The sequence below is a fragment of the Pseudomonas sp. MF4836 genome (genome assembly GCF_002018875.1).
In the GTDB taxonomy this organism is placed as follows: domain Bacteria; phylum Pseudomonadota; class Gammaproteobacteria; order Pseudomonadales; family Pseudomonadaceae; genus Aquipseudomonas.
Window position 1 is genome coordinate 681926 of record NZ_MVOL01000002.1, and the last position, 55792, is coordinate 737717.

Annotated in this window: 51 protein-coding genes and 2 pseudogenes (1 of these 53 only partly in view); 22 read left to right on the plus strand and 31 right to left on the minus strand. The window is 63.4% G+C overall.

All coding sequences use genetic code 11. The annotated features are described in order from the left end of the window. The 4 genes from aroQ to MF4836_RS06415 form a co-directional block, all read right to left on the minus strand. Window positions 1-115: the start of a type II 3-dehydroquinate dehydratase gene (gene aroQ / locus MF4836_RS06400; protein ID WP_020299154.1), read on the minus strand. 341 nt of this gene lie to the left of the window's left edge; the window shows 115 of its 456 coding nt (coding positions 1-115); it begins with the start codon at window positions 113-115; its stop codon lies off the left edge, out of view. Between the two features lie 144 nt (window positions 116-259). Next, on the minus strand, window positions 260-1999 hold the full coding sequence (locus tag MF4836_RS06405) for a protein-disulfide reductase DsbD (protein WP_078469697.1): 1740 nt from the start codon (window positions 1997-1999) through the stop codon (window positions 260-262). Between the two features lie 106 nt (window positions 2000-2105). Beyond that, a complete protein-coding gene (locus tag MF4836_RS06410; RefSeq protein ID WP_078469634.1) occupies window positions 2106-4067 on the minus strand; it encodes a methyl-accepting chemotaxis protein in 1962 nt (653 codons plus the stop codon). 53 nt (window positions 4068-4120) lie between these two features. Further along, on the minus strand, window positions 4121-5785 hold the full coding sequence (locus MF4836_RS06415) for a response regulator (RefSeq protein ID WP_078469635.1): 1665 nt from the start codon (window positions 5783-5785) through the stop codon (window positions 4121-4123). Between the two features lie 281 nt (window positions 5786-6066). On the opposite strand from MF4836_RS06415, the gene MF4836_RS06420 reads away from it, so the two are divergent. The 5 genes from MF4836_RS06420 to MF4836_RS06440 all read left to right on the plus strand — a co-directional run bounded on the left by MF4836_RS06420 (window position 6067) and on the right by MF4836_RS06440 (window position 11413). Beyond that, the gene (locus tag MF4836_RS06420) at window positions 6067-7134 is read left to right on the plus strand and encodes a DUF2333 family protein (protein ID WP_020299158.1); all 1068 of its coding nucleotides are present in this window, start codon (window positions 6067-6069) and stop codon (window positions 7132-7134) included. A gap of 3 nt (window positions 7135-7137) precedes the next feature. Then, on the plus strand, window positions 7138-7674 hold the full coding sequence (locus MF4836_RS06425; protein WP_020299159.1) for an NUDIX hydrolase: 537 nt from the start codon (window positions 7138-7140) through the stop codon (window positions 7672-7674). Between the two features lie 197 nt (window positions 7675-7871). Beyond that, window positions 7872-8243: a translation initiation factor Sui1 gene (locus MF4836_RS06430; RefSeq protein WP_020299160.1), complete on the plus strand. Its 372-nt coding sequence runs from the start codon at window positions 7872-7874 to the stop codon at window positions 8241-8243. 223 nt (window positions 8244-8466) lie between these two features. Continuing rightward, the gene (gene speA, locus MF4836_RS06435; protein WP_020299161.1) at window positions 8467-10380 is read left to right on the plus strand and encodes an arginine decarboxylase; all 1914 of its coding nucleotides are present in this window, start codon (window positions 8467-8469) and stop codon (window positions 10378-10380) included. Window positions 10381-10537: 157 nt separating this feature from the next. Then, on the plus strand, window positions 10538-11413 hold the full coding sequence (locus tag MF4836_RS06440) for an alpha/beta hydrolase (RefSeq protein WP_078469636.1): 876 nt from the start codon (window positions 10538-10540) through the stop codon (window positions 11411-11413). Here the strand turns inward: MF4836_RS06440 and MF4836_RS06445 are convergent. Beyond that, complete coding sequence (locus MF4836_RS06445; RefSeq protein ID WP_078469637.1) at window positions 11407-12753, minus strand: MATE family efflux transporter; 1347 nt, start codon at window positions 12751-12753, stop codon at window positions 11407-11409. The genes MF4836_RS06440 and MF4836_RS06445 overlap by 7 nt on opposite strands. 95 nt (window positions 12754-12848) lie before the next feature. Further along, a complete protein-coding gene (locus MF4836_RS06450) occupies window positions 12849-13142 on the minus strand; it encodes a hypothetical protein (RefSeq protein WP_020299164.1) in 294 nt (97 codons plus the stop codon). A 204-nt stretch (window positions 13143-13346) separates the two neighbouring features. On the opposite strand from MF4836_RS06450, the gene MF4836_RS06455 reads away from it, so the two are divergent. From MF4836_RS06455 to MF4836_RS06475, 5 genes are all read left to right on the plus strand, one after another. Next, window positions 13347-13649, plus strand: a complete 303-nt coding sequence (locus MF4836_RS06455) for a MazG-like family protein (protein ID WP_078469638.1) — start codon at window positions 13347-13349, stop codon at window positions 13647-13649. Further along, window positions 13649-14398, plus strand: coding sequence for a methyltransferase (locus MF4836_RS06460; protein ID WP_078469639.1), 750 nt, complete (start codon window positions 13649-13651; stop codon window positions 14396-14398). The genes MF4836_RS06455 and MF4836_RS06460 overlap by 1 nt, the downstream gene beginning before the upstream one ends. Window positions 14399-14409: 11 nt before the next feature. Further along, entirely contained in the window at window positions 14410-15018 is a 609-nt protein-coding gene (locus MF4836_RS06465) for a DUF4136 domain-containing protein (RefSeq protein WP_078469640.1), read from the plus strand. Window positions 15019-15059: 41 nt separating this feature from the next. Then, entirely contained in the window at window positions 15060-15617 is a 558-nt protein-coding gene (locus MF4836_RS06470; protein ID WP_078469641.1) for a DUF4136 domain-containing protein, read from the plus strand. 97 nt (window positions 15618-15714) lie between these two features. Beyond that, complete coding sequence (locus tag MF4836_RS06475) at window positions 15715-17745, plus strand: pilus assembly protein TadG-related protein (RefSeq protein WP_078469642.1); 2031 nt, start codon at window positions 15715-15717, stop codon at window positions 17743-17745. Here MF4836_RS06475 and MF4836_RS06480 read toward each other — a convergent pair. Together MF4836_RS06480 and MF4836_RS06485 are read right to left on the minus strand one after the other, a co-directional pair. Next, window positions 17730-20486, minus strand: coding sequence for a PAS domain-containing sensor histidine kinase (locus tag MF4836_RS06480; RefSeq protein WP_078469643.1), 2757 nt, complete (start codon window positions 20484-20486; stop codon window positions 17730-17732). The two genes, MF4836_RS06475 and MF4836_RS06480, sit on opposite strands and share 16 nt — an antisense overlap. Next, window positions 20483-20920: a TadE/TadG family type IV pilus assembly protein gene (locus MF4836_RS06485; protein ID WP_078469644.1), complete on the minus strand. Its 438-nt coding sequence runs from the start codon at window positions 20918-20920 to the stop codon at window positions 20483-20485. Before MF4836_RS06485 ends, MF4836_RS06480 begins: the two co-directional genes overlap by 4 nt. A 76-nt stretch (window positions 20921-20996) precedes the next feature. Between MF4836_RS06485 and MF4836_RS06490 the strand changes: the two genes are divergently transcribed. Together MF4836_RS06490 and MF4836_RS06495 are read left to right on the plus strand one after the other, a co-directional pair. Continuing rightward, window positions 20997-21467, plus strand: coding sequence for a prepilin peptidase (locus MF4836_RS06490; protein WP_020299172.1), 471 nt, complete (start codon window positions 20997-20999; stop codon window positions 21465-21467). Between the two features lie 113 nt (window positions 21468-21580). After that, a complete protein-coding gene (locus MF4836_RS06495) occupies window positions 21581-22381 on the plus strand; it encodes a response regulator (RefSeq protein ID WP_421548823.1) in 801 nt (266 codons plus the stop codon). A 55-nt stretch (window positions 22382-22436) separates the two neighbouring features. Here MF4836_RS06495 and MF4836_RS06500 read toward each other — a convergent pair whose 3' ends face one another. Genes MF4836_RS06500 through cpaB form a run of 8 tightly spaced genes read right to left on the minus strand, consistent with a single transcriptional unit; the run spans window position 22437 to window position 29893 of the window. Then, window positions 22437-22703, minus strand: a complete 267-nt coding sequence (locus MF4836_RS06500; RefSeq protein WP_020299174.1) for a DUF3613 domain-containing protein — start codon at window positions 22701-22703, stop codon at window positions 22437-22439. Window positions 22704-22721: 18 nt separating this feature from the next. Then, window positions 22722-23441, minus strand: a complete 720-nt coding sequence (locus MF4836_RS06505) for a tetratricopeptide repeat protein (protein ID WP_078469646.1) — start codon at window positions 23439-23441, stop codon at window positions 22722-22724. A gap of 10 nt (window positions 23442-23451) precedes the next feature. Further along, the gene (locus MF4836_RS06510) at window positions 23452-24336 is read right to left on the minus strand and encodes a type II secretion system F family protein (RefSeq protein ID WP_078469647.1); all 885 of its coding nucleotides are present in this window, start codon (window positions 24334-24336) and stop codon (window positions 23452-23454) included. A gap of 1 nt (window position 24337) precedes the next feature. Then, window positions 24338-25219, minus strand: a complete 882-nt coding sequence (locus MF4836_RS06515) for a type II secretion system F family protein (RefSeq protein WP_078469648.1) — start codon at window positions 25217-25219, stop codon at window positions 24338-24340. Window positions 25220-25233: 14 nt separating this feature from the next. After that, a complete protein-coding gene (locus MF4836_RS06520; RefSeq protein WP_078469649.1) occupies window positions 25234-26508 on the minus strand; it encodes a CpaF family protein in 1275 nt (424 codons plus the stop codon). Continuing rightward, a complete protein-coding gene (locus MF4836_RS06525) occupies window positions 26505-27695 on the minus strand; it encodes a pilus assembly protein (protein ID WP_078469650.1) in 1191 nt (396 codons plus the stop codon). The genes MF4836_RS06520 and MF4836_RS06525 overlap by 4 nt, the downstream gene beginning before the upstream one ends. Continuing rightward, a complete protein-coding gene (locus MF4836_RS06530; RefSeq protein WP_078469651.1) occupies window positions 27692-28936 on the minus strand; it encodes a type II and III secretion system protein family protein in 1245 nt (414 codons plus the stop codon). Before MF4836_RS06530 ends, MF4836_RS06525 begins: the two co-directional genes overlap by 4 nt. A gap of 18 nt (window positions 28937-28954) precedes the next feature. Further along, the gene (cpaB, locus tag MF4836_RS06535; protein WP_078469652.1) at window positions 28955-29893 is read right to left on the minus strand and encodes a Flp pilus assembly protein CpaB; all 939 of its coding nucleotides are present in this window, start codon (window positions 29891-29893) and stop codon (window positions 28955-28957) included. A gap of 336 nt (window positions 29894-30229) precedes the next feature. Between cpaB and MF4836_RS06540 the strand changes: the two genes are divergently transcribed. The 3 genes from MF4836_RS06540 to MF4836_RS06550 all read left to right on the plus strand — a co-directional run bounded on the left by MF4836_RS06540 (window position 30230) and on the right by MF4836_RS06550 (window position 31198). Further along, complete coding sequence (locus tag MF4836_RS06540; protein WP_078469653.1) at window positions 30230-30436, plus strand: Flp family type IVb pilin; 207 nt, start codon at window positions 30230-30232, stop codon at window positions 30434-30436. Between the two features lie 79 nt (window positions 30437-30515). Further along, a complete protein-coding gene (locus MF4836_RS06545; RefSeq protein ID WP_078469698.1) occupies window positions 30516-30725 on the plus strand; it encodes a Flp family type IVb pilin in 210 nt (69 codons plus the stop codon). A gap of 56 nt (window positions 30726-30781) precedes the next feature. Further along, window positions 30782-31198, plus strand: a complete 417-nt coding sequence (locus MF4836_RS06550; RefSeq protein ID WP_043230252.1) for a response regulator — start codon at window positions 30782-30784, stop codon at window positions 31196-31198. A 182-nt stretch (window positions 31199-31380) separates the two neighbouring features. On the opposite strand, the gene MF4836_RS06555 is transcribed toward MF4836_RS06550, so the two are convergent. Both MF4836_RS06555 and MF4836_RS06560 read right to left on the minus strand, forming a co-directional pair. Continuing rightward, a complete protein-coding gene (locus MF4836_RS06555; protein ID WP_078469654.1) occupies window positions 31381-33048 on the minus strand; it encodes a ShlB/FhaC/HecB family hemolysin secretion/activation protein in 1668 nt (555 codons plus the stop codon). 191 nt (window positions 33049-33239) lie between these two features. Beyond that, window positions 33240-34760 carry a collagen-like triple helix repeat-containing protein gene (locus MF4836_RS06560; protein ID WP_078469655.1) on the minus strand — a complete coding sequence of 507 codons (1521 nt, stop codon included), beginning with the start codon at window positions 34758-34760 and terminating at the stop codon, window positions 33240-33242. 417 nt (window positions 34761-35177) lie between these two features. Here MF4836_RS06560 and MF4836_RS06565 point away from each other — a divergent pair, with 417 nt between their 5' ends. Then, on the plus strand, window positions 35178-35627 hold the full coding sequence (locus tag MF4836_RS06565; protein WP_078469656.1) for a DMT family transporter: 450 nt from the start codon (window positions 35178-35180) through the stop codon (window positions 35625-35627). A gap of 8 nt (window positions 35628-35635) precedes the next feature. Here MF4836_RS06565 and MF4836_RS06570 read toward each other — a convergent pair whose 3' ends face one another. Together MF4836_RS06570 and MF4836_RS06575 are read right to left on the minus strand one after the other, a co-directional pair. Further along, window positions 35636-36490 (minus strand): MaoC family dehydratase, encoded by an 855-nt coding sequence (locus MF4836_RS06570; protein ID WP_078469657.1) that lies wholly within the window; start codon window positions 36488-36490, stop codon window positions 35636-35638. Between the two features lie 2 nt (window positions 36491-36492). After that, on the minus strand, window positions 36493-37845 hold the full coding sequence (locus tag MF4836_RS06575; RefSeq protein ID WP_078469658.1) for a 3-oxoacyl-ACP reductase: 1353 nt from the start codon (window positions 37843-37845) through the stop codon (window positions 36493-36495). A gap of 185 nt (window positions 37846-38030) precedes the next feature. Here MF4836_RS06575 and MF4836_RS06580 point away from each other — a divergent pair, with 185 nt between their 5' ends. Further along, on the plus strand, window positions 38031-39308 hold the full coding sequence (locus MF4836_RS06580; protein ID WP_078469659.1) for an acetyl-CoA C-acetyltransferase: 1278 nt from the start codon (window positions 38031-38033) through the stop codon (window positions 39306-39308). 39 nt (window positions 39309-39347) lie between these two features. Here the strand turns inward: MF4836_RS06580 and MF4836_RS36100 are convergent, their stop codons facing one another. Both MF4836_RS36100 and MF4836_RS36105 read right to left on the minus strand, forming a co-directional pair. Further along, the gene (locus tag MF4836_RS36100; RefSeq protein WP_443217284.1) at window positions 39348-40115 is read right to left on the minus strand and encodes a methyl-accepting chemotaxis protein; all 768 of its coding nucleotides are present in this window, start codon (window positions 40113-40115) and stop codon (window positions 39348-39350) included. Window positions 40116-40205: 90 nt separating this feature from the next. Next, window positions 40206-41294 (minus strand): annotated as a pseudogene (locus MF4836_RS36105) (cache domain-containing protein); the annotation flags it as partial. Window positions 41295-41783: 489 nt separating this feature from the next. Here MF4836_RS36105 and MF4836_RS06590 point away from each other — a divergent pair. Further along, window positions 41784-42680, plus strand: coding sequence for a PA4780 family RIO1-like protein kinase (locus MF4836_RS06590; RefSeq protein WP_020299360.1), 897 nt, complete (start codon window positions 41784-41786; stop codon window positions 42678-42680). 173 nt (window positions 42681-42853) lie between these two features. Here MF4836_RS06590 and cueR read toward each other — a convergent pair whose 3' ends face one another. From cueR to MF4836_RS06605, 3 genes are all read right to left on the minus strand, one after another. Continuing rightward, the gene (gene cueR / locus MF4836_RS06595; protein ID WP_078469661.1) at window positions 42854-43267 is read right to left on the minus strand and encodes a Cu(I)-responsive transcriptional regulator; all 414 of its coding nucleotides are present in this window, start codon (window positions 43265-43267) and stop codon (window positions 42854-42856) included. Beyond that, window positions 43264-45660 carry a heavy metal translocating P-type ATPase gene (locus tag MF4836_RS06600; protein ID WP_078469662.1) on the minus strand — a complete coding sequence of 799 codons (2397 nt, stop codon included), beginning with the start codon at window positions 45658-45660 and terminating at the stop codon, window positions 43264-43266. The genes cueR and MF4836_RS06600 overlap by 4 nt, the downstream gene beginning before the upstream one ends. Before the next feature lie 116 nt (window positions 45661-45776). After that, window positions 45777-46160 carry a hypothetical protein gene (locus MF4836_RS06605; protein ID WP_078469663.1) on the minus strand — a complete coding sequence of 128 codons (384 nt, stop codon included), beginning with the start codon at window positions 46158-46160 and terminating at the stop codon, window positions 45777-45779. 147 nt (window positions 46161-46307) lie between these two features. Between MF4836_RS06605 and MF4836_RS06610 the strand changes: the two genes are divergently transcribed. After that, a complete protein-coding gene (locus MF4836_RS06610) occupies window positions 46308-46505 on the plus strand; it encodes a heavy-metal-associated domain-containing protein (protein WP_020299364.1) in 198 nt (65 codons plus the stop codon). Between the two features lie 95 nt (window positions 46506-46600). Further along, the gene (locus MF4836_RS06615; protein ID WP_078469664.1) at window positions 46601-47797 is read left to right on the plus strand and encodes a multidrug effflux MFS transporter; all 1197 of its coding nucleotides are present in this window, start codon (window positions 46601-46603) and stop codon (window positions 47795-47797) included. 1 nt (window position 47798) lies between these two features. On the opposite strand, the gene MF4836_RS06620 is transcribed toward MF4836_RS06615, so the two are convergent. The 3 genes from MF4836_RS06620 to MF4836_RS06630 all read right to left on the minus strand — a co-directional run bounded on the left by MF4836_RS06620 (window position 47799) and on the right by MF4836_RS06630 (window position 49593). Further along, window positions 47799-47978, minus strand: a complete 180-nt coding sequence (locus MF4836_RS06620; protein ID WP_020299366.1) for a hypothetical protein — start codon at window positions 47976-47978, stop codon at window positions 47799-47801. Between the two features lie 276 nt (window positions 47979-48254). Beyond that, entirely contained in the window at window positions 48255-49268 is a 1014-nt protein-coding gene (locus MF4836_RS06625; protein ID WP_078469665.1) for a zinc-binding alcohol dehydrogenase family protein, read from the minus strand. A gap of 31 nt (window positions 49269-49299) precedes the next feature. Further along, window positions 49300-49593: a putative quinol monooxygenase gene (locus MF4836_RS06630; RefSeq protein ID WP_078469666.1), complete on the minus strand. Its 294-nt coding sequence runs from the start codon at window positions 49591-49593 to the stop codon at window positions 49300-49302. 119 nt (window positions 49594-49712) lie between these two features. Between MF4836_RS06630 and MF4836_RS06635 the strand changes: the two genes are divergently transcribed. Both MF4836_RS06635 and MF4836_RS06640 read left to right on the plus strand, forming a co-directional pair. Further along, window positions 49713-50642, plus strand: coding sequence for a LysR family transcriptional regulator (locus MF4836_RS06635; RefSeq protein WP_078469667.1), 930 nt, complete (start codon window positions 49713-49715; stop codon window positions 50640-50642). 107 nt (window positions 50643-50749) lie between these two features. Beyond that, window positions 50750-52126 (plus strand): annotated as a pseudogene (locus MF4836_RS06640) (MFS transporter). Between the two features lie 110 nt (window positions 52127-52236). Here MF4836_RS06640 and MF4836_RS06645 read toward each other — a convergent pair. From MF4836_RS06645 to MF4836_RS06655, 3 genes are all read right to left on the minus strand, one after another. After that, window positions 52237-53190 carry an adenosine deaminase gene (locus MF4836_RS06645; protein WP_078469668.1) on the minus strand — a complete coding sequence of 318 codons (954 nt, stop codon included), beginning with the start codon at window positions 53188-53190 and terminating at the stop codon, window positions 52237-52239. A 96-nt stretch (window positions 53191-53286) separates the two neighbouring features. Further along, window positions 53287-54252, minus strand: a complete 966-nt coding sequence (locus tag MF4836_RS06650; protein WP_078469669.1) for a 2-oxoglutarate and iron-dependent oxygenase domain-containing protein — start codon at window positions 54250-54252, stop codon at window positions 53287-53289. Between the two features lie 166 nt (window positions 54253-54418). Continuing rightward, the gene (locus MF4836_RS06655; RefSeq protein WP_078469699.1) at window positions 54419-55501 is read right to left on the minus strand and encodes a BMP family ABC transporter substrate-binding protein; all 1083 of its coding nucleotides are present in this window, start codon (window positions 55499-55501) and stop codon (window positions 54419-54421) included. Between the last annotated feature and the right edge of the window lie 291 nt (window positions 55502-55792).

Sequence of the window (55792 nt, forward strand, 5' to 3'; positions counted from 1 at the left end):
CCCGCTGTTCCAGGTCTTGATTGATCTGGGCCAGGGTCACTGCACCGTAGACGCCCGGTTCACGGGTGCCGAGCAGGTTCAGGTTGGGTCCGTGCAGAACCAGTAGGGTCGCCATCTGCTGTTCCTTGTTATCGCGCCGTTATTAGAGTGAGCAGTGCCCAGAACTGCGCGACTATGCCGCAAAGCGTTTATGACTGTCCAGTTCTCTGCAATAGCCAGCACGATGACCGATGTTTGCGCAAAATATGTGACTGGGTGTTTAAATCCGGTCATTCGCTTTGGCTACACGTTCGGCGAAGTCCGCCGCGTTGATTTCACCAATCACCCTGACTTCTGCACGTTCGGCGCCATCTTTGCCAAAAAACAGCAAGGCCGGTGGCCCGAACAATTGGTAGCGATCGAGCAGGGCGCGTTGCTCGGCATTGCTGGCGGTCATGTCGAAGCGGATCAGGCGATAGCCCTTGAGCCGGTCGACCACCTGGCTGTCGTTCAGCACCTGGTGCTCGATGACTTTGCAGCTGATGCACCAGTCAGCGTACCAGTCGAGCAGCAGCGGCTGGCGCGCTGTTTTGGCCTCGGCCAGTGCCTGCTCCAGCGCGGCCGGCGTATCGATGGTTTGCCAGGCGCCGTTCGACGCCTGGGTCGCCACCGCAGGCGTGCTGCCGGGAAGAGGGCGCAGCGGGTCGGTTTGACCGCTGAGCGCGCCATACCAGCAGGCCAGTGCATAAAACAGCAGGAACAGACCCAGCAATTGCGCCAGGCGCTGGCGGGGCGCCTTGTAGATAAACTCCAGCGCGCCGAGGAACAGCCCGACGCCCGCCGCCAGCGCGCCCACCAGCAGCAAGGTGATCTGCCCCGGCAATACCCGGCTCAGCAGGCCGATGGCCAGGCCCAGCAGGAGCACGCCAATCGCGTTTTTCACGTAGATCAGCCATGAGCCGCTTTTCGGCAGCCAGGCCGCGCCACCCGTGGCCACCACTACCAGCGGCAGGCCCATGCCCAGGCCCAGGGCGAACAGTTTCAAGGCCCCGCCCAGGGCATCGCCGCTGCCGCTTATATACAGCAGGGCGCCGGCCAGTGGCGCGGATACGCAGGGCGATACCAGCAGGCTGGAAACCACTCCCAGAACCGCTGCGCCCCACAGCGACCCGCCTTGGGTACGCCCGGCAATGTGTTCCAGTCGGTTGCTGATAAAGCGCGGCAGCTTGAGTTCGAACACGTCGAACATCGCCAGGGCGAACAGCGCGAAGAACAGCGCGAAAGGCCCCAGCACCCAGGCCGATTGCAGGCGCGCCTGCAAGTTCAGTTGTGCGCCGAACATCCCCATCAGAGCACCGAGCAGGGCAAAGCAGGCGGCCATCGGCAGCACGTAGGCCACCGAGAGGGTGAAACCGCGCCAGCCACCCACCTGGCCACGCAACACCACCCCGGACAGAATCGGCAGCATCGGCAGGACACAGGGGGTAAAGGTCAGCCCGATGCCGGCGAGCAGGAACACCGTCAGTTCGCGCCAGCTCCAGTGTGTTGCAGGGCTGCCCGTCGGGTCGATCTGCAGGCGTTCGGTTTCCGGTGGATAACACAGGCCCTTGTCGGCGCAGCCCTGGTAGGTGACGGCCAGGGTAAAGGCCCGTGGGTCGTTGGCCGTGCGTGGCAGCTCGACGTCGAGAATGCCGTGATAGACCTCGACATCGCCGAAGTACTCATCGTGTTTCTGCTCGCCTGCGGGCAACTGCGCCGCGCCGAGGCCGATATCGGCCGGCTCGCTGCGGAACTGAAAGCGGTGGCGGTAGAGGTAATAACCTTCGGTGGCGACGAAGCGCAGCTTGATCGACTCGGGCGTGCTCTGCACCAGGCTCAATTGGAAGGCTTGGCGCACCGGCAGGAAGTCGGCGCTGTTATTGACCGCGCCCAGGGTCGAGCTGGGGCGTGAATCCAGAAGCCCGGCGGCGGTTGCCGGCAGGGCGAGCATTAGCAGCATCAGGCAGAGCAGGCGGCGCATGGCGATCTCGCGAATCGAAAGTGTGCGCATGATAACGGACGCCGGCCTTCATGGCCGCTGTGGCGTGCCTGTAGCCGCAGCCGGGCGGTAGCGGCTACGGGGTGGGTCACACGCGAAAGGCCTGCACGGCGGTGTGCAACTGACCGCCCAGGGTCAGCAGGGTGGCGCCTTGTTCGCGGCCTTCGCCGATGCGCAGCAGGTTGTCGCCGCCCAGTTGGTGGATGCGTTCGCTGTGATCGCGGATCTCGCTGACGGCGCCGCTTTGCTGGGCAGTGACGTCGGCGATGCGCACGGCGGTATCGGAGATGGTCTGGATCGCGCCGACGATCTTGTCCAGCGCGCCATCGGCGGCCTGGGCCTGATTGGCCGTGGCTTCGGCGTGTTCGACCTGGGCGCGCATGCCTTCCACCGATTGCCGGGCGGCGGTCTGCAGGCCGGCGATCAGGGTCTGGATCTCGGCGGTGGCGCCGGCGGTACGTTGCGCCAGGGAGCGCACTTCCTCGGCCACCACGGCAAAACCACGGCCCATTTCCCCGGCCCGAGCCGCTTCGATGGCCGCGTTAAGGGCCAGCAGGTTGGTCTGGTCGGCGATCGAGCGGATCACCGTCAGTACGCCGCCGATGGTCGCCGACTCTTCAGCCAGGTGCTCGATCATCTGTGCGTTGCCTTGCACTTCATCCACCAGTGCGTGGAGCCCGGTCAGGCTCAGGCCAATCACTTTCTGCCCGTGCTCCACGGCGAGCCCGGCGCTGCGGCTGGCGTCGGCGGCCTGGCTGGCATCGCCGGCTACTTGCTGAATGGTGGCTTCCAGTTCGCCCAGGGCATCGCGGATCTGCGCGGTATCACCCGCCTGGCGTTGCGCGCCGCTGTGCAAGCCGCTGCTCAACTCGGCCAGGGCTCGGCTGCTGCCGGCGACCTGCTCGGCGTTCTGGCGAATGGTGCCCACCAGGTCCACCAGATAGGCCCGCAGGCGATTCAATGACTCCTCGATCGCATGCAACTCGCGGTTGGTCTTGCCCAGGTGGATGCCCTGGCTGAAGTCGCCCTCGGCCCAGGTCGACAGCGCCGGGGCCAGGTTGGTCAGGACCCGCGCCAGCTTGCGTTGCAGGGTGTCGATCACCAATGCGATCAATAGGATCAGGCCGATCATCAGGCCTTGCATCAGCCGCACTTCGCCCTGGATCTGCCCGTGCTGGGCGCGCACCGCCGGCTCCAGCCCGGCGATGGCCTGTTGCACGGTGGCGATTTTCAGGTGGGTGGCGGCGCTGAGGTCGGCGCGTTTCTGGATCTGTTCGCGGGTGCGGTTCAACTCGGCCGGGTAGCGGGTGAGCAGGCTGTTGAGTTCCCGCTTGAGGCCGACGCCGGTGTCTTCGGCGACGGCTTTCACGCTGTTGTCCAGGCCCATCAGGGCGGCGAAGTCATCGGTGTTGGATTCACTGCTGCTGGTCACTCCGAGCAACGGCAGGGCCTCCAGGCGCTCGGCCTGGCTGCGGATGTTGTTCACCTCGCGCTCGACATCGGCGGCCAGCTCGCTGCGTCCGCTGCTCACCAGTTTGTCCCGGGCCAGGGACAGCTTGCCCAGGTGCTGCGCGGCGCTCAGCAGCAGCGGCAGGTAGGCACGGGCGTTGGCGCTGTCGGTGCTGCTGGCGTATTGGCTGAGCTGTTCAAGGTTGGCCCCCAGCTCGCGTTCGGCCTGCAGCAACAGGGCCTGCGGGTCGCCGGCCAGCTTGCCAGCGGCCAGCAGATCACTCTTGCTGAACTGGTCGAGGCTGGCCAGGCTCGGGCGCAGGCTTTGCGCCAGCTCCGGGGGCAATTGGCCAAGCTCGTTCTGCAGGGTTTCGATGGCCTGGCTGGCGCTGCTCAGGCGCAGGGCGTCGCCGCTGGCCAGGTAGTCCTCGATATTGCGCGCCACGTCGCTCTGGAACTGCTGGGACAGGCCCAGGTAATGCTCCATCAGCAGATAGGGGCGCTCCAGGGCCCGCTGCGACCACCACAGGGTCGCGCCCAGGGCCAGGCACACGGCAACGAGTAACAGGGTATTGAGATTGGTCAGCAGCTTCAGGCGCATCGGGGCTCTACCAACGACTTGAATGGTAAGCGCCTGAATTTATTGCGTTTGTGTTACAGGGTTATGACCGAATCGGCCGATTCGGTGGAAAAGATAGCACTTTGATGTCGCGCTGCCTGGACCCGGTTGCGGCCGCTGTTCTTGGCGCGGTAGAGCGCTTCATCGGCCTGGCTGGCCATCATCAGGCTGTCGGAATCTTCGCGCAGTTCCACCACCCCGGCGCTGAAGGTGCACCACAGGTCCTGGGGCTGTGCGGGGTAGTGGATTTCGGCGAAGCGCTGGCGGATTTCGTCCAGCACCTTGCAGGCCGATTCGACGTCGGTGTCGGGCATGACGATGGCGAATTCTTCACCGCCGTAACGGCCGATAAAGTCGGTCTTGCGCAGGCGTTGCTTGAGAAACAGCGCCAGGCTCTTGATCACCCGGTCGCCCATGGGGTGGCCGTGGCTGTCATTGACCCGCTTGAAGTGGTCGATATCGAGCATGGCAAAGCTCAGCGGCTTGCTTTCGCGGCGGGCGCGGAAGCTGCAGTCTTCGAGCAGTTGCAGGATATGGGTGTGGTTGTACAGCCCGGTCAGGCTGTCGCGGACCATCCGCGCCTTGAGGTTGCGCGCCCGTGCCGCGCGGTTGCGCACGGTGGTGATCAGGTGGCGCGGCTTGATCGGCTTGGTCAGGAAGTCGTCGCCGCCTTCGCTCATGGCGTCGAGTTGCTTGTCCAGGTCGTCTTCGGCCGACAGGTAGATGATCGGCACGCTGACATAACGGTCGTTATGGCGGATCACCTTGGCCAACTCGGTGCCGGTGCAGGCCGGCATGTACATGTCGAGGATGATCAGGTCCGGCTGGAAATCCGCCAGCTCGGCCATGGCCTGGATCGGTTCGATCAGGGTGCGGGTGACAATCCCGGCGCTGTTGAGCAGGCGCTCGGTGTGCATGGCCTGGGCCCGCGAGTCGTCGATGATCAGCACCTTATAGGGCTCGTACTGGGCGACGCAGGTCAGGACTTCGATTTTCTCCAGCAGGCTCGAGGCTTCCAGGGTTCCGGTGAGAAACTCCTGGCCACCGGCACGCACCGCCGCGAGGCGGGTCGGGGTGTCGGTTTCGTGGAGGCTGAAAAACAGCAGCGGCAGTTTGTGTTCCAGGCCTTCCTGGGCTTCGGCCGCCAGTTTCAGGCCTTGGCCGGCGCCGCTGAAGTCGACGTCGATGACGATCGCCGCCGGCAGGCGCTCGACCATGGAGGCGCGAAACGCATCGACGCTGTCCAGGGACTGGGCACTGAGACCGAAGAACTCCAACTGCTTGGCCAGGCGTTCGGCGCGATCGTGGTCTTGCAGCATCACGTAGATCGGCTTGCGCAGGGGCGGCAGGAAGGTTTGTTCCAGTTGGTCGCCGTGGCGCAGGCCGGTGCGCGACAGGCGTTGCATCAAGCGGTTGAGGTCAGTGATCAGGCCACTGCTCAGGCGTCCGCGATTGGCATCCACGGCGCTCAGCGAATCGCTGATGCTGCGGGCCAATTGGCTGTGTTCGGGTTGTTCGAAACGTTCGGCGAAACGCAGCAGGCGCAGGTTGGCCTCACTGAGTTCGGACATGTCGGCGGTGGACCATTCGCTGCGTTGCAGGCGTTGCCATATCTCAAGAATCTGACGTGCCTGATGAATTACCCGCTGGGCAAAGTGGTGCTTGAGGCGCTCACGGCTGGGGTCTTCTGGCTCGGTCATATCCTGACTACTAGTTAGGCTGCATGCTGAGGTCGACTGGTGGCTCTATGCTAGCACCTCTTTTCAATCCTATGAGTGTCGTACGTCAATAATCTGCAATGCGACCTGATTCATTTCGCGACCGACTGGTCGCATAGGCTGTGGGCTGTGCTTCATTTATAGTGGCGCGTCGATCTGCGGCGGTGCTCCGGGTCACGGGCGATTAATCCGCTCGGTGCCCGGCACGATGGAGTAGGGTTGTGGTCGAACCGATGAACTCAAGTGATTGAAAGGATATAGCCATGCTGGACTGGAAGAATCGCGCAGGCAGCGCGCCGGATCGTGCTGCCGAACCCAAGTCGGCGACACGCAGCTATTTCGGTGGCCTGCTGTTCAGCCGCGCCCTGGCCACCCTGGTGGGGCTCTACCTGCTGGTGACCATTGCCCTGGGCTGGTATTGGAGCCAGGAGCCGGCTCTGTTTCCGGTGCAGCAGAATGCCCAGATCGCCGCCGAGAAAGAAGGCAAGCAGATGGTCATCGGCTATACCACGGTGGAAACCCTGAAGACCGTGGCCGGCACCCTGCTGGACAAACCGGGTGGCTATATTTCCAACGACCGTTTTCCGCCGGGCCTGTGGATGGACAACATGCCGAGCTGGGAGTACGGCGTGCTGGTCCAGGTCCGCGACCTGACTCGCGCCCTGCGCAAGGATTTCGCCCGCTCGCAGTCGCAGTCCGCTGAAGATGCCGACCTGGCCAAGGCCGAGCCGCGCTTCAACTTCGACAACAAGAGCTGGGTGCTGCCGTCCAGCGAATCGGAATATCAGGATGGCATCAATTCCCTGAGCCGCTACCAGGCTCGGTTGTCCGATCCGAACCAGAAGGGCGCGCTGTTCTATGCCCGCGCCGACAACCTCAACAACTGGCTGGGCGACGTCGGCACCCGCCTGGGTTCGCTGTCCCAGCGTCTGTCGGCCAGCGTTGGCCGGGTCAAGCTCAATACGTCGCTGAAAACCGAAGCGCCGGCCGTGGGCCAGGTGCCGCAGGTCGATGAAGAAGTGGTCGAGACCCCGTGGATGCAGATCGACAACGTGTTCTACGAAGCCCGTGGCCAGGCTTGGGCGCTGTCGCACCTGCTGCGCGCCATTGAAGTCGATTTCGCCGACGTGCTGGCGAAGAAGAACGCCACCGTCAGCGTGCGTCAGATCATTCGTGAACTGGAGGCTTCGCAGGAGCCCGTATGGAGCCCGATGATCCTCAACGGCAGCGGTTTCGGGGTATTGGCCAACCACTCGCTGGTCATGGCCAACTATATTTCCCGCGCCAACGCCGCAGTCATCGATCTGCGTCAACTGCTGAACCAGGGCTGATTCATGTCCGCCTCCCACGACGAGGCCGCGCACCGTGCGGCCTCGGATGCAGAACATATCGCCTGGGTCGACGGTGAAGACCAATTGCTCGGGGCCATGGTCCGCTCGCAGTTGCGCGAGCGCGGGCTGATCGGCCGTGGCACCTATATCCTGCTGTTCAACTCTGCCGGTGAGCTGTGCGTGCACCGCCGTACCCTGAGCAAGGCCATCTACCCGGGATACTGGGACGTGGCGGCAGGGGGCATGGTGCTCGCCACCGAAACCTACGCCGAGTCGGCGGCCCGTGAACTGGAAGAAGAGCTGGGGGTGGGCGGCGTCGAGCTGACCGCCCATGACCACTTTTACTTCGAGGACACCGGCAACCGCCTCTGGTGCTCGGCGTTCTCCGCGGTGTGGGACGGTCCCCTGCGCCTGCAGCCCGAAGAGGTGCTGGAAGCGCGGTTTCTGCCGATCGATGTGGTGCTGCAGGAAATCCAGGAAAAGCCCTATTGCCCGGACTCTCTGGCGGCCCTGCAACGCTATCTGGCCCGACGTCGTTAAAGTTGCATAAATTGACGCTGATTGGCTCTTAGCAACGGGGCTTTTTGCCGTTACACTGCGCGACTTTTCAAGCTGAACCGGCGGTGCTTTTATCGGCGCCCCGGTCCAGTAGCGCTGCCCCTGCCTGAGTGGGGCTTCGCGGTCGATGGCACGGCCTTGTGCTTCGACCAGTCTTTGTCCTCCCAAGAGGATTGCCGGTGGCCAAAAAAGCCGCATCCTTCGCCGCCCTTGGTGGCCTGGTATTTTCCACCGACGCAGGTCGACATTGCCCGGACTGTAGCCAGCCGGTGGCAGCCTGCATCTGCAAACAAACCGCTATCCCGGCCGGCGACGGCATTGCTCGCGTGCGTCGCGAAAGCAAGGGCCGTGGCGGCAAGACGGTGACCACCATCACCGGCGTGCCCCTGGCCGAAGACGCGCTCAAGGATCTGGCAACGAGCTTGAAGAAGCGTTGCGGCACCGGTGGCGCGTTGAAAGACGGCGTGATCGAGATCCAGGGTGATCATGTCGAGCTACTCTTGGCCGAGCTGATCAAACACGGTTTCAAAGCGAAGAAGTCCGGCGGCTAGCAGCCTCTGTGAAAACCACCCCCTCGACTTGATGCAGCCGGTTCATAGCGGCTCGTGCGTCGTCTCCATGGTTTTCACAGAGCCTGTTCATGACCGGTTTCTAAACTCGGCACGGCAACTGAGGTCTACCCCCTCGTTGCAGGCTAATCGTCATTTTCATTCTTTAGACTGCGCCAGCCTTCGATAGGGGTGGCGCTCTATGACTTCTTTATAGGGGACTTCGATGTCCGTACGACGCACACGCAAAGACGATGGCAGCCAATGGACAGTTGCGGACAGCCGCAGTGTTTATGGGATTCGCCATTGGGGGGCCGGGTATTTCGCGATCAATGACGCCGGTCGCGTCGAAGTTCGTCCGAACGGTCCGAACAGCTCGCCCATCGACCTCTACGAGCAAGTCGACGAGCTGCGCAAAAGCGGCCTGTCCTTGCCGCTGCTGGTGCGCTTCCCGGATATCCTGCAGGACCGCGTGCGCCAGTTGACCGGTGCCTTCGACTCGAACATCGAGCGCCTGGAATACCAGAGCAAATACACCGCGCTGTACCCGATCAAGGTCAACCAGCAGGAAGCGGTGATCGAAAACATCATCGCCACCCAGGACGTCTCGATCGGCCTGGAGGCCGGCTCCAAGCCCGAGCTGCTGGCGGTCCTGGCCCTGGCACCGAAGGGCGGCACCATCGTCTGCAACGGTTACAAGGACCGTGAGTTCATCCGCCTCGCGCTGATGGGCCAGAAGCTGGGCCACAACGTATTTATCGTGATCGAGAAAGAATCCGAAGTCGGCCTGGTGATCGAAGAAGCCGCCAACCTCAAGGTCAAGCCGCAGGTTGGCCTGCGAGTGCGCCTGTCGTCCCTGGCGTCGAGCAAATGGGCCGACACCGGTGGCGAGAAGTCCAAGTTCGGTTTGTCGGCGGCGCAGCTGCTGTCGGTGGTCGAGCGCTTCCGCGCGGCCGGCCTGGACCAGGGCATCCGTTTGCTGCACTTCCACATGGGTTCGCAGATCGCCAACCTGGCGGACTACCAGCACGGCTTCAAGGAAGCGATCCGCTACTACGGCGAGTTGCGCAACCTCGGCCTGCCGGTGGATCACATCGACGTCGGCGGCGGCCTGGGCGTGGACTACGACGGCACCCACTCGCGCAACGCCAGCTCGATCAACTACGACATGGACGACTACGCTGGCGTGGTGGTGGGCATGCTCAAGGAATTCTGCGATGCGCAGAACCTGCCGCACCCGAACATCTTCTCCGAAAGCGGCCGCTCGCTGACCGCGCACCACGCCATGCTGGTGGTGCAGGTGACCGACGTCGAGAAACACAACGACGACGTACCGCTGATCGAAAACAAGGAAAGCCTGCCGGAAACCGTGCAATGGCTGGTGGACCTGCTGGGCCCGACCGATATCGAGATGGTCACCGAGACCTACTGGCGCGCGACCCACTACATGAGCGACGTCGCGGCCCAGTACGCCGACGGCAAGCTGACCCTGGCGGAAAAAGCCCTGGCCGAGCAGTGCTATTTCGCCGTGTGCCGCCGCCTGCACAACTCGCTGAAAGCCCGCCAGCGTTCCCACCGTCAGGTGCTGGACGAGCTCAACGACAAGCTGGCCGACAAGTACATCTGCAACTTCTCGGTGTTCCAGAGCCTGCCCGACACCTGGGCCATCGGCCAGGTGCTGCCGATCCTGCCGCTGCACCGCCTCGACGAAGAGCCGCTGCGCCGTGCGGTGCTGCAAGACCTGACCTGCGACTCCGACGGCAAGATCAAGCAGTACGTCGATGAGCAGAGCATCGAGACCAGCCTGCCGGTACACGCCCTGAAAGAAGGCGAGGATTACCTGCTGGGGATTTTCCTGGTGGGTGCCTACCAGGAAATTCTTGGCGACATGCACAACCTGTTCGGCGACACCGACTCGGTGAATATCTATCAGAAGGCCGACGGCTCGGTGTACAGCGCGGGTATCGAAACCCACGACACCATCGAAGACATGCTGCGCTACGTGCACTTGTCGCCCGAAGAGCTGATGACCCACTACCGGGACAAATGCGCCAGCGCCAAGATCAGCGCCTCGGAGCGCACCCAGTTCCTCGACGCCCTGCGTCTGGGCCTGACCCGCTCGTCGTACCTGTCGAGCTGATAAAGCCCTTACACGGCTGAACGATCGCGGTCTTTGCCGGTTCCTACCTTGTAGATGCCGGCGCAGACCGCGATTTTTTTTGCCTGTGCATCCCTGCACGCCAGCTAGCCTGCTGCATAGGGCCTGGCGCCCGAACCACCGAACCTGGGGTAGCGCGATGTCGAATAAACGGATGCGGGTGTGGGTGCTGGCGGTCAGTGGGGTGCTGATGGCGATACTCAGTGGGTGCTCGCCGCTCAAGGTGCTCAATGCCCTGACCCCCAGCAGTTCGTTCAGCAAAGTCAGTGGGATTGCCTATGGCAGCGATCCGCGGCAGAAGCTCGACATCTATCAGCCCAAATCAGCAGTGCCGAATGCCCCGGTGGTGGTGTTTTTCTACGGGGGCAGCTGGAACAGCGGCTCGCGCGAAGACTACGGTTTTGTCGGCGAGGCCCTGGCCTCACGCGGCATGGTGGTGGTGCTGGCCGACTATCGCCTGTACCCGCAAGTGCGTTACCCGGCATTTTTGCAGGACGGGGCGCAAGCGGTGGCCTGGACCTACCGGCATATTGCCGACTACGGCGCCGACCCGGCGCGCCTGTATCTGATGGGCCACAGCTCCGGTGCCTACAACGCGGCGATGCTGGCCCTGGACCCGAACCTGTTGGCGGCGCAGGGCCTGAGCCCGGCGCTGATCAAGGGCTGGATCGGCCTCGCGGGCCCCTATGACTTTTTGCCGATCGCCAACCAGGATGTGCGCCCGGTGTTCTTCTACCCGGATTCACCGCCCGACTCGCAGCCCATCAACCATGTCAGCCGTGGGGCGCCGCCGGCGCTGTTGATGGCGTCCAGCAAGGACTCCCTGGTCAACCCGCAACGCAACACTGGTGGCCTGGCCACTACCTTGCGCCGGGCAGGGGTGCCAGTGCAGGAGTTCTACTTCTCCAGAACCAATCACGGCACCCTGGTGGCGGCGCTGTCGCGGCCCTTGCGCGGCCTGGCGCCGGTGCTCGACCGAGTGACCGAGTTCGTCGGTGCCACGCCCGCTCAGTGAGCCTTGGCGAACCAGCCGTCGGTTTTCTCCAAGTGCCAGGCAAAGGCCGCCAGGGTCAGACTGCGCAGGGCCATGAACAGCAAAAAGGTCAGCCACAGGCCGTGGTTGCCGAAACCGCTCAGGGCCCAGGCGAAGGGCATCAGCATCAACACGCTGAGCAGCATGCCGTTGCGCATCTCACGGGCGCGGGTGGCACCGATGAACAGGCCGTCGAGCAGGTAGCTCCAGACCGCGATCAGCGGCAGGGCAGCGAGGTAGGGCAGGTAGATAAAGGCGGTCTGGCGCACCTCGGGGATGTTGGTCTGCATCTCGACAAACAGATGGCCAGCCAGCATGAACAGCGCGGCAAACCCCAGGCTGGCCAGCAGCGACCAGCCGCAGGCGACCACCAGTGAGCGGCGCAGCGCGCGTCGATCATGGGCGCCGATGGCGTGGCCGCACAGGGCTTCTACCGCATGGGCCAGGCCATCCAGGGCATGGGCGGTGAGCAGCAGCCCGTTTAGCAGCAGGGCATTGGCCGCCACCGTGGCATCCCCCAGGCGTGCACCCTGGACCGTGATCAGGAAAAACACCGATTGCAGGGCCAGGCTGCGAATGAAGATATCGCGATTGACCGCCAGCAGCGGGCGCCAGCTCTGCCAGCGGCGCAGCGCCTGCCAGGCGATCTGCCCCGGGTAGGCGCGCAGGGCCGGGCGGGTCATGGCCAGGCCGATCAGTGCCCCGGTCCACTCGGCGATCACCGAAGCCCGCGCCGAGCCGACCACACCCCAATCCAGGCCCAGCACGAACCACAGGTTGAGGGCGATGTTCACCAGGTTGGTGCTCAGCAGAATCGCCAGCGGCGCCCGGGCATTCTGGGTCCCGAGGAACCAGCCCACCAGGGCGAAACTGGCCAGGGCCGCTGGCAACCCGAGTAGCCGGGTGTGGAAAAAGGCGCGGGTCATCTGGTCGAGTTCCGCCGAGGGCTGCATCAGCTGCAGGGCCATGCCGCTCAGGGGAACACCGATCATCCCCAAAAGCAGCGCCAGACCCATGGCCAGCAACAGGCCTTGCAGCAGAATCTGCCGCAGCGCGGCGCCGTCGCCACGCCCGGCGGCCTGGGCGGCAAAGCCGGTGGCCCCCATGCGCAAAAAGCCCATGGCCCAGGCGAGGAAGGTATAGAGGCTGGCGCCGACGGCCACCGCGCCCAACTGGTGGGCGTGGGGCAGGTGGCCGATCACGGTGCTGTCGACCAGGGCCACCAGGGGCACGGAGATATTCGAGAGAATCATCGGCGCAGCCAGCGCCCAGACCCGCCGGTGGGTCGGGCGGTGGCGCCAGTCGTTAATCAGGGGGGGCATGCAGGCTCCTTGCGAGAGCAGGCATTGTAGCCGCAGCGCACCTCGTCGCGGCGGCCGGAGGGCATTTTACCGGTAGGTGCGGCTCAGGCCGTGGCTCAGTGGACGACCCAGCTCAACAGCCACAGGCCGAGCATCAGCCAGATGATGCCCATGATGATCGAGGCTCGCATAAAGGCCCGCACGGCCGAGTACAACAGCATCAGGCCGATGATCAGCGCGGCGATGCTGATGATCGAGGTGTCCATGCCCAGGGTCCGCGACAGCCCGTCGACGAAGTTGCCGCCGGCGTGGGTCAGGGCGTTGAACAATCCGCTGAGGCCATCGACGATAAAACGGATGACCGAGCCCAGGGCCTGGCCGAGCCATTCGAAAAAGCTTTCTACCTGCATGGGGGTGTCCTGATCAGTGAGCGGCGTACTTGCCGGGTCTGTGCCTTGGGCCGTTGGATCGTCTGCCGAGTTCCCTTCAAGCATAGAACCGCTGGCGCATGAGAGCTGCCGGGCATTCTGTAGCAGGCGCCGGCCCGGCGATAGTGCGCGGTGCTTGCGTCCCATGGCCATCCCCCGGAAGCTATACGCCTTCAGGAGACCCCGATGAACCTAGACGAACTGACCCAACGCCTGCACGCCATTCGCGACCGCAATGACTGGCGGCAATTTCACAGCCCGAAGAACCTGGCCATGGCCGCCAGCGTGGAGATGGCCGAGCTGGTGGAAATCTTCCAATGGCTGAGCGAAGACCAGTCCCGCCAACTGCCTGCCGACAAGCTGGCCCATGCCGGCCAGGAAGTCGGCGACATCGTGCTGTATCTATTGCTGCTGTGCAGCGAGCTGGGGTTGGACATGGAACAGGTGGTGCGCAGCAAGCTGGCGGACAGCGAACGGCGGTTCAGCTGATGAGCGACCGTCATTTCGATCAGTTGGCGACCCGTTTCGCCGAAAAAATCTACGGCGGTGCCAAGGGCGCGATTCGCCTTGCGGTGTTGCAGGCGGATCTCGCCGAGGTGCTGCCGGATCGCCCATTGCGGGTGCTGGATATCGGCGCCGGGCTGGGGCATATGTCACTGTGGCTGGCCGAGCGTGGGCACCAGGTAACCCTGGCCGAACCCGCAGCACCGATGCTTGAAGGGGCGCGCCAACGTTTCGCCGATGCCGGGCAGGTGGCGACCTTTATCCAGGCGCCGTGGCAGGAGCTGCTGGGCCAGCTCACCGAACCCTACGACCTGGTGCTGTGCCATGCCGTGCTCGAATGGCTGGCCGAGCCTCACGCGATCCTGCCGGTGCTGCATCAGCTGACGGCCCGCGATGGCTGGTTGTCGCTGGCCTTCTATAACCGCGATGCCTTGATTTACCGCAACCTGCTCAAGGGCCACTTTCGCAAGATGCGCAGCAACGACATGGCCGGCGAGAAGCAGAGCCTGACCCCGCAGCGGCCCCTTGATCCGCGCGAACTGGCGGCGCAACTTGAGGGCCTGTGGACGGTCGAAACCCAGAGCGGGGTCCGGGTGTTCCACGATTACATGCCGGTGGAGTTCCAGGCCCGTGCCGAGCTGGTGGATTTACTGGAAATGGAACTGGCTCACCGTCGTCACCCAGGCTTTGCCGGGCTTGGGCGTTATCTGCACTGGATGTGTCGTCCGGTTTAACGGAGCGCAAAATGAACCGCCGTCTTGCTCTGATCCTGTTGTGCACCGGGCTTGCCGCCTGCCAGGGCAGCAATCCTTACGTCGCCAGCTCCACGCCGATACCGCCGGCGCCGCCGCAAGCGGCCACCACCTTCGACCGCAGCGCCTACCCGGCGCCGCAACGTGACTACGGACGCTACCGCAATTGGGCCTGGCTCAACGGGCGCCTGCCCAGCGGTTCGGCCTGGGCCGACTCGGCGCAGGTGGCCGAAGCGGTCAGCAATGCCCTGGATCAGCGCGGCTTGCGCCCCGTGCATGACAACCGGCCGGCCGACCTGTGGGTGAGTGCCGACCTGCATCTGGAGAAGCGCCTGCGCCAGGAGCGGGACGACTACGGTTACGGCGGCTATGGCGGTTATAACCGGTACGGCAACGGTTACGGGATGTATGGCAGCGTGCCGGTGGTGCGCACCTACGAGGTGGAAGTGGTCGTGGTGCGGGTCAACCTGTTCGACGGCGGCAGCGGGCAGCCGGTGTGGAGCGCCAGCGCCGAGACCAGTAGCCGCGGCAGCTTGAGCGAACGTGCCGATGCGTTGCGCAAGGCTGTGGAAAAGGCCATGCAGGCGTATCCTCCCAGCTAGTGGCAACTGTTCAGGTCCCTGTCTTGAGCCGGAGAAAAATCATGTTCCGTCGTCTCGCTTTACTGGTCGCTGCCGTGCTGCTCAGTGCTTGTGCCGCCAACCAGATCAACCATGACTTCGACGCCAGTCGCGACTTTGGCGCCTACCGCAACTGGAGCTGGAAAGAGCCCGGCCTGCAGTACCGGCCCGATGACCCGCGAATCAAGAGTGACCTCACCGAGCAGCGCATCCGCCAGGCGGTGGCCGATCAACTGGACCAGCGTGGCCTGCGTCCGGCCGCAGCGGGCACCCGGCCTGACCTGAATGTGCAGGCCTACCTGATCGTCGAAGACCGCCAGCAGCAAGTCACCACCAATTATGGTGGCGGTTGGGGCGGGCCCTGGAATGGCTACTGGGGCGGGCCGATGTACAACGAGACGCGCAATATCACCTACAAGGTGGCGACCATCCAGATCGACCTGCTCGATGGCAAGGACGGCAAGCTGGTATGGCGCGGCAGCGACGAGCAGATGCTCAGCAGCACGCCGAACCCGGCTGACCGCAGCGCCGCAGTGCGTGCCACCGTGGCCCGCATCCTGAGCAACTACCCACCCCGCTAAGCCTTCCCACCCGCCCGCAGGCACCGCCAGTCGCCTGCGTCGGCCCCTTGCCTGCGCGCTGTCGCGGGCTTGACTACACTGCTGAACATCCAGGGAGATGGCACCCGGCATCGCGCCGGTAAAGGAGTGCTCCGTGTATCGGTGTGTGCAGTTTTCCGGGCCGGGCCACCAACGTGGCGCCATCGGCCTGATAGCGGCGGTGACCTTGGGTCTGGCGCTGCTGTTCATGTTGCTGGTGATCGACAGCGGTCGGCTGTACATGGAGCAGCGCAAGCTGCAACGGGTCGCCGACAACGCCGCGCTGGAAGCCGTGAGCCGTGGCGGCACCTGCCTGTCCGGGCTGACGGCTGCCGCCTACGCCGGGCAAAGCGCGGTACGCAACGGCTTTGTCGTCGACGCCGATACCACCCTGGTGACCACCTGTGGCTCGCTGGTGACCGGTGCCAACAACCTGCGTACCTACACGGTGGATGCCACTCAGTCTTCGGCGGTCCGGGTGATTGCCAGCGACGCGGTTTCCACCAGTGTCGCCGCCGGCATCGGCGCGCTGTTTTCCGGCGGTCCGGCCAGCTTCAATACCCGGCTCACCGCCACCGCTGTGGCGGCTGTACCCACCCCGTCCGTGGCGCAGTTGACCATCCGCAGCACGCTGGCGACGATCGACAGCACCAAGTCGAGTCTGCTCAATCCAATTGTCGGCGGGCTGTTGGGCGGCAGTGTGAGTGTCACGGCTGCGGGCTGGACCGGCTTGCTCAACACCAACATCAACCTGCTCAGTTACCTCAACCAACTGGCGATCAACCTCAATGTGGCCGCCGGCAACTACACCCAGCTGCTCAACACCACGGTGACCGTTACCCAGTTGATCCAGGCGGCAGCCACTGTGGTTCAGGCCAATGGCGCGACGGCCGATGTGATGACCGCCCTGGGCAACCTGCAACTGGCGGCGGCCAATGCCACACCGGTCAAGCTCGGTGATCTGCTCAATCTGCAGACCGGCCTGCCCACGACCGCGCTAAATGCCAACTTGCAGTTGTTTCAACTGGTGCAGGCGATGGTGCAGTTGTCCAACAGCAAAAGCGCGGTGGCGGCGACCCTGCCGATCAGCGTGCTTGGGCTGGCGAATGTCACGGTGCGGGTCAAGGTCATCGAGCCGCCGCAATTGTCGGCCATAGGCGATCCCAAGCTGGCCAAGGCCAACCCCTTGGGAGCCAACCAGATTTACGTGCGCACCGCCCAGGTACGAACCTTGGTCTCGGTTAACGTGACCGGGCTGGCCGGAGTCACCGGGATTGCCAATGCCCTGCTGGGATTGGTGGGCAACCTGACCCCGACCATCAACAGTCTGTTGAGCCTGAACCTGGCGGCGACCATCAACTCGGTGGGTTGCCTGTTGGGGGCCGGTTGCCAGCAGATCGACCCGGAGCTGCTGCCATCGCCGGAAGTTGACATCGCCCTGGATGCCGGCGGTGGCGTGGCCTATGTCACTGACTACAGCTGCCCGACGGGCACGGTCGGAACAAAGAGTCTGACCGCACATACCATTACCTCGCTGGCTGATCTGAAGGTCGGCAAGATTGACCCGACCAATGCCTTCTCCTCATCGGCCGAGCCCACGGTGACGCCGGTGGCAGTGATCGATCTGGGGATCTGGACCTGTCACAAAATCCTCGGCATCGGTACCTGTGGTCCGGCGCGCACGGCATTTGCCGCGGGAGGGCTGGGCCTTATGGTGCAGAGCAGCGTGGCGCAGACCACTCAGGACTTGGTGTACTCCAGCGGTACGCCGTTCCCGACACCGCCCAACGTCAATCTGGCGCCGACTTACCAGACTGCGGCGCCAAGTACCAATATCGTCGGCAGCCTGGCGGCCACCCTGGCGGGGATCAACCTGGTGACCTACCAACCGGTGGGCGCCAACCCCCTGGGCTCGGTCGTCGCCGGTGTGGGCGGTCTGGTCAACGGTGTCACCAGCCTGCTGATGCCGTTGATCACCTCGGTGCTGAGCCCGTTGCTCGACCCCGTGCTGAACAACCTGTTGTCGAGCCTGGGGATCAACCTGATGGATGTCGAGGTCGGCGCCAACCTGACCTGTGGCCAGACGGGCAAGGCTTACCTGGTGATCTGATCGGCCTGGATTATTGGCAGTTCGATGCAGAAGCGCGCGCCTTCAGTACCGTTCTCGACGCTGAGGTAGCCGCCCATGTTTTCCACGATGCCATAGCTCACCGATAGCCCGAGCCCCGTGCCCACGCCCACCGGCTTGGTGGTGAAAAACGGTTCGAAGATCCGCTCCAGCAGGCGTGGGTCGATACCGCCGCCATTGTCCTCGACCCACAGCCGTACCTTGTGCGTATCACGCTCGGCGTGCAGGGCGATCCAGGGCTGGAAGTCCGGCTGTTTCTCGCGCTTGCCCAGCAACGCATCCCGGGCGTTGACCATCAGGTTGATCAGTACCTGCTCCAGCTGATCGGCATAGCCTTGGACCTGCACCTCGAAACCGAAGTCGCTGATGCGCAGTTCCACACCTTTGCCGCGCATCGCTTCGGCCAGCAACGACAGCGTACCGTCCACCGCCTGTGCCGGGTTGAAGGGCTGCTGTTCGATCTCCGAGCGCCGGCCGAACACCCGCATATGGTCCACCACCCGCGCGGCCCGTTGGACCTGGGCGTCGATGCGCTTGAGCTTGTCCTGCAGGTAGTCGACCTGCACATCACCGTTACCCAGGCGCTTGAGGACATTGACGATGGCCATGCTCATCACGTTCAGCGGCTGGTTGATCTCGTGGGCGAGGCCGGTGGCCATTTCACCGAGGGTGGCCATCTTCGCGCTCTGCATCAGTTGCAGTTGGGAGCGGCGCACTTCGGTGTTGTCGCGGCCCACGGCCTGGACCTCCAGCAGCCGGCCCAGGGCGTCAAATACACCCCGGTCTGACCAGACCCACCAGGCATGTTCGCGACCCGGCAATTGCAGGCTGATTTCCGCGGTGCTCACCGGTACGTCGGGGCTGAGCCGGCCGATACGCTGCACAAAGGCCTCCCGTTGCTCGTCCGACAGCCACTGTCCGAGGTTGCTGCCGGGCAGTTCTGCGGGCGCGCACTCCAGGTACGCCGCCAGGGGCCGGTTGCCGAAGGTCAGGGTCAGGTCGGGCTGGTAGCGGCAGATCATCGCTGGCGAATCTTCCACCAGGATTCGGTAGCGCTCCTCGCTCTGCCTGACCAACTCGGCGCTCTGGGTCGCCTCGGTGACGTCCAGCCACAGCCCGACCGCTTCGGTCGGCAGGCCCAGGTCGTCGCGCAGCAATTTGGCTTCGTCCAGCAGCCAGTGGTAGTGGCCCTGGCTGTCGCGCAGGCGATAGCGGCTGCGCACCGCGCCTTCACGCAGCAGTTGTCGGGTGCGCTGGAAATACAGCTCGCGATCATCCGGGTGCAGGCGCTCCGGCAGCGAGTCGTTCTGGCAGTCAGCCAGAGTCCAGCCCAGCAGCGGCTGCAGGCTGTCGCTGAAAAAACTGGGTTGCAGGGCGCCTTCGACATAGCGCTGTACATAAATCACCGCTGGCGAACTGGCGATCAGGTTGTTCAAGCGGGCGCAGGCAGCCGCGGCCTGCTGTTCCTGGTTCTTGATATCGCTGATGTCGAGCATGAACCCCACCAGTCGCTGGTTTTCACCCACTCCCAGGGCCTGGCCCTGGACCCGGTACCAGATCGCCGGCAGGCTCGGATCCGGGCGCAGCAGGCGCACGCACAGCAGCAGCGGCTTGCCCTGTTCGAGGTCGCGCAAGCGGCTGCCCAGCTCCTGGCGATCGGCCGGGTGCACCTGTTGCAGCCAGTCTTCCAAAGGCAGGCGCGTGGTGTCGGTGTCCAGTTGCAGGCTGGCCGTCAGTTGCGGCGCCAACTGCACTTCGGCGCTATGTGGGTACAGCTCCCACCAGCCGGTGCCGAGCAGATCCTGCAAGGCTTCGAGCCGCTCCAGGTGCTGATGGTGGCGTTGTTCCCGCAGGCGCCCGAGCAAGGGGCCGGCCAGGGCTGCAGCCAGCATCAGCCAGTCGCGATCACTCAACTGCGGTGCCAGATGCTGCACCGGATACGGCGCGCACAGCAGCCAGGCGGCCAGGCCGTGGTCGTCACGGTAGGGCACCAGGAAACCCTCGTGATGGCCGAAGGCGCTGATCAGCCGTGGGTGCTCGCTGAGGCCATGGATCGGGTTCAGGTGCAGCGGGGCATTGCCGCTCAAACTGTCCAGGCTGGTGCCCAGTACCTGGCCGACGTGCCAGAGTTCGGGGGCGTCATGGGCGGCGTAATAGCCGTGGATCTGCCAACGCTGGTCCTGCTCGTCGAGCAGGGCCAGGGCGATACAGGGAACGCGCCAGCGCTGGGCCAGGCTCTGCAGTTGCTCGTTCAGCACCTCGGGCAGGCGCGCCATGCTGCACAAGCGCAACTGTTCGCCGATGTGCGCCGCCAACTGCTGGCAGTGTTCGCGGATTCGCGCCTGCTCGCGCTCTTCAAGCAAGTCGCCGATATCCAGCAATTGCAGGATCCAGCCCTCGGCCAAGGGTTGGACCCAGCCACGCAAATGCAGGGCCTGGCCCCCCAGGCGCTCGAAGTCCAGGTCCAGGGTCTGCCCGGTCCAGTCGGCCGGGCGGCCTTCGACACTGGTGCGGCTGTGGGGCAATAGAAATTCGCTCAGTAGCGGCGGCTGCTCGCTGGGCGCCTGTTGCCCCAGGGCATGGCGCAACGGGCCGGCCATATGCAGCACCCGGCCCTGGGCATCGAGTTGCAACTGCAAGCCGATAGCCTGAGGGACAACGAGAGGGGCAGGGGCCGCCTGGCGACCCAGGATGCGGTCGAACAGGGTGTCTCCTGAACTCAAAATTGCAGGCTCGACGAGGCGGTCAGGGTGGTTGGCAGGCTGGGAACGGTGCCTATCCCGGGCAGTACCAGAAACGGAACCACCTGGTTCAGTTTGCTGGTGGGGTAGTTCACGCTCACGGTCAGCACGCCGCCGCTGTACACCGAGCTGTAATCGGTGGCGGCGAAGTTGAAGGCCGATGGAATCCACGCCAGTTGGGTGGCGATCACCGAGTTGGCGAGGTTCTGCACGGTGGTGCCGTAGTTGGCGGTATTGGGGTCGACCGCCACCGCGCGCCGCACGGCTTCGGCAGTGGCCTCATTGAATGACTGCATCATCAGCAGCGGCAGGCTATAGCTGACCAGACCATAAAACACGGCAAAAAAGATCACGAACACCGCGGCGAATTCAATCGCCACGGCGCCTTTTTGCTTGCGGGGGAGGCTCGATTTCATGACTGCGTCTACCCTGACAATGGCTGCCTGATATTGAGCATAGGACCATTCCGCCAAAAGGGACGTTTTTTACCGGATGCCGTATTTCGTACTGTTTATCTGGCTGGCGCTCTGCGCGGCGCAGGACATCCATCAGCGCCATATCGCCAACAGCCTGACCCTGGGGGCGGCGGCGTTGGCCCTGGTTTACCTGTTATGGACCGGCAGCACCTGGCTGGGGGCCAATGCGGCGCAGGGCGGCTGGGCGTTGCTGCTGGCCCTGGCGTTCACCTTGCCCGGTTACGCCATGTCGCGCATGGGCGCGGGGGATGTGAAGCTGCTGGCAGCGTTGGGGCTGGCGACCGATCATCTGTATCTTTTAGGCACCTTTATCGGTGCCGGGGTCAGCAGCCTGCTCTGGGTGTTGCTCGCGCCAAAAGTCTGGCCCCATATAAGTCAGAAACTTAGGTTGCGCCTGCAATATCTTGATCCAAAACAGTCAAAAAAATACGCCTTCGCGCCTTTCGTCCTGGTGGGAATGGTCTTGACTGTCCTCTGGATCCACTAGTCGCCGTGCCCTCTAGCGCTATGTACATAGTCGGAAAGTACGTCTAGGTTTAATTTGTGTGTCGGCCCTTATTGCGGGCGGAACAGGAGCGGTCAGGCTCTGGCTGACCAGGCATGGAGTTACATGTGAACAAGCCTAGATTGCAGATGAAGGTGCTGGTCGTCGACGACCAACCGTTGATCGTCGAAGAGCTCTGCGAGTTTCTCGAGAGCAGTGGTTACCGATGTGTCCCCTGTGAATCAAGCCGCGAGGCCATCGAGCGTTTCAGCGAAGACGCTGAGATCTCCCTGGTGCTCTGCGATTTACATATGCCGGGCCTGGATGGCATCCAGTTGGTGCAGGAGCTGCAACGCATTGCCGGCAAACAACGGGTGTTCGAGGCCATCATGCTGACCGGCCGCGCCGAGAAGCAGGACGTGATCAAGGCCCTGCGCGCCGGGATCGCCGACTACTACCAGAAGCCAATCAATCTGGACGAATTGCTCGAAGGCCTGCAACGCCAGGAAGTGGCCCTGCAGGAACGGCAAAAAAACCTGCACCTGGGGCACTTGAACCAGAAGCTGCAATTTCTTTCCGAATCCATCGACGACCTCTACCAGGACCTCGACAAGGTGCGCCGCGCCCCGCAAACCGTACGCGGCGAGGACACGGAGGCGCTCAGCGATGCCGAGGCCATCGAGATGCCGGCCATTTTCCACCAACTGTCACCGCGTCAGCTGGATGTGGCGCGACTGGTGGGCAAGGGCCAGACCAACTATCAGATTGCCTGTGAGCTGGGCATCACTGAAAACACCGTGAAGCTGTATGTGTCCCAGGTGCTGCGCCTGACCCATATGCATAACCGCACCCAATTGGCCCTGGCGCTGTCTCCGAGCAATTCGGGGTTGCGCCAGCGCGGGGTGACCGCCCACTAGGCCGGACCACTGCCCAAGCCGGGCAGTGGCTAATTGACCGTTACCTGCCCGCCGCTTATTTGGTAGAAACCTTGCCGCCTGCATCCGGATCGTAGAAGTCCGGAATCTCGTAGCTGTATTTTTTCAGCCAGCGCTGCAGTGCCAACTCGCGTTCGGTGGGTGTGGCGGTCTGTGGGATCTGTGAAGCGACCTTATTGCGATTCTGCAGCAGCAACCAGCCTTCGGTTTCCTGTTGCTGGGCCGAGGCCGGCCCCGGCTCTATGGCCTGGGCGGCTACGGGCAGCATCAGCAGGGCGATGCAGCAAAGAGTCTGCGGCTTCATCATGAGCACTCCTTTGGCTTACTTGATACTCGGTGACAACGGATCGTCGACTACAGCGACCTGGCCCTTGGCTGCCGAACTGCCGACCGGCGCCTTGAGTTTCTGCGCGCGCTCCTGGGCCTGGTTGAATTGCTCCGGGCTCAGGCCGGCGCGGCTGACCACCTCGGCCGCCTGTTTCCAGTTGTCCTGATAGATCAGCAGGGTCACCAGGTTGACCGCTGCCAGTGGATCGTTCTGCTTGAGTTCGATGGCGGTGAGGAACTCGAAACGGGCGTCTTCAATACGCAGTTGATTGAGGTAGACCACGCCCAGGTCGTTGCGGATTTTTTCATTGGTCGGTGCCAGCAGCGCGGCGCGTTGCAGATGGGCCTGGGCCTGACCGTTATCGCCCCGGCCGGCGGCAATCTGCCCGAGGCCGTGCTCGGCGTCGGCCGCCAGGCAAGTGCCAAGCAGGCTGCGATACAGCGGCTCGGCTTCGCTGCGGCCCAGCAGCCGGTAGACCTTGGCCTTGCGCAGGCGCACTTCACCGAGGTTTTCCGGCAGGCTCTGCAGGTTGGCCAGGCTGGCGTGCAGCTTGCCTTCATTGGCCATGTCGTCGGCCAGGCTCAGGGACAGCTCCTGATCGGGGCTGGGCTTGGCGCAACTGGTTGAGGACGTCAAAGCGGCCCAAGGCGTTTGTCCATTGGTGGCACAACCGCTGAGCAGCACCAGGCTAATCATGGCGAGTATGACTTTCATCAGGTTCCCTCTAGGAAGCAAAAGCGCGGGCGATGGCGGTGAATCCAGGCCCTGCCAATACGATCAGCAAGGCCGGGAATAGAAACAGCATCATCACCACCGACATCTTGGCCGACATTTTCGAGATGTATTCCTGCAGGCGCGTCAGGCGCCGATCGTCGAGCAACTGCTTGAGCGACTGCAGCGATTTCATCGCGCCGCCGCCCTGCTGGATCAATTGCTGGAGGATCACGCAGGTGTCGGTGAATTCATCGACCGCCAGCAGCACGGCGGTCTGGTTCAATTCGTGGCCCAGCTCAAGCCCGGAGTCGACCCGGGTCAGGATCAGGCGCAACTCGTGGGTCAATTGCGGCAGAAGTTTTTGCCCTTCGCTGGCCAGTACGCGCAACGCCTGCTCCACCGCCATGCCCGACTCGAAGAGGATGCGCAGCAGCGGGATAAAGGTGGAGACCTCGACCGCGATCAGTTTCTGCCGGCGCTTGGCCAGGTAGGCCAGGGCCCGCTTTGGAATCAGGTAGCCGGCACCCGCCGCCAGCAGCGGTGCCAGCCATTTGTTGTCGGCTTGGGGAAACAGCAGCTCCTGGACAAACAGCGCCACGCCCAGCACCAGCAGCGGCACGCCGACCTGGCAGGCGGCGAACAACGAGCGCTGGCTGGCGCGGCGCCAGCCCATGCGGTTGAGCAGGGTCAGGGTCTCGCTGTCGATGCTCACCGAGCGCTGGCCGAAGCGGCTGTCCCCCAGTATCCGCAGCCAACTGCTCAGGCGGTTGTCGCGCACCATATGGCCTTGCAGGCGCTGGGTCACCTGGCGTTCGCGCCGGCGTTGTTCCAGCAGGCTGTTGGCGACCAGTAACAGGGCGCCGAGAAACAGCAGGGCACTTGCCAGGAGGGCCATCTCAGATACTCCGCAACATGCGCCACAGCGCCAGGCAGCCGAAGGCTTGCAGGAGGATGGCGGTGATCAGCATGGTCCTGCCGCTCGGGTCGTTCCACATGCCGAGCATGTAGCCCGGGTTGGTGGCCATGAAGTACGCCACCAGCAGCAACGGCAAGGCGCCCAGGACCCAGGCGGTCATGCGGGTTTCACCGGTCAGTGCGCGCAGTTGCCGTGCGCCCTGGTCGCGCTCGCGAATCAGCTTGATCAGGTTTTCCAGCAGCTCGCTGGCGTTGCCGCCATAACGGTGATTGACCTTGAGCCCCAGGGCGAACATGCGCAGTTCGTCCTGATCGTACAGCTCGGCAAAATCATGCAGCGCCTCCGGCAGGTTGACCCCCAGTTGCACGTTGCGCTCGACCCGGCCCATGGCGGTTTTCAGCGGCGGGCTGCTGGCGTCGATGCTGCCCAGTACCGCGTCGGCCAGGGTGCGTCCGGATTTCAGGCTGCGCACGGTGTGGTCGAGCAACTGCGGCAACTGCTCGATCATGCGTTTGATCCGGCGCTTGTACAGCCAGGCGACGTAGGTGCGCAATGCCAGGGGCGGCAACAGCACCAGGCACAGTGCGCCGACCCAGCCCGCCGCTGCGAGGGCCAGCAGTACCGAGAGCGCCCACAGGGCCAGCCACAGCCCCAGGCGTTCGGTGGGGCGTCCCAGGCCGGCCCGCAGGAAGGCCCGTTCGAGGCCAGTCCAGGTGGTTTTCTCCGGCACCAGTTCCGGCTGTCCTTCGGCCAGGCGATTGAGCACCTTTTCGGTATTGGTCTTGCGGATGCCGTTGTAGAACAGCCACAGCGAGAGGCCCAGGAGCACCAGGCAAATCAGGGCCAGCAAGGGACCGATCATGGGCTCGCTCCGCCTCAGTTAAGGCTCAGGTCATGTTCGCGACGCAGCTTGTCGCCCGCCGGGTTGATCGCCTCGCGCAGGAAACCGAAGCCGTTGCGTCGATCGAGTCGAAACAGGGTGTTGGTGACGTAAATGTCATCGCGCACACCCACCACCTCCACCACTTCACTGACACAGCGCCGGCCATCGGGCATGCGCGTCAGCTGAATCACCACATCCAGCGCGGCGCAGATCATCTGGCGCAGGGTACGTTCGGCGATCTGGCGCCCGGTCAGGCCCACCAGGGTTTCCAGGCGCAGCAAGGCGTCCTGGGCGGTGTTGGCGTGCACCGTACTCATGGAGCCGTCGTGGCCGGTGTTCATCGCGGTCAGTATGTCGAGCACTTCGACGCCGCGGATCTCACCGAGAATGATCCGGTCCGGGCGCATCCGCAGGGCGTTGCGGATCAGGTCGCTGGCTTTCACTTCGCCATGGCCTTCAGCATTGGGCGGACGGGTTTCCAGGCGCACCACATGGGGGTGGCCCAGTTGCAGTTCGGCCACGTCCTCGATGGTGACCAGGCGTTGGTGCGGGTTGATCAACTGGCTGAGGATGTTGAGCAGGGTGGTCTTGCCGGTCCCGGTCCCGCCGCTGATGAGGATGTTGCAGCGCTTGCTCACGGCCTCCTGGAAAAACTCGAAGATCGCCTGGTCGATGGTCTGCATGGCCACCAGATCGGCGCTCTTGAGCATGTCCTTGCGAAACTTCCGAATCGACAGGCAGGGCCCGTCGAGGGCGATCGGCGGGATGATGGCGTTGACCCGGCTGCCATCGGGCATGCGCGCATCCACCATCGGCGAGGACTCATCCAGGCGTCGACCGAGGGGCGCGAGGATCCGTTGCATCACCCGTTCGACATGGTGCGCGTCGATGAACCGCAGGTCGCTCTGGTGCAGCACACCGTCGCGTTCGACGAACACCCGGTGCGGGCCGTTGACCAGGATCTCGGTGACGGCCGGGTCCCGAAGCAACACTTCCAGCGGGCCGAAGCCGGTCAGCTCATCGACTATCTCTTCGGCCAGGCGCTCCATTTCATAGCGGGAGATGGCTAAGTGCATGCGGGCGATGTACTCCGCCACCTTGTCGGTGACGAACTGCGAAAGGTTCTGCCGCGAGCCTTCCAGCAGGTTTTTTCCGGACTCTTCGATGGCGTCGATGATGTAGCGATGCAGGACCAGTTTCAGCCCTTCATGGTCGGTGTTGCCGACCGGGCCGCGCGATTGTGCGCCGAACAGTTTTTCTCCGTTCATTTGGTTCCTCGCATGCGGTTGAACCAGTTGGACTTGGGTTTGGCCAGGCCTTCGGAGCGCTTGGCCAGGCGTTCGCCAAGAACGCGCAGGGACTGGGTGAGGTTTTCCCGGGGGGCCATTTCAAACAGGGTGACTCCCTGGTTCTTGGCGTTCAGGCGCACCTCCGGGCTATGGGCCAGGGCTGCGATCACTTCCAGGCCGAAGGTCTTGCCCAGGGTGTCGGAGTCCGGGGCGACATTGCGCAGGTAGCGGTCCACCAGCAGTCGTGCATGGTCCAGTTTCATGCCTTTTTCGCGCCACAGATTGAGCACCGCCAGATTGCGCCGGCAGTCCAGGACGCTCTGGTCGGTGGACCACAGCAATTTGTCGCAATGGCTGACAAACGTGCGCAAGGCCTCGCTGTCGGGCTGCCCGGTGAGGTTCACCACAATGTGCTGGAAGTGCTGGCGCAGAGCGCTGAGCAGCATGTAGAGCTCGGCGGCGCTGGTGCGGTCGAGGGGCTCGTCATTGGCCGCATAGGCGAGAATCCGCAGGCCGGCCTCGGCGGTGGTAAAGGCGCTGTCGATCAAGGTCGAATCCAGGCGGCGCAGATGGCGCAGGGCATCGCCGAAGTGGAACGAACTTTCCAGGCCCAACAGCGCCAGGCTGTCACCCGGAGGCAGGCCCAGGTCCAGCAGCAGGGTCTGCTGTCCGCTTTTTTGCACCACCAGCGCCAGATGGCTGGAGATCAGGGCGCCGTCGGTATCGCTCTTGGTGCCGTAGAGCACGGTCAGGCCGCCGAGCAGAGTGCTCGGCGCCACCGGGGGCAAGCGTTTGCTCAGGCGCCTGACCAGGCCGGCGACTTCGCTGGAGCGCGAGCCATAGGCGACGAAATCCCGTGCGCCGGCGCGCATCGCATTGAGCACCAGTTGATTGTCCATGCCGTCGCCCAGCGCGACGATGGCCAGCATCGGCTTCGCCTCCAGGGCGCCCTCGATCAAGGCCGACTGGGCCACGACGTGCTCGCGGTCGAGGCCGATGAACACCAGGTTGGCGAACGTGACGTCGACCAGGGCCAGCAACTCGTCGAGGCTGCCGCCGCCGGCACTCACCACTTGGCCCAGGGGCGCGAGGGCGCCTTGCAGCCACTCCAGGTCGGTGTCGTTGCGGGTGATGGCAAGAAAGGTCTGGCTCAGGCTTTGGCTCATTGCGATAACCCACTGCGTTTATCGAAGTTACCGTTTTCCAAGAAGAACATGCGGTAGAAGTTCGGGTCGTAGTTGCGCAGGCGTTCGCCGGGCAGGGATGGCAGCCGGGCATCGGCCGCCAGCGGCTGCACCAGGTGCGGGGTGACGATCATCAGCAGCTCGCGTTCTTCGCGGCTGATGTTGGTGTCGCGAAAGAACGCACCCAGTACCGGTATATCGCCCAGGCCCGGGAATTTGTTGACCTGGGAGCTGTTGCGGGTGCTGATCAGGCCGCTGATGACGAAACTCTCGCCGTCGGCCAGGGAAATACTGGTGTCGGTGCGGCGTATGGTCAGCGCCGGAACCTGGGTACCGGCGATGGTCACGGCGTTGCTGTAGTCGAGCTCGCTGACTTCCGGGGCCACTTTCAGGCTGATGCGCTGGTTGTCGACGATGGTCGGGGTCAGGGTCAGGCGGATGCCGAACTCCTTGTATTCGATGGTGACGCTGTCGCTGCCGGCACTGGGTACCGGAATCGGAATCTCGCCCCCGGCCAGGAAGCTTGCACTCTGTCCGCTGAGGGCCACCAGGCTGGGGCGCGCCAGGGTGTAGGCGAAGCCGCTGCCCTCAAGGGCGTTGATCAGGGTCAGTACCCGGCCGTTGCCGAAACCGAGGTTGAAGCTGCCGTTGTCCAGAGGAATGTTGGTCCGCGCGCCACCGAAAGTGGGAGTGGTGCCGCCGGTATTGGGCGCGGTACCCGGGGCGCCGAACAGGAAGTTGCTACCACGGCCGAAGATCGAGGTGCTGGCTTCCTTGAGCTTGGTGCGGCTGACCTCGACAAAGCGGATATCGGTCTGGACCTGGCTCGGCAGCAGAGGGTCTTGCGAGGCCAGGGCCACGCGCCCGGTCATGTCGGTCGTCGCCCGGCCCTGGACGAACACCATGCTCTGGCGCGGGGTGCTGGCGCAGGCGGTCCAGACCATCAGGGTGGTGGCGCCCGGCGCCATGCCGGTCAGCAGGAACGCCTTGTCGCCGTTGGGGTGGACGTCGGCGATTTTCGGGTCGCCCACCGCCAGCCGGGTGATGGCTACCGGTGACTGCAGCTCCTGCTGCAGGCCTTCGCCGATTTGCAGTACGGCGGGTAACGGTGCCAGGCCGCCGCAGCCTGCGGTACTGGCGGCCAGCACTTGACCCATAGGCTGGCTGGCCAGCATCAGGGTCAGGAGTGCGGCTTGGGACATCAGCATGGAACGACTGCGCATGTGTGCATCCTTGCTCAATCAGGGAGTTTGTTGGGTGACCTGGTTACCGCGAATCACCTCGACCGCACGGCGGGTTCCGCCGCCATGCGTCGCCGGGCTCGCGGGGCCGCTGCCAAGGGCCAGTTGGGTGAACTGGAACAGGTTGCTGTTGGCGGCATCGATATTGGCCAGGGAGTCCTGATCCCCGGCCCAGTAGCGCGCCAGGCGCTGCTCCTCGCTGCTGCGCACGGCCAGGCGCAGGGTGCCGACCTGAGTCGCGAGCATCATCCGACTCAGCAGTTGTTCCGGCACTGCCAGCACCACCGTGCGTGCGGCCAGCCGCCGTTGGTCCTGCTTGATTCGTTCATCGACGCTCAGCGCCGGGGATGCCGGTTTGCCGTCGTTGGTCAGGCCCAGCTGGTCGCCGACGGCCAGTACCCGCATCGCCGGGACGGCAATCTGGGCCGATTGCTGGAGGTTGGTGGCGTCCTGGCGCAGGAACAGCAGCACATCGACGTAATCCCCCGGGCTCAGTTGGCCGGCGGCGCCTATCACCTCGTCTACCGCGACTGCCAGGGCCCGTTCATCGGGGTGGATCATGCGGGCCAGGGCACCGCCGGTGGTGAAGCTTTCGTCGCTGAGCCAGGTGCCGCCGGCCAACTGGCGCCAGGGCGTGCGCCCGACGGCCTGGTCGATGCTGGTAAGGCTGCCGGGCGGCACTGTGCGCAGCCGCTCCAGGGTCAGGTCGGCAGCGCTGAGGGCGACAAACGGCGGCACATCATGGGCCAGGACCACCACCGGTTGGCGGGTCTGGTCCTCGGCCGTGGCGACGGTTTTTTCCACGGTACCAGGGGTGGCGGGCTGGGCGACCGGAGCCGGCGGCGGGGGCTGGCGGCTGACAACCAAGCCCCAGTAACCGACGAACACCGCGCCCAACAACAGCAGCCCAGCCAGAATCATGGTGACGCGACTGTTCATATTAGGTTCTCCCTTTCCTGCTGCACTACTAAGCCTGCGCTTGCAAATGACTCAACATCGCAAATAAGGCAGCTATGAACATGCAACTATTTCGCTATTTGAAGGTAGCCCAGCTAGGACGAAACGCCATTACTCGTCTGAAAATAACTAACGAAAGTATGATGAGCGCCATTGAAACAAGGTTTTCTGGCGTCAACCTTCCAATTAATACTTAGTGATTAATCAGTTCTTACAGTTGTAGGTCGGCCGATTGTTGACAATGCTCTGGTTGCAAAGAAGGTCAATGTTGCAGCGCAGTAGTGTTATATCGGCGCCCTTGGCGCAAGGAGAAGTAAGATGATTCTTCAATATCTGATACTCAGAGCACGTCTTTTCTTCGACCGAACCGAAGGTGCCTCAGCGATCGAATATGCGATTGTGGTAGCGATGGTGGCGGTTGTCGTGGTGGCTTTCGTGACCCCAATGGGCGCACGGGTCCTGGCCATTTTCAACAACGTTCTGGTCGCCCTGGGAGGTACCGCGGTCACTCGTCCAACCCCATGACAGCCGCTCGTTGATCTTGATGATGTAATCAGCCGGGAGCATCGGGTTGCCGGCTGGTTGGTCGCTACGGGGTCTGTCCATGATTCTTGACTATCTTGTACTGCGCATGCGCCTTTGGCTGCTCTGCACCGAAGGCGCCTCTGCGATTGAGTATGCAATCGTGATCGCCATGGTCGCTGTGGTGGTATTGGTCTTCGTGACCCCTGTGGGCGACCGCGTTGTAGCGATATTCAACAACCTGCTGGTGGCTCTGCAAGGCACGGCGGTGACACGACCAACGGTGCCTTGAGGTCGATTGTTGCCTGCGATCAAGGTCTCCCAATATTCAGCGCCAAGGTGTTGCTCATGACTGCTTCATCGTCTCCACGCCAGCAGCTTCTCCTCGTGGACGACGAGGAGGATGCAGTGCTTGAACTGGCCGAGCTGCTGGAAGGCGAAGGCTTTTGCTGCTTCACCGCAACCTCGGTAAAACTCGCCCTGGCCCACCTCACGCGCCATCCGGATATCGCATTGGTCATCACCGACCTGCGCATGCCGGAGGAAAGCGGCCTGTCGTTGATCAGGCGCCTGCGCGAGCACACCTCGCGCCAGCACCTGCCGGTGATTGTCACATCCGGGCACGCCGACATGGATGATGTCAGCGATCTGTTACGACTCCAGGTACTGGATCTGTTTCGCAAACCCATCTATCACGTGCGCCTGCTGGAAACCCTCGACAACTTGTTTCCTCAGCCTAAGTTGCACTTGGTGGGGCCTCACTAGATGCAGGTGATCCAATGGCTGGGTGTCGGCTAGTTGAGGACGTGCGGAAAAGTTTGTAAGCCTGTCGATACTTTCAAGTAGCAACAGGCTACTCAGGTTTCTGGGAAAACCGTCTGCAACATATGAATGAATAACAACAAGACAACCCGCTTGGCGCGGGTTGTTTTTGTGGGGGTGTTCAACTAAAGCTGGTAACTGAAGCTCAAGGTGTAGCGCGGGCGCCGGTTGTAAGTGTCCAGGGCTTCATCGGACATCGGCTTGGCGACCTCAAGGGCGATGTTGTAGTACTTGGCGTCACCGAAGCGCAGGCCTGCCGCGGCCGAAGACATATCGCTGCCCTTGATCTGCAGTTCGTTGAACCAGGTCTTCGCCCGGTCCAGCACCACGTAGGGTTGCAGCACCCTGACCCAGGCGCCTTCGCGATAGAAGCTGTAGTTCACTTCATAGGCCACGCCCCAACCCTTGTCGCCCAGGCCCTGGTCGTCCGGGTAGCCACGGCCGAAGTTCTGCCCGCCGAAAGTCGCGCGTTCGCTGTCTGGCACGGTGTCGTCGGTCCAGTACAGCGCGGCCGACATCACCCCCTGCCAATTGTCGAGAAACTTGTCACTCTGCACCCCGGCCAGGCGCAGCCGGAAGAAGTCCAGGTCCAGCTTGTTGTCGGTCTTGGCCCCCATGCCATCGATGCCCTGGTACATCCCGGCGCTGAGGATGCGCAGTTGGCGCGGGTCGGATTTGCTCCAGTCGCCTTCAAAGGCCACGGCGCGGGTGTTGGTTTTTTCATCCAGGGTCAGCGATGTGCCGTTTACCTTGTAGCGGGTCTTGTCGTTGATCGCATACAAGCGTGCGCCGGCGCTGAGCATTTCGTTGGGCGAGGCAATGAAGGGGTGGGTGAGGCCGATGGAAAAACGATCGTTCTCGCGGTGCGGGTCCAGCTCCAGGCCGTTGCCCAATTGCAGGCTGGCGCGTGGGTCAGCACGGTAGCGGGTGCCGTAGAGCACCAGTTGGGTGCCTTCGGCGTTGATGAACTGGTTGTAGTCCACGCGGTAGTACTTTTCGTGGTCCTTGCCTGGCGGAAACAGCCCGCTGATGCCCAGTTGTTCGCCCATGGAAGTCTGCGAGTTGCTGCTCACTCCCAGCAACGCCTGCAGGCCGTTGCGGTTGTCCTCGGTGGTGCCCAGGGTGCTGGTGAACGGTTTGCGGCTGGCCTGGGCAATCAGGTAAGTCGCGCCATCGGTGGTGCCGGGAGGCGGAACCTGTGCTTGCAAGGTCACCCCTGGCACCCGGCTCATCAGGGTGGTGTAGCGCTCGAAGGTCTTGCGCGTCAGTGGCCGTTCGGCCTTGAGCTTGGCCACCAGTTTGTCCAGGTAGGCCGAGACCGGGCCGATATCGCCCTGCAACTGGTAGTCCTTGATATAGCCCTCCACCAGTACCACGCGTACCAGGCCCTGGTCGAAATTCTGCTGGGGCAGGAAGGCGTAGGACAGCAGGTAACCGTCCTGCTGGTAGCGGCGAGTGATATTGCGCGTGGCCTCGATCAGCGCGCCAAGGTTGCTTTCGTGCCCGATCAGCGGTTGGTAGATCGCCGCCAGTTCTTCGAGGGGGTAGACGGTGCCGCCTTCGATCTGCAGCTTGCGGATGGTGACCTTGGTCCCCGTCATCAGGGGCTGTCCCTGAGCGGCACTCGGCTCCGGCAACTGCAATTGCGGGGTGGCCGGGCGATAGGCATCGGCCGGCAGGTTGGGCTGGGGCAGATTGCGGATGGTGTCGTTGCCATTGAGAAAACGCGGGAGGGAGTCAGCGTGAACGTAAGAGCAAAAGCCCAGTAACAGCAAGGAAGCCAAAGCGCGCATAGGACACTCCATGGTCAAACCGCAGCATCGCGAAAAATCTTCAGTCGAGTCGTCCGTCAGGATCTTGGTCGAGATGGGAAACGCAAAACTGTCCTGCTCCAAAAAGAAAAAGACGAGAGACTCATCTGAATCTCTCGTCCCAACCAAGCGTAGGCGCTGTAGGTAAGGCCGTCGAATCGGCCAGGTGCAATTTATTTTTTGCCGCCGCCCAGTGCGCCGGTCAAGCCACCCAATACGCCACCCAGGCCACCGCTGACGCCGACCCCGGCTCCCGCACCGACACTGGCGCTGCCACCCAGGCTACCGGTCAAGCCACCCAGACCACCCAGACCGGCACCGCCTGTGCCGCCGTTGACCAGGCCACCGACCGAGGCCACGGCACCGCCCAGGCTGGTGACGGTTTGGCCCAGGGCACCGGCCACTGGATTGCCGTTGCCGGCGCTGAGGGTGGTGCCGACGCCGCTGACTGCGCCGCCCACTTGGCCCAGCAGGCCGCTGACCGGGCCGCCGAGGCCGGTGGCTGCACCGACTTGTTGAGTCAGGCCGGTGACGCTGCTGGTGACCGGGTTGAGCGCCGAGCCGAAGTTGCCGCCGACACTGGCCAGAGGAGCACTGACCACCAGGTTCGGGCTGCCGCTGCCGCCGAGGGCGCCACCGACCGAAGCGATCAGGCCGCCGATCGAGGCACCGGCCACGCCGCCAGCGCTGACCACGCCATTGTTGCTGCCGGCGTTCAGGCCATTGCTCAGATTGGCCACTGCGCCGCCCACGGTTTCCAGCAGGCCGTTGTTGTTGCCGGTGCCTCCAGTACCTGTGCCAGTGCCGTTGGGGCTGACATAGCCGCCGACTTTGCCGACCGCGGTGCCGACGTTGCTCAGGGCGCCACCGAGGGTATCGGTGAGCGGGTTGCCATCGCCGGCATCGGTGACCTTATCGCCGACACCGTCCACAGCCTGGGCGACCCCGTTGAGTACCCCTTTGACCGGAGCGCCGAGACCGGTTGCGCTGCCGACTTTGCCGGTCAGGCCTTCAGCCAGGGTGACCACGGGCACCAGGACATTGTTGCCAACGCCATCGGTCAAGTTGCCGACCGGGCCGCTGCTGGTAACGGTATTCAGGGTGTTGCCGAGCATGGTCACCCTGTCCCCTACGCCGTCCAGGACCGGAGCGACTTTGGTGACGATGCCACCTACCACGGGAACGCTTTGGGTCGTGGTGGCGAGTTTGCCGCTGAGGTCGGAAACACCGTTACCGACATCGCTCACTACATTGCCCACCACGGCTGTGGTTTTGCTCACGGCTTTAGGGTCGGTACCCAGTTTGCCGAGGCCGTTGGTCAAGCTCGAACCCACGGTGTCGACCACATTGCCGGTGGTATTGACAGCGCTCTGGACCACGCCGCCGACCACTGGAACCGCGGCCAGGGAGTCGCCCAGGTCGCTGACGCCATTGCCTACGCCGCTGACGGTGCTACCAACGGTGGACACCAGGCTGCTGGTGACCAGTGGGGTGGTAGTGCCACCGCCTGTGCCACCGCCTGTACCTCCACCGGTGCCACCGCCAGTGCCGCCGCCGGTACCGGTGGTGCTGTCAGGGGTGGAGCTGCTGGAACTGCTTTTGTGGCCGCCACCGCCGCTGCTGCAGCCTGCCAGGCTGAGAGAGAGGATAAGGGCTACTGCTGTGCTTGCTTTCAACCAAACTTGAGTGTTCATGAGAGAAATTCCTTGCACCTGTACAACGTTCGTTGTTTTCGATAGCTCTCCAGTTCTGTCGCTGGGGATGCCTTCGTCCGTTGTCTACATAAAAGGCTCAGGTGCTGTTTCCCACCATTCTCAACTTGGTATTAACAACTTATATATTCGCTCTCAGGCCTCGCGTAGTGACTAATACCAAGGGTAGGGGTGACGGTATTGTGTTGCGATAAAAGTCTTATAAATCAAAGGCTGTCAGTTTTCTGCCGGCGGGTGTGGGGCGGCTTAAAACTTAAGTTATATATATACAATTAATCATTGGATTCAGCGCTCAAGGCGCTGGGTGAGGGGGGTTAAAGTGTTGGCCCGTTACACCCATCTTTATCGCCGGGCGGATTAACCTATACTGCGCAGCCAAAAATCCTGCCGGAGTTCCCTATGCCCGCCCCAGTCTGGTGGCTGTTGTGCCTGCCTTTTATTGCCGGCGCCTTTTTGCCCCTGCAAGCCGGAATCAATGGCCAGTTGGCCAAACAGGTCAGCAGTGTGCTGGCCGCCGCCCTGATTTCCTTTTTTGTCGGGACCCTGGCCCTATTGGTGCTGGTGATGATGCAGCGTGAAGTGCCGAGCCTGGGGGCGCTCAAGGGCCTGACCTGGTGGCACTGGTGCGGTGGCCTGCTGGGGGCTTTTTTCATCACCACGGCGGCCTTCGCCGGCCCGCGGATCGGCGCCATGCTGTTTATGTCCCTGGTCCTGGCGGGCCAGCTGGGCATGGCGATGGCTCTGGACCACTTCGGCTGGGCCGGTTTTCGCGAGGCGCCGATCAGTGTCGGCAAGGCCGCCGGGCTGGTGTTGATCCTGGCGGGGGTGTTCCTGATTCGTCGCGGTTGAGAAGCCCCTCAGGCAATCGGGCGCCAGGTGCCCAGCATGTGCTGCAACTCGCCTGCACCGACCAGTTGCAGATCGCCGCTTGAGCCCGGCGCGCTGCTCAGGAGCGTGACCTCGCTGGGCAGGCGCACCGGTTTCCTGAACTCCACGGCAATCTCGATGTTCGCCGCCGGCAGATGCTCCGCCAGCGCGGCCAGGGTACGTGCCTTGTTCCACAGGCCATGGGCGATCGCCTGGGGGAAGCCGAACAGTTTGGCGCTCGCAGCACTGAGGTGGATCGGGTTGTAGTCCCCGGACACCTTGGCATAGCGCCGACCGATGTCCGCCGGGGCTGGCCAGCGCGTCAACTCTTCAAGGGCGGCGGATGCCTGCAGGCTATCGGCCGCCGGCGTACCGGGCAGCTCCACACCTTTGCACAGCATCCGACTCTCGGCTTCCCACAATGGACCAAGCTGGTCGTCGACCTGGGTGATGACATCGAACACCGCACCCTTGGCATGGGCTTGCAGATTGCGCACCCGCACCCCGACCTGCAGCCGGCCAACACCCCCCAAGGGGCGGATGACACGGATCCGGTTGGCCAGGTGAATCAGCCCCAGCAACGGGAACGGAAAGTCCTTGGCGGTCAGCAATTGCATCTGCAGGGCGAACGCCAGCACGTGTGGATAAGTGGGCGGCAGCAGGCCGTTCTCGGCAAAGCCGCAGACCTTGCGATAGGCCGCAAGGTTGCTGGGCTCGACATCCAGCCACAACCGCAGGCCGGATTCGGGGAGCTCGGTGCCGGTGATCTTGCGGCGCAGGGCGGCCCGCAGGTACAGCTCGGGCAGCTTGGGTGGGGCGTCGAGTTGGTGCCAATGCTCAGCCATGGTCATGCTCCCAATACGCTTTGCCCGCAGACGCGCAGGGCTTGTCCGGTGACCGCGCCGCTGCCGGGCTGGGCCAGCCAGGCCACGGCTTCAGCGACGTCCTGCGGCAGGCCGCCCTGGCCCAGGGAGCTCATGCGGCGCCCGGCTTCGCGCAGGGCGAAGGGAATATGTGCAGTCATCTGGGTTTCGATAAACCCCGGTGCCACCGCGTTGATACTGATGGCGCGTTGCTGCAACAGCGGCGCCCAGGCCTGGGCCAGGCCGATCAGACCGGCCTTGCTCGCGGCGTAGTTGGTCTGCCCGCGATTGCCGGCGATGCCGCTGATGGAGGCCAGCAGAATCACCCGGCCCTCGTCATGCAGTGTTCCGCTGTCGAGCAGGGCCTGGGTCAGGACCTGCGGCGCATTGAGGTTGACCGCCAGCACCGCATCCCAGAATTCGGGCGTCATGTTGGCCAGGGTCTTGTCGCGGGTGATGCCGGCATTGTGCACCACGATGTCGATGCCATCGGGCAACTGTTCGATCAATTGCTCGGCAGCGTCGGCGGCACAGATGTCCAGGGTAATGCTGCGCCCGCCCAGGCGTGCGGCCAGGGCTTCAAGATCGGCCTTGGCCGGGGGCACGTCCAGCAGGACCACGTCGGCGCCATCCCGGGCCAGGGTTTCGGCAATCGAGGCGCCAATGCCCCGGGCGGCCCCGGTGACCAGGGCCTTGCGCCCGGCAAGGGGGCGACTCCAATCCTGCACCTGGGCCGCGCAGGCCTGCAGGCGCACGACCTGGCCGGAGACGAACGCGCTCTTGGGCGACAGGAAAAACCGCAGCGCCCCTTCCAGCTGTTCTTCGGCACCGGCCCCCACGTACAACAACTGCAGGGTGCCGCCATCGCGCAGCTCCTTGGCCAGGGAACGGCTGAAGCCTTCCAGTGCTCGCTGGGCGCTGGCGGCAAAGGGCTGGTCGAGGGTTTCCGGGGCGCGGCCGAGAATCACCAGATGGGGGCTGTGATCGAGGTTTTTCATCAGCGGCTGGAAGAACTCGCGCAACTGTTTGAGCTGGTCGGTGTGCACCAGGTCACTGGCATCGAACACCACCGCCTTGAGCTTGGGCCCGTGGCCGGGAATCCATGGGGTGCCCAGGCTGGGGTCGTTGCCGTAGTGATAGGTGGCATCGGTCAGGCGCTTGGCTAACTCGCCCACCTGCTGCGCCAGTGGCCCGCCGCCGATCAGCAGGGCGCCGTCGATGGGCCGCAGGCGACCGGCCTGCCAGCGCTCCAGACGTACCGGTGACGGCAGGCCAATGGCCGAGACCAGACGATGGCCGAAGGCCGAATTGGCGAAGTCGATATAACGGTCAGACATGGAATGCTCTCCGATTCAGGCTGTCTGAAAACTACTGCGTGCTGAACGCGTTCGGCGCCCGGTCCACTCTCAGCCTGGTTGCTGGGGGGTTAAGACTGTGGACCACCTCGGGCCTTCAGTCGTTCGATCCACGAGATACAACCTACGCTTGTGGGTTGTCGCACTCACAGAATAGGGAGCTTTCCATGACTCAGCTGCGCCGCGTCGCGATTATCGGCGGTAACCGCATCCCCTTTGCCCGCTCCAACGGCCCGTACGCCACCGCGAGCAACCAGGCGATGTTGACCGCAGCGCTCGAGGGACTGATCGAACGCTACAACCTGCACGGCCTGCGCCTGGGGGAGGTCGCTGCGGGGGCGGTGCTCAAGCACTCGCGGGATTTCAACCTGACCCGCGAATGCGTGCTCGGCTCGCGCCTGGCGCCGACCACGCCGGCCTATGACATTCAGCAAGCGTGCGGCACCGGCCTGGAAGCCGCGTTGCTGGTGGCCAATAAAATTGCCCTGGGGCAGATCGAGTGCGGGATTGCCGGCGGTGTGGACACCACCTCCGACGCGCCGATCGGGGTCAATGAGGGCTTGCGCAAAATTCTGCTGCAGGCGAATCGGGAAAAGAGCCTGGGCGACAAGCTCAAGACCTTTCTCCAGTTGCGTCCCCATCACCTCAAGCCCGAGCTGCCGCGCAATGGCGAGCCCCGCACCGGGCTGTCCATGGGCGAGCATTGCGAACTGATGGCGCAGACCTGGAACATCCCCCGCGCCGAGCAGGACCAACTGGCCCTGGAAAGCCATCAAAAAATGGCCGCGGCCTACGCCGAAGGCTGGCACAACGATCTGATTACGCCCTTTCTTGGCCTGACCCGCGACAACAACCTGCGCCCGGACCTGACCCTGGAAAAACTCGCCAGCCTCAAGCCGGCGTTCGAGCGCAGCGCCAAGGGCACCCTGACCGCCGGCAACTCCACACCGCTGACCGATGGTGCTTCTCTGGTGCTGCTGGGCAGCGAAGCATGGGCCAAAGAACGCGGCTTGCCGGTGCTGGCCTACCTGCGTGATGGCGAGGCGGCGGCGGTGGATTTCGTCAACGGCGCCGAAGGCCTGCTGATGGCGCCGGTGTATGCCGTGCCGCGCTTGCTGGCGCGCAATGGGTTGACGCTGCAGGACTTTGATTACTACGAAATCCATGAGGCGTTCGCAGCCCAGGTGCTGTGCACCCTCAAGGCCTGGGAAGACGCGGATTACTGCAAAAACCGCCTCGGGCTTGAGGCACCGTTGGGGGCTATCGACCGCAGTCGCCTCAACGTCAAGGGCAGTTCGCTGGCGGCGGGGCACCCGTTTGCGGCCACGGGCGGGCGCATCGTGGCCAATCTGGCCAAGTTGCTGGAGGTGGCAGGGCAGGGGCGCGGGCTGATCTCGATCTGCGCCGCCGGTGGCCAGGGCGTGACGGCGATTATCGAGCGCTGAAGGGGGGCGCCTGCAGGATAGGTGCAGGCGCCGCTTGCATCAGGTCTTGAAGCGGCGGACCAGGCTGTCCAGTTCATCGGACAAACCGGCGAGGCTTTGGGAGTCCAGGCGCGCCGAGTTGGCCAGTTCCGCCACCAACTGCGCATCGCCATGGATCTGGCTGATGTGGCGGTTGATGTCTTCCGCCACCTGATGCTGTTCTTCGGCGGCGGTGGCGATCTGGGTGTTCATGTCGCGGATCACGTCCACCGACTCGCGGATCTGCCCGAAGCTGCTGCGCGCCAGACCGATACGGCTCACCGACTGCTGCGACACTTCCAGGCTGGCGTGCATCTGCTGGGTCACCGCACTGGTGCGCTTGGCCAGGTTGCCCAACAGGCCATCGATTTCCGCGGTGGAATCGGCAGTGCGTTTGGCCAGGGCGCGCACTTCGTCGGCCACCACGGCAAAGCCACGACCCTGTTCACCGGCACGGGCCGCTTCAATGGCCGCGTTCAGGGCCAGGAGGTTGGTCTGTTCGGCAATTGAGCGGATGGTGCCGAGGATCGACTGGATGTCATTGCTGTCGCGTTCCAGTTGTTGCATCGACTGCGCCGACTGTTCGATTTCCTGGCTCAACTGATCGACGCTGTGCACGGCGGCGTCGATCTGCTGCTGGCCTTCCCGGGCCTGGCGCTGGCCGCTGTCGGCCGACTCGGCGGCCTGGCTGCAGGAGCGTGCGACTTCGTTGGCGGTTGCGACCATTTCGTGGAACGCGGTGGAGACCATGTCCACGGCTTCGCGCTGGCGTCCGGCGGCTTCGGCCATGTCGCTGGAGACCTGGGTCGAACTGCGGGAGGTGGCGAGAATCTTGTTCGCCGCCTGGCCGATGCTCTGGATCAGGTTGCGGATCGCGGTCAGGAACTGGTTGAACCAGTTGGCCAGTTGCGCGGTTTCATCGCTGCCCCGGATGTTGAGGTTCTGCGTCAAATCGCCTTCGCCCTGGGCGATGCCTTCCAGGCCGCTGGCCACACTGCGGATCGGGCGCACGATCACGCTGGCGAAACTGGCGCCCACCACCGCGAACAGCACCGCCAGCACGCCGGCAATGATTGCGATCAGCCAGGTCAGTTGGGTCGCTGCGCCCATCACTTCGTTCTGCTTGATCAGGCCGATAAAGGTCCAGCCCAATTGCTCCGACGGCCAGACGTTGGCCATGTAGCGTTCGCCATTGAGTTCGACCTCCACCAGGCCCTTGCCGGCCTTGGCCAGTTGGGCATAACCCGCGCCTAGGCTGTCGAGGGCCTTGAAGTTGTGTTCCGGCAGCTTCGGGTCCACCAGCACGGTGCCGGTGTTTTCCAGGAGCATCAGGTAGCCGGACTCGCCCAGTTTGATCTGCTTGACGATCTCGGTGAGCTGCTTGAGCGACACGTCGATGTTGACCACGCCGCCCTGGGCGCCCAACTGGTTGGCCACGGCGCGCACGGTGCTGACCAGCACGGCGTCGTCACCGGCCCAGTAATAGGCGGCGGTTCGTACGGTCTTGCCCGGGTTGGCCATGGCGGTCTTGTACCAGGGGCGGATGCGCGGGTCATAGTTGGACATTTTCGGGTCCCCGGGCCAGAAGGCGTAACCGCCACTGGACAGGCCGTAGGACACATAGGAGTACGCGGGATGGCTGGCGGCCAGGCTGGCGAACAGATCAAACAACTGCTTGTCCAGCTCGCCGTCGGGGAGTTGCGCGGCATCGGCGCCGACACGGCTTTTCACGCTGGCGTCGGCCGATTTGACCAAGGGTTGGCTGGCCAGGTAATCGACGTTCTGGCTGATGCCCTCGAAAAACAGCTGCATGGCGTTGCTGACCTGGCGGATCTCCCGGGCGCTGCCGTCGACGAAATTGTCCTTGGCCTCGCTGCGCAGGTTCAGCACCACGAGCGTGGCGACCAGCACCACCGGCAAGCAGGCGATGATTGCAAACGCCCAGGTCAGTTTCTGTTTGATGTTCATCCGCGCTCCAGAGTTTTTTCTTGTAGGCCCACGACGTGCACATGACTCGCGGATTAACGGCAGCTTTAAACAATGCGGTGATTTGCGTCCGTTGGGCGGGCATCGAGCGAGGCAGGGCGAACCAATGCCGGGTGCTGACGTCTCTATCGGATTGTCGAACAAACTCCTTTTGTCCCTGATGACTTCGGCTGCATAGAGGGAAAATTGAGGTGCTTCGAGAAAATTCCTCCGCTAAACAAGGAAAAATATCTCGGCCTCTATTGGAAATGTCTGCGACTTGCATCCCCACGGCCTGGCTGCCACTGGGCTATGATCTGCGTCGGTCGATAGGCGTCGGCTGATGTGTTCGATTTATCTGGCACATTGAGTGCATCTTTACCGTTGCTATCTGCGGTTCATAGGTCGGCAACCTCTCCCCGCCATGCGAGGATTGCCGTATAACGAGTGACATTCGCGTGTTCGGTAATAAAGGACCCACAATAAAAGCTGATGAAGACTCCAAAACGCATTGAACCCCTGATCGAGGACGGTCTGGTCGACGAGGTGCTGCGCCCACTCATGAGTGGTAAAGAAGCAGCTGTTTATGTGGTGCGCTGCGGCAACGAGTTACGTTGCGCCAAGGTTTACAAGGAGGCGAATAAACGAAGTTTTCGTCAGGCGGCCGAGTATCAGGAAGGCCGCAAGGTGCGTAACAGCCGGCAGGCGCGAGCCATGGCCAAGGGCTCCAAGTTCGGTCGTAAAGAAACCGAGGATGCCTGGCAGAACGCTGAAGTGGCGGCCTTGTTCCGTTTGGCGAGTGCCGGCGTGCGAGTGCCCAAGCCGTTCGATTTCCTCGAAGGCGTGTTGTTGATGGAGCTGGTGGCCGACGAATACGGTGACGCCGCCCCGCGCCTCAATGACGTGGTGCTGGAGCCGGACCAGGCCCGTGAATATCACGCGTTCCTGATCTCGCAGATTGTGCTGATGTTGTGTACCGGCCTGGTGCACGGTGACCTTTCCGAGTTCAACGTGCTGCTGACGCCGGACGGTCCGGTGATCATCGACCTGCCACAGGCGGTGGATGCGGCGGGCAACAACCACGCGTTCAGCATGCTGGAGCGTGACGTCGGCAACATGGCGTCCTACTTCGGGCGCTTTGCCCCGGAACTCAAGCGCACCAAGTACGCCAAGGAAATGTGGGCCCTGTACGAAGCCGGGACCTTGCACCCGGCCAGCGTCCTGACCGGTGAGTTCGACGAACCGGAAGAGCTGGCAGATGTCGGCGGGATCATGCGCGAGATCGAAGCAGCGCGTCTCGACGAAGAACGCCGGCAAGCGGTCCGTGCCGCTGACGATGCGCCTCCCGGCAAGTCCGAAGAGCCGCCGCCTCCGCCCTGGATGCAGTAAGCCTCAAAAAAATCCGGCCTTAGCCGGATTTTTTTTGCCCCTGGTTCTGTAGTCGCTGCCGAAGGCTTGGGCGGCGTTCGGACGATGGTCGGACGGGCCGCTATGGAAGGTCAGCGGTATGAAGAGCGTTGCAGGGGGCCAGCGCAGCCTTCGGCAGCGGCTACAGCTGTGCCTCAGGCCGGAACAGGCTCGCAGCAGCTACCCGACGCCAATTCCTTGAGAATCGGACAGTCCGGTCGGTGATCGCCCTGACAATGCTCCACCAGGTCCTGCAAGGTGTCGCGCAGCGCGGCCAGTTCGCGGATCTTCTGGTTCAACTCGTCGATATGTTGCCGAGCCAGGGCTTTGACATCGGCACTGGCCCGCTGGCGGTCCTGCCACAGGGTCAGCAGCTTGCCGACTTCCTCCAGGGAAAACCCCAAATCCCGCGAACGCTTGATAAAGGCCAGGGTGTGCAGGTCATCCTCGCCATACAGGCGGTAGCCGCTGTCGCTGCGATGGGCCGGCTTGAGCAAGCCGATGGATTCGTAATAACGGATCATCTTCGCGCTCAGGCCGCTGTGGCTGGCTGCTTGGCCGATGTTCATTCCAGCTTCTCCAGGTCTTTGGGTTTCCAGGTCTTCAAGAGCAGGGCGTTACTGACCACGCTGACGCTGGACAGCGCCATCGCCGCGCCCGCCAGCACCGGATTCAACAGGCCGAAGGCCGCCAGCGGGATGCCGATCAAGTTATAGACGAAGGCCCAGAACAGGTTCTGGCGGATTTTCGCATAGGTCTTGCGGCTGATCTCCAGGGCCGCAGGCACCAGGCGCGGATCGCCACGCATCAGGGTGATCCCGGCCGCATGCATCGCCACGTCGGTGCCGCCCCCCATGGCAATACCGATGTCGGCGGCCGCCAGGGCCGGGGCGTCGTTGATGCCGTCGCCGACCATGGCCACCACTCCGGTTTTCTTCAGTTCGGCGACGGTGGCGGCTTTATCCGCCGGCAGCACTTCGGCATGCACATCGGTGATGCCCAGGGCCTCGGCCACGACTTTGGCGCTGCCACGGTTGTCGCCCGTCAGCAGGTGGCTGCTGATATGGCGTGCGTTGAGTTGTTGCACCGCTTGCAGGGCGCCCGGCTTGAGGGTGTCGCCAAAGGCGAACAGGCCCAGGACTCGCAGTTGCGGACTTTGCTCTATCAGCCAGGACAAGGTCCGGCCCTCGGTCTCCCAGGCCTGGGCCGACTCGGCCAGGTCGCCGGCGCTCAGGCCGCTTTCTTCGAGCATGCGCTTGTTGCCCAGGGCCAGTTGTCGGCCGTCGAGGCTGCCGGCGATGCCGCGACCGGTCAGCGACTGGCTGGAGGTGACGTCGGCCACCGGCAATTGACGTTCGGCGCACAGGTCCAGCACCGCCTTGGCCAGCGGGTGTTCGCTGCCACGTTGCAGGGCGCCGGCCAATTGCAGCAGGGTGCTTTCATCGGTATCCACCGCGCGCAGGTGGGCGATGCGCGGTGTGCCGGAGGTCAGGGTGCCGGTCTTGTCGAATACCACGGCGCTGACTTCATGGGCGCGTTCCAGGGCTTCGGCATCCTTGATCAGAATGCCGTGGCGGGCGGCGACCCCGGTGCCGGCCATGATGGCGGTCGGCGTGGCCAGGCCCAGGGCACAGGGGCAGGCGATGACCAGTACCGCGACGGCGTTGATCACGGCGGTTTCCAGCGGTGCGCCGTATAGCCACCAGCCGATCAGCGTCACCGCTGCCAGCAGGATCACGACCGGGACGAACACCTGGCTGACCCGATCCACCAGCTTCTGGATCGGTGCCTTGCCGGCCTGGGCGTCTTCCACCAGGCGGATGATGCGTGCCAGCACGGTTTCCGCACCGAGGGCCAGGGTCCGTACCAGCAGCCGGCCTTCACCGTTGATGGCACCGCCGGTGACCTGGTCGCCCGGCTGTTTCGGCACCGGCAGGCTTTCGCCGCTGATCAAGGCTTCATCGGCGTGGCTCTGGCCTTCGATCACTTCGCCGTCCACCGGGAAGCGCTCGCCCGGCTTGACCATGACCAGGTCGCCCAGGCGCAGTGCACTGATGGCGACGTCCTGTTCGCGACCGTCGATCACTTGTATGGCTCGTTCCGGACGCAGGGCTTCCAGGGCGCGGATGGCGCTGGCGGTCTGGCGCTTGGCCCGGCTCTCCAGGTATTTGCCCAGCAGCACCAGGGCGATCACCACGGCCGAGGCTTCGAAGTACAGGTGCGGGGTGTGGCCATGCATCGCCGTGGCCCATTCGTAGATGCTCAGCCCATAACCGGCGCTGGTGCCCAGGGCCACCAGCAGGTCCATGTTGCCGGCACCGGCGCGTACGGCTTTCCAGGCAGCCACGTAAAAACGCGCGCCAAAGATGAATTGCACCGGAGTGGCCAGGGCGAACTGGGCCCAGGCCGGCAGCATCCAGTGCAGGCCAAAGGGTTCCACCAGCATCGGCAGGACCAGAGGCAGTGCGAGGAGGATGGCCAGCACCAGGGTCCAGCGTTCGCGGCGCAGGCGTTGCTGTTGGTCATCGGGCGCTTTCTGGTCGGCCTGCCACAGGCTGGCGCTGTAACCGGCCTTGGTCACTGCGTCTATCAACACCGCAGGCTCGACCTGGCCCAGCAACTCCACATGTGCCCGTTCGTTGGCCAGGTTGACGCTGACGCGGCTGACCCCCGTCACCTTGTTCAAGGCCCGCTCGACACGGCCGGCGCAGGAGGCGCAGGTCATGCCGCCGATGCTCAGTTCCAGGCTCTGGGCCGGTACGCTGTAGCCGGCGCTGTGCACCGCCTCCAGCAATGCCGGCAAGCTGTCCGTGGGCGCCTCGACTCGGGCCTGTTCGGTGGCCAGGTTGACGCTGACCGCGCGAGCGCCGACGACCTTGCTCAGGGCGCGCTCCACGCGCCCGGCGCAACTGGCGCAGGTCATGCCGGCAATGGGCAGGTCGAAGGTGGTTGATTCAGGCATCGCTGACACTCCCTGTAAAAGTTGCCTACAGGATCAACCTTGCCATGCGGGCAAGGTCAAGCGCCATGACGCGGGGTGCTTCAATTTGTCTCGCCGGCCCCGTGTGAGGCCCGCGTTCAATAACCCAGGGCGGCGGGTTTGAGGTAAATACCGGACTCGCTCATGGCGATGCGGTATTTGACGACGTCACCGGCCCTCAGGGAAATGTCCTGGGAACCCGGTGCAAGCAGGCCCGGGCTGCAACCCGGGACCTGGCCCGGCAGCAGTTTCAGGCGCAGCGAAACCTTGCCTGGCGGCAGGTTGAACGAGGCGGACTGCTCCTGAAACAGTCGGCCTGCCAACTGATCCTGGATGTACAGGCCGATTTCGCAGGAGGTGGCGACTTCCAGGCGTTCCCTGGAAATGATCAGAACCCCGTAGTCTTCCCCGGCGGCGCTGGCCGCAGGCGCGGCTGCCAATAAACCAAGCAGGCTGAATAGGCTGAAAGCTGACCAGCGCATGGCTGAATCTCCTACTGTCGTGTCATAGAGGGTCAAGCTTGGCCGAGCGCGGCGCTGATTGCCAGCCCGGCAGCGCAAAGCAGAACTTGACCTTGCCATGGTGGCAAGGAAGAGACTGGGTCCAACCCTCACAACAGGAGCAACCTCATGCAAGTATTCAATGTTCAAGGTATGTCGTGCGGCCACTGCGTCAAGGCCATTACCCAGGTGCTTCAGGCCAAGGACCCGGCGGCCGAGGTCAAGGTCGACCTGGGCGCGAAGGAGGTCGGTGTGCAAAGCCGGCTGACCGACGACGAGGTCATCGGCCTGATCAGCGGCGAAGGCTACAAGGTGCAATTGGCCTGAGTATTTTTGATAGGTAGCGACCTATCGGAATGTTCAAGGCATCCAAGCGCGGCTAGACTGTCGGGTTGCTGACTGATGCTCGACTTGGATGCCTGATGAATTTACGCACGATCCTGATTCTGGGCGCCTTGAGCGCCTTTGGCCCGCTGGCGATCGACTTCTATCTGCCGGCTTTTCCGGCGATGGCGCTGGCGTTTGGCACCGATGAAAAACACGTTCAACTGACCCTCGCGGCCTACTTCCTGGGGCTGTCCATCGGCCAACTGGCCTATGGCCCGGTGGCGGACCGCTTCGGGCGGCGCATGCCGTTGCTGGTCGGCGTCAGTTTGTTCACCCTGGCGTCGCTGGCCTGTGCCTATGCGCCGAACCTTGAGTGGTTGATTGCGGCACGCTTCGTCCAGGCCCTGGGCGGTTGCGCAGGGATGGTGATTTCCCGGGCGGTGGTCAGCGATAAATGTGATGCCGTGGGTTCGGCCAAGGTGTTTTCCCAGCTGATGCTGGTGATGGGCCTGGCACCGATCCTGGCGCCAATGCTCGGCGGCCTGCTGGTGAACCTCTATGGCTGGCAATCGATCTTCATCATGCTCACGGCGTTCAGTGCCCTGTCCGGTCTGGCGGTGGCCCTGGGCTTGCCGGAAAGCCTGCCGGCCGGCCTGCCACGCCAGCCGCTGTCCGGTTCGTTGCGCCAGTACGGTCGCCTGCTGGCCGACCGGATATTCCTCGGCCACGCCCTGACCGGCGGCATCGCGATCGCCGGGATGTTTGCCTACATTGCCGGTTCGCCCTTTATCTTCATCAAGCTGTATGAGGTGCCGGCCGAGCATTTTGGCTGGTTCTTCGGGATCAACGCCGGCGGTTTTATCCTGGTGGCGCAGATCAATGCGCGGCTGTTGGCCAAGCGTGGCCCGACCTTCCTGCTGGCGCGCACGGTGTGGATTTACCTGGCAGCGGCCCTGGTCCTGCTGGGCATCAGTTCAATGCACACGCAAAAGCTGTGGCCGCTGTTGCTGCCGCTGTTTGTGTGTATTGCCAGCCTTGGCTGCATTATTCCCAATGCCTCGGCATGCGCCATGAACGGTCAGGGCGCACGCGCTGGCAGTGCCTCGGCCTTGCTCGGTTGCCTGCAGTTCAGTGTGGCGGCCGGGGCAGCCTGGCTGGTGGGGTTCCTGCACGATGGCAGCGCCATGCCGATGGCCATGGTGATCAGCCTGTGCGGCGTCCTCGCGGTGACGATGGCCGTGCTCACCCGGCGTTTGCAAAACGCCAGGGCAGTTGAGGCGGCGAAGCTCTGACTCAGCCGGCAGCGCGCTGCTGGCTTTCGGGGAATCGGTGGGGGGCTTGCAGACGGGCTTCCAGGGTTTGAGCGAAGGCGCGGGCTTCGGCTTCGCTGCGAAAGGTGACCGCATGCTGGTCCAGGCGGACCTGCCATTGGGAGCCTTGGGGTTTCGCCAATTCTTTTATCAGGATCTTCATTGCTGACCTCCTCGGGTAAAAGACTGCGTTGCAAAGGCCTCCAGTGTAGACCCGAATACGGTCATGAATATGACAAGCGTCAACTCTCGGACTGACGGCATTGCCCCTCTGGCAATGCCGTCTGCCCCGGCCTTCAGAACCTGTTCACGATCTAGCGAGCGACGCTCAGGCAAGGCAAAAATGGCTGAGAAAGCGCAGTTTTAGGGTCCTAAATGAGCATTTCGAAGCCATTTTTAACGCCGCATGAGCTAAGCGCAGCAGATCGTGAGCAGTTTCTTAGAAGCCTTCGAGGACGATCTTGCCCTTGGCCGTGCCGCTTTCCAGCAGCGCATGGGCCCGCCGCAGGTTGGCCGCATTGATGGTGCCGAAGTGCTCGCCGACCGTGGTTTTCAAGGTGCCGGCGTCGATCAGCTCGGCGATGCGGTTGAGCAAGACATGCTGTTCTTGCATGTCTGGGGTTTCGAACAACGAACGGGTGTACATGAACTCCCAATGCAGCGACAGGCTCTTGCGCTTGAGCTTGGTCACGTCGAGGCTTTTCGGGTCGTCGATCAGCGCCAGCTTGCCTTGGGGGGCCAGGGCTTCCACCAGTTGGTCCAGGTGCAGGTCGGTCTGGGTCAAGCTGGCGACGTGGGTCACGCTGGCCTGGCCGGCACGCTTGAGTTCTTCGCTCAGCGGCTGGCTGTGATCGATCACCAGGTCGGCCCCCAGGTCCTGGACCCAACGTTGGGTTTGCTCCCGTGATGCGGTGCCGATGACCTTGAGCCCCGTGAGCTGGCTGGCCAACTGCGTCAGGATCGAACCCACGCCACCGGCGGCGCCGACGATCAGCAGGCTCTGGCCCACGTCTTCGCGGCCTTCGCGGATCTGCAGGCGTTCAAACAGCAGCTCCCAGGCGGTGATTGCGGTCAGGGGCAGGGCCGCCGCTTCAGCAAAGCCCAGGGTCTTGGGCATATGGCCGACAATCCGTTCATCGACCACGTGCAACTCGCTGTTGCCGCCGGCACGGGCGATGGAGCCGGCGTAGAACACCTTGTCGCCGGCCTTGAACAGGCTGACTTCGCTGCCCACGGCCTTGACCACACCGGCCACGTCCCAGCCCAGGACCTTGGCCGCGCCACCTTCGGGCTGGGCGTTCTGGCGCACCTTGGTATCCACCGGGTTGACCGAGATGGCTTTGACTTCCACCAGCAGATCACGGGGGCCGGCGACGGGCTCGGGGAGTTCGATGTCCTGCAGGGACTTGGGGTCGTTGATCGGCAGGGCGTTGTAATAAGCGATGGCTTTCATGCTGGGTTCCTGATGAAGGGGGCGAAGAGGGTCAGATAATCAACTGCAGGCGCTTGAGCTCGAAGTGCTCGATCGCCTCGCGGGTCTGGGCAATGAAATGCTGGAAGTGCGCGGTGTTGTTGTGAAACTCCAGGGCCGCCTCATCGTCCCAGCGCTCCAGCACGTAGAAGGTATCGGGCTGCGCGGCGTCCTGGTGCAATTCGTAGTACTGGCAGCCGGCTTCGTCGCGGCTCGGTGGGACCAGGGCGCTGAGCTCGCGCAGCAGCCTGGCCTGTTGATCGGGCTTGGCAATCAGGGTGGCAATGGCGGTGAAGGACTGGGACATGTGGTGTTCCTGAAGTAGGTAGCTAGGCGATGGACAGATGATTGGCTATTTCTCTTGAAGATAAAACCGGCTAAAAGAGCAGGCTCTTTCAATATTTTTTTGATAATGCCGGGTGCAAGATGCTGCGATTCGACGATCTGCAATTGTTTGTGCGCGCGGCCGACCTGGGCAGCCTATCGGCCGCGGCGCGGGTCATGGACATGTCGGCGGCCGTGGCCAGCGCCGCCCTCAAGCGGATCGAACAGCAGTTGGGGGCGCGTTTGCTGGCGCGCTCGACTCGCAGCCTGCGCCTGACGGCCGAGGGCGAGGGGTTTCTCGAATATGCCCGTGCGGCCCTGAGCAACCTCGACGAAGGCCGGCGCCTGCTGGCCAGCGGCCAGGATCAGGTCAGCGGGATTCTGCAGTTGTCCGCACCCTCGGATTTCGGGCGCAATCTGCTGCTGCCCTGGCTCGACGAATTCCAGCGCGAGCACCCCAGGTTGACCCTGCGCCTGCTGCTGGGGGACCGCATCGCTGATCTGTTTCGCCAGCCGGTGGACATCGCCCTGCGCTACGGCGAGCCCGAAGACTCAAGCCTGGTGGCGCTGCCGGTCGCTCCGCAGAATCGCCGGGTGCTGTGCGCCGCCCCCGGCTACCTGGCCAGGCATGGCGAGCCGCGCCAGCTGGAGCAACTGGCGCAGCACAACTGCCTGCTTTATATGCTCGGCAGCCGAGTCCACGACCACTGGAGTTTCCATGACGGCAAGCGCGAAGTGGGCCTGACCGTCAACGGCGACCGCTTCAGTGACGATGCCGATGTGGTGCGCCTGTGGGCAGTGGCCGGGGCGGGGATTGCCTACAAGTCCTGGCTCGATGTGGCCGCCGACGTGCTGGCCGGGCGCCTGAAAGTGCTGATGCCGGAACTGCTCTGCGAGCGTGCGCCGCTGAACCTGTTGTGCGCTCACCGCGCGCAGTTGAGCAAACCGGTCAATCTGCTGCGCGAGATGCTCCAGTCGCGCTGCGCCGCGATTTCCGCCCACTACCCCGCCGGCAGCGCTTTGGATCAATGATTACGGGGCCCGCGCGTCGTTCTCGGACGCAGCCGAGTCGCATCCAGCAATAGCCGCCAGCCTCGATCGCGCACACTCGATTGCAGACCATCAATCGGGGGCAGGCTATGAATATTCAGGGGTACAGCGCCGCAGAGCGACTGGAACGGTTGCCCATCAGTGGCTATCACCGAGTTATTTTCATCATCATTGCCTTGGCGTTTTTCTTCGACTCCATGGACCTGGCGATGATGACGTTCCTCCTGGGCTCGATCAAAACCGAGTTCGGCCTGAGTTCGGCCCAGGCCGGGTTGCTCGCCAGTTCGAGCTTTTTCGGCATGGTGGTCGGGGCGTCCCTGTCGGGAATGCTCGCCGACCGCTTCGGCCGCAAGCCGGTGTTCCAGTGGAGCATTGTGCTCTGGGGGATCGCCAGCTACCTGTGCTCCACGGCGCAGACCGTCGAGGGCCTGACGTTGTTTCGCATCCTGCTGGGGATCGGCATGGGCATGGAATTTCCAATCGCTCAATCGATGCTGTCGGAGATGATTCCGGCGAAGCGCCGCGGGCGTTACATCGAGTTGATGGACGGGTTCTGGCCCCTGGGCTTTGTTGCCGCCGGGGTGCTGTCGTACTTCCTGCTGCCGTTGATTGGCTGGCGCGATATCTTCCTGGTGCTGGCGATACCGGCGGTGTTTGTGCTGGTGATCCGCTTTTTTATTCCCGAGTCGCCGCGCTGGCTGGAGCAGGCCGGGTGACACGCCGATGCGGACCGGGTGCTGTGCGCCATCGAGGACAAAGTCCGCGCGTCGTTGCAGCGTGTCGACTTGCCCGAGCCGATTGCCTTGCCACGGGTTGCAAGTACGCCGGGCACGTTCTTTTCGGCGTTGCGCGAGATCTGGTCGCCGCTCTATCGCCAGCGCACGATGATGATCTGGAGTGTGTGGTTCTTCGCCCTGCTCGGGTTTTACGGGCTCACGTCCTGGCTCAGCGCGTTGCTGCAACAGTCGGGGTTTGCGGTCACGCAGTCGGTGTATTACACGGTGCTGATTTCCCTGGGCGGGATTCCCGGATTCTTGATGGCGGCCTGGCTGGTGGAGCGCTGGGGGCGCAAGCCGGTGTGCATCGTCACCCTGTTGGGCGGCGGGGTGATGGCATTTCTCTACGGGCAGAGCGCGGTGTTTGGCGGCAACGTCAGCCTGCTGATCGGCTCCGGGCTGTTGATGCAGTTTTTCCTGTTCGGCATGTGGGCGGTGCTCTACACCTACACCCCTGAGCTGTACCCGACATCGGCGCGGGCCACCGGCTCCGGGTTTGCTTCGGCGATCGGGCGGGTGGGCTCATTGCTCGGGCCGTTGGTGACCGGGCTGGTGTTCCCGATCACCGGACAGGGCGGGGTGTTCGCCCTGGGTGCACTGTGCTTCGCGATTGCCGCGGCGGTGGTCTGGCTGTTCGGCACGGAAACCCGCGGCAAAACCCTCGAGGAGTTGAGCGAAGCCACGGTGTAGCCGCTGCCGGCAGGCTGCGCTGGCCACACCAGACACCGCCCACTCACCTGACACCCCTGGCCGATCTCCCGGGCCCGCGCAGCCTCGCGGGCTCGGCAGCGGCTACCGACTTACGGTTTGACCAGGCGCGCGTCGAGGCTGTTCTGGGCCAGGCGTTTGGCTTGGTCCTGGGTCATGCCGAGGTGGGTGTGCAGGGCGTGGAAGTTTTCGGTGACGTAGCCGCCGAAGTAGGCCGGGTCGTCCGAGTTCACCGTGACCTTCACCCCACGCTCGAGCATGTCGAGGATGTTGTGCTGGGACATGTGGTCGAACACGCAGAGCTTGGTGTTGGACAGCGGGCACACGGTCAGCGGGATCTGCTCGTCGATGATCCGCTGCATCAAACGCTCGTCTTCGATGGCGCGCACGCCATGGTCGATGCGCTGGATTTTCAGCAGGTCGATGGCTTCCCAGATGTATTCGGGTGGCCCTTCTTCGCCGGCGTGGGCCACGGTCAGAAAGCCTTCGTGACGCGCCCGGTCGAACACGCGCTGGAACTTGCTCGGCGGGTGACCCATTTCCGAACTGTCCAGGCCCACGGCGACAAAGGCGTCACGGAACGGGAGCGCCTGGTCCAGGGTTTTCTGCGCTTCGTCTTCGCTCAAATGGCGTAGGAAGCTCAGGATCAGGCCGCTGGTGATACCCAGTTGCTGTTCGCCATCTTTCAACGCAGCGGCGATGCCGTTGAGCACCACTTCAAACGGCACGCCACGGTCGGTGTGGGTCTGCGGGTCGAAGAAGGGCTCGGTGTGAATCACGTTCTGGGCTTTGCAGCGCAGCAGGTAGGCCCAGGTCAGGTCGTAGAAATCCTGGGAGGTGCGCAGCACGTCCGCGCCCTGGTAATACAGGTCGAGAAACTCTTGCAGGTTGTTGAAGGCGTAGGCCTTGCGCAAGGTTTCGACGTCGCTCCACGGCAGGGCTATCTTGTTGCGTTCGGCAAGGGCGAACAGCAGCTCGGGCTCCAGCGAACCTTCAAGGTGCAAATGCAGCTCGGCCTTGGGCAGGGCGTTTAGCCAGTCGTACATGGTTCAGTCTCATCAGGTGCAGTCGGGTGCTGCGAAAAGCTCGCCATTCTACAGGCGCCCGCTGAAATATTCGGTAAAACCTGACCAAGCGGTTGCTCAGGCGCCTTCCAGCTCACGCCGGTAAGCATAGGTGTCGGCAAAGCGCGAGAGCAGGAATTCGGCGCAACTGGTGGCGGGGTATTTTGCTGGCTGTTCGGCGCTCTGGCAGCCGGGCAGGCACTCGATGCGGGTGTCGGGATGGGGCTCGGCGAAGAACGGCATCGAATAGCGATCGACTCCCAGCGGGCTGATGACCCGGTGCGGCGTCGACAGGTAACGGTCGTTGCTCCAGCGCGCCATCATGTCCCCCAGGTTGACCACGAACGTGCCCTCGATCGGCGGTGCATCGATCCATTGGCCCCGGACATTGCGCACTTGCAGGCCACCGGCGGTGTCCTGGTAGAGCAGGGTGATGCAACCGTAGTCGGTGTGTGCGCCGGCGCCTTGCTGCTCCTCGGAGCTGGCGGTGTGACGCGGCGGGTAGTGGATCATCCGCAGCACACTCACCGGCTGTTCGAAGCGGCTGTCGAAGAAGTCGCGGTCGATGCCCAAGGCCAGGGTCATGGCCCGCAGCAGGGTCTGTGCCAGGGCCTGCATGTCCTGGTAGTGGCGTTCCATCAGGGTTTCCCAACCAGGCAGGTCCGGGTGACGGTTGGGCCCGCGCAGGGGTTTGTCCGCCAATACCTCCGGGTGATCGGCCGGCAGGTGCAGGCCCATGTCGAAGGTTTCCTTCAAGTCGCTGGGTTTGCTCGGGTCCAGTTGCTCGGTGGCGATGGCGCCGTAGCCGCGGTGATGGCGGGTCTGGGTGATGTCGATCTTGAGCTTTTCGGCGGTGGGCAAGGCGAAGAATTGCCGGGCGCTGTCCAGCAGGTGTTCGATGCGCTGGGCGCTGATCGGGTGGCCCTTGATGTAGAAGAAGCCCCACTCGCGGCAGGCCTGGTCGATCTGTTGCGCAACGCTGTGCCAGCCTTGGGGATGATCCTGGTAGAGCGGGCTGATATCGATGACGGGCAGTTGGTTCATAAGAGGATCTGCTCCTTGTTGTTCGCGATAACTGTAGCCGCTGCCGAGGCTGCGAGGCTGCGCGGGCCCTCCCATACGCCTGCACTGTCGGGAACATCCGCAGTGCCTTGAGGCCAGCGTCCAAACGCTGCAAGAGCCTGCGGCAGCGGCTACAGGTTCAGAGGGGTTATTTCGGGATATCGGCTTTCATGCCTTCGACGTAGTAGTTCATCGAGGCCAGTTCGGCGTTGCTGGCGCTGACGCCAGGGCCCAGTTTTTCGACGCCGGCCTGGTCCTTGATCGGGCCGGTGAAGGGGTGGAAGGCGCCGCTCTTGATATCGGCGATGATCTGTTCGGCTTCGGTTTTGACCGGGGCCGGCACCAGGTCGCTGATGGGCAGTTCAACCGTGCCTTCCTTCAGGCCGCCCCAGTAGTCCTGCGGTTTCCAGCTATGGTCGAGCACGCCCTGGGTGGCCTGGATGTAATGCGGGCCCCAGTTGTTGACGATGGAGGTCAGCACGGCCTTGGGCCCGAAGTGCGCCATGTCCGAGGCGTAACCCACGGCGTACACGCCACGACGTTCGGCGGCCTGGATCGGTGCCGGGCTGTCGGTGTGTTGGAAGATCACGTCGGCGCCCTGGTCGATCAGGGCATTGGCGGCGTCGGCTTCCTTGCCCGGGTCGAACCAGGAGTTGACCCACACCACCTTGATCTCGGTGCCCGGGTTGTATTTGTTCAGGGCCAACTGGATGGCGTTGATGTCGCGAATCACCTCCGGAATCGGGAAGGAGGCGACGTAGCCAATCTTCTTGGTCTTGGTCATCTTCGCCGCCAGGAAGCCACCGACGTAGCGCCCCTCATAGGTGCGCGCCAGGTAGGTGCCCAGGTTCTTGTCCTGCTTGTAGCCGGTGGCGTGTTCGAAGGTGACCTTGGGGAACTGCTTGGCAACTTTCAGCGTCGGGTTCATATAGCCGAAGGACGTAGTGAAGATCAGGTCGTACTTGTCCTTGGCCATATTGCGGATCACCCGCTCGGCATCAGCGCCCTCGGCGACGTTTTCCACGTAGTTGGTCTTGATCTGGTCGCCGAACTTTTCCACCAGCGCCTTGCGGCCCTGTTCATGCTGATAGGTCCAGCCGTGGTCGCCGATCGGGCCGATGTAGACGAAGCCGACTTTCAACGGATCGGCCGCGCTGGCACTCAGGCCGGTACTCAGGCCAATGGCCGCGGTCAGGGCGCACAGCAGCTTTTTCAACGGACGTTTATGCATGAATTCGAACTCCATTTTGTTGTGGGGAGGGCTGGGCTTTCAGGCTCTGACAGCCCAATGCAAATAGCTGACCAACAAGACAACAAAACGCCCGGGGCAGGTTTTACCTGGGCTGAAGGCCCTGGCACGGCGGTTCGGCGGGTGGAAGATGAGGGGCGTGAAGGTGGCCCGAACAGCCTCGGGAGCCAACCCGGTGCGCTGGCCGCCCGGCATGCCAACCCCTGGTGCACTAAGGTGTAACGAAACGTTAGTGACTCGCAGCAGTCTGTAGCTCATCTCCTGTCTTTGTTT

Coding starts and splice junctions, on each gene's coding strand:
- MF4836_RS06625 (WP_078469665.1), bottom strand. CDS start 49,268: ATGAAAGCCATCGCTTATTACAACGCCCTGCCGATCAACGACCCCAAG.
- MF4836_RS06540 (WP_078469653.1), top strand. CDS start 30,230: ATGATTCTTCAATATCTGATACTCAGAGCACGTCTTTTCTTCGACCGA.
- MF4836_RS06605 (WP_078469663.1), bottom strand. CDS start 46,160: ATGCGCTGGTCAGCTTTCAGCCTATTCAGCCTGCTTGGTTTATTGGCA.
- MF4836_RS06650 (WP_078469669.1), bottom strand. CDS start 54,252: ATGAACCAACTGCCCGTCATCGATATCAGCCCGCTCTACCAGGATCAT.
- MF4836_RS06445 (WP_078469637.1), bottom strand. CDS start 12,753: ATGCCCCCCCTGATTAACGACTGGCGCCACCGCCCGACCCACCGGCGG.
- MF4836_RS06610 (WP_020299364.1), top strand. CDS start 46,308: ATGCAAGTATTCAATGTTCAAGGTATGTCGTGCGGCCACTGCGTCAAG.
- MF4836_RS06505 (WP_078469646.1), bottom strand. CDS start 23,441: ATGAAAGTCATACTCGCCATGATTAGCCTGGTGCTGCTCAGCGGTTGT.
- MF4836_RS06425 (WP_020299159.1), top strand. CDS start 7,138: ATGTCCGCCTCCCACGACGAGGCCGCGCACCGTGCGGCCTCGGATGCA.
- speA (WP_020299161.1), top strand. CDS start 8,467: ATGTCCGTACGACGCACACGCAAAGACGATGGCAGCCAATGGACAGTT.
- MF4836_RS06580 (WP_078469659.1), top strand. CDS start 38,031: ATGACTCAGCTGCGCCGCGTCGCGATTATCGGCGGTAACCGCATCCCC.
- cueR (WP_078469661.1), bottom strand. CDS start 43,267: ATGAACATCGGCCAAGCAGCCAGCCACAGCGGCCTGAGCGCGAAGATG.
- MF4836_RS06575 (WP_078469658.1), bottom strand. CDS start 37,845: ATGTCTGACCGTTATATCGACTTCGCCAATTCGGCCTTCGGCCATCGT.
- MF4836_RS06620 (WP_020299366.1), bottom strand. CDS start 47,978: ATGAAGATCCTGATAAAAGAATTGGCGAAACCCCAAGGCTCCCAATGG.
- MF4836_RS06465 (WP_078469640.1), top strand. CDS start 14,410: ATGAACCGCCGTCTTGCTCTGATCCTGTTGTGCACCGGGCTTGCCGCC.
- MF4836_RS06645 (WP_078469668.1), bottom strand. CDS start 53,190: ATGTACGACTGGCTAAACGCCCTGCCCAAGGCCGAGCTGCATTTGCAC.
- MF4836_RS06545 (WP_078469698.1), top strand. CDS start 30,516: ATGATTCTTGACTATCTTGTACTGCGCATGCGCCTTTGGCTGCTCTGC.
- MF4836_RS06500 (WP_020299174.1), bottom strand. CDS start 22,703: ATGAAGCCGCAGACTCTTTGCTGCATCGCCCTGCTGATGCTGCCCGTA.
- MF4836_RS06450 (WP_020299164.1), bottom strand. CDS start 13,142: ATGCAGGTAGAAAGCTTTTTCGAATGGCTCGGCCAGGCCCTGGGCTCG.
- MF4836_RS06495 (WP_421548823.1), top strand. CDS start 21,581: ATGGAGTTACATGTGAACAAGCCTAGATTGCAGATGAAGGTGCTGGTC.
- MF4836_RS06490 (WP_020299172.1), top strand. CDS start 20,997: ATGCCGTATTTCGTACTGTTTATCTGGCTGGCGCTCTGCGCGGCGCAG.
- MF4836_RS06630 (WP_078469666.1), bottom strand. CDS start 49,593: ATGTCCCAGTCCTTCACCGCCATTGCCACCCTGATTGCCAAGCCCGAT.
- MF4836_RS06560 (WP_078469655.1), bottom strand. CDS start 34,760: ATGAACACTCAAGTTTGGTTGAAAGCAAGCACAGCAGTAGCCCTTATC.
- MF4836_RS06520 (WP_078469649.1), bottom strand. CDS start 26,508: ATGAACGGAGAAAAACTGTTCGGCGCACAATCGCGCGGCCCGGTCGGC.
- MF4836_RS06455 (WP_078469638.1), top strand. CDS start 13,347: ATGAACCTAGACGAACTGACCCAACGCCTGCACGCCATTCGCGACCGC.
- MF4836_RS06475 (WP_078469642.1), top strand. CDS start 15,715: ATGGCACCCGGCATCGCGCCGGTAAAGGAGTGCTCCGTGTATCGGTGT.
- cpaB (WP_078469652.1), bottom strand. CDS start 29,893: ATGAACAGTCGCGTCACCATGATTCTGGCTGGGCTGCTGTTGTTGGGC.
- MF4836_RS06420 (WP_020299158.1), top strand. CDS start 6,067: ATGCTGGACTGGAAGAATCGCGCAGGCAGCGCGCCGGATCGTGCTGCC.
- MF4836_RS06440 (WP_078469636.1), top strand. CDS start 10,538: ATGTCGAATAAACGGATGCGGGTGTGGGTGCTGGCGGTCAGTGGGGTG.
- MF4836_RS06515 (WP_078469648.1), bottom strand. CDS start 25,219: ATGATCGGTCCCTTGCTGGCCCTGATTTGCCTGGTGCTCCTGGGCCTC.
- MF4836_RS06570 (WP_078469657.1), bottom strand. CDS start 36,490: ATGGCTGAGCATTGGCACCAACTCGACGCCCCACCCAAGCTGCCCGAG.
- MF4836_RS06415 (WP_078469635.1), bottom strand. CDS start 5,785: ATGACCGAGCCAGAAGACCCCAGCCGTGAGCGCCTCAAGCACCACTTT.
- MF4836_RS06485 (WP_078469644.1), bottom strand. CDS start 20,920: ATGAAATCGAGCCTCCCCCGCAAGCAAAAAGGCGCCGTGGCGATTGAA.
- MF4836_RS06410 (WP_078469634.1), bottom strand. CDS start 4,067: ATGCGCCTGAAGCTGCTGACCAATCTCAATACCCTGTTACTCGTTGCC.
- MF4836_RS06510 (WP_078469647.1), bottom strand. CDS start 24,336: ATGGCCCTCCTGGCAAGTGCCCTGCTGTTTCTCGGCGCCCTGTTACTG.
- MF4836_RS06615 (WP_078469664.1), top strand. CDS start 46,601: ATGAATTTACGCACGATCCTGATTCTGGGCGCCTTGAGCGCCTTTGGC.
- MF4836_RS06405 (WP_078469697.1), bottom strand. CDS start 1,999: ATGCGCCGCCTGCTCTGCCTGATGCTGCTAATGCTCGCCCTGCCGGCA.
- MF4836_RS06550 (WP_043230252.1), top strand. CDS start 30,782: ATGACTGCTTCATCGTCTCCACGCCAGCAGCTTCTCCTCGTGGACGAC.
- MF4836_RS06470 (WP_078469641.1), top strand. CDS start 15,060: ATGTTCCGTCGTCTCGCTTTACTGGTCGCTGCCGTGCTGCTCAGTGCT.
- MF4836_RS06635 (WP_078469667.1), top strand. CDS start 49,713: ATGCTGCGATTCGACGATCTGCAATTGTTTGTGCGCGCGGCCGACCTG.
- MF4836_RS06565 (WP_078469656.1), top strand. CDS start 35,178: ATGCCCGCCCCAGTCTGGTGGCTGTTGTGCCTGCCTTTTATTGCCGGC.
- MF4836_RS06525 (WP_078469650.1), bottom strand. CDS start 27,695: ATGAGCCAAAGCCTGAGCCAGACCTTTCTTGCCATCACCCGCAACGAC.
- MF4836_RS06530 (WP_078469651.1), bottom strand. CDS start 28,936: ATGCGCAGTCGTTCCATGCTGATGTCCCAAGCCGCACTCCTGACCCTG.
- MF4836_RS06655 (WP_078469699.1), bottom strand. CDS start 55,501: ATGCATAAACGTCCGTTGAAAAAGCTGCTGTGCGCCCTGACCGCGGCC.
- MF4836_RS06600 (WP_078469662.1), bottom strand. CDS start 45,660: ATGCCTGAATCAACCACCTTCGACCTGCCCATTGCCGGCATGACCTGC.
- MF4836_RS06460 (WP_078469639.1), top strand. CDS start 13,649: ATGAGCGACCGTCATTTCGATCAGTTGGCGACCCGTTTCGCCGAAAAA.
- MF4836_RS36100 (WP_443217284.1), bottom strand. CDS start 40,115: ATGGCCGAAGCCGCCGGACGCCAGCGCGAAGCCGTGGACATGGTCTCC.
- MF4836_RS06555 (WP_078469654.1), bottom strand. CDS start 33,048: ATGCGCGCTTTGGCTTCCTTGCTGTTACTGGGCTTTTGCTCTTACGTT.
- MF4836_RS06590 (WP_020299360.1), top strand. CDS start 41,784: ATGAAGACTCCAAAACGCATTGAACCCCTGATCGAGGACGGTCTGGTC.